Here is a 57,671-nt window from a genome sequence, read left to right on the forward strand (position 1 = left end):
CCCTATGATAATTTAGAGCGTTTTTTCTTTAAACCCTACGTTAATTTAGAGCCCCGATTTTTTTGATTGCGCCAATTTATTTTTTATACGTTGTATATCCTGTTTTAAATCAGCATAGCCAACATGATGTGGCTGTAACTGCTTCAAAATATTTTCTTTTTTTTCAAGAACATACATCCAATATTCTGTAAATAAAGGATGTTGATCTAAAAAAACACCAAACAAAATCTCATCCTCAGTTAATGTTTGCTCACCGCTATGTACCGATAATATTTGATAATAGTGCTGTTCATGCACCAGATCCTCACCATCAATCACAAAATGATGCTCATTCAGCCATCGTCTTAAATCATCGACATGATTATTCGATTGTAAAACAAGTTGTGTACAATGATGTGCTTTTTCTATGTCCTGTGCCAGTATGGAAGTAATACTTTCCCACCCCATACCAGCGATCGTAATACAAGTAATATCATCCGCCACATTCTGTAGACCATCACTTAATACGGTATGGATCCGATCTTCAAGATGCACTTCTTTAATTGCCTTTGCGCCCCGCTGCAATGGTCCTATATGAATATCACAGGCATAAGCTTTTTCGCACTTCCCACTTTGCATCAATGCTATTGGAAGCATAGCATGATCACATCCGATATCCGCTAAAATGCAAGGGCTATTTACCATATCGTAAATAGCCTTTAATCGTTTACTTAATTTCATCTTAAGGTTTATCAACAAAATCCTTTAAACGTTTTGAACGGGTTGGATGTTTTAGCTTACGTAATGCCTTTGCCTCAATTTGACGAATGCGTTCACGAGTAACATTAAATTCCTTGCCGACTTCTTCTAAAGTTCTTGTTCTTCCATCATATAATCCAAAACGCAGACGCAGCACCTTTTCTTCACGTTCTGTCAATCCTTGTAATACGGTATTTATTTCATCCTTTAACAGCTGATTGTTCGCATATTCATCTGGTGATAAAGCCTCTTTATCTTCAATAAAATCACCCAAATGTGAATCGTCTTCTTCACCGATTGGTGTTTCTAAAGATACTGGTTCTAGAGCAATCTTCTGAATTTCACGTACTTTTTCAGGAGAAATGTTTTCCATTTTCGCTGCAATTTCTTCTGCCGAAGGATCTCTTCCTAAATCTTGCACCAATTGACGCTGAATACGTGTTAATTTGTTAATGGTTTCAACCATATGTACAGGAATACGAATTGTTCTCGCCTGATCCGCTATGGCACGGGTAATTGCCTGGCGAATCCACCATGTTGCGTATGTTGAGAATTTAAATCCCTTTGTATAATCAAATTTTTCTACTGCTTTAACAAGGCCCATATTTCCTTCTTGAATCAGATCCAAAAACAGCATGCCTCGTCCTACATACTTTTTAGCAATAGAAACAACCAGACGAAGATTGGCTGAAATTAATTTTTTCTTAGCCTCTTCATCTCCAGCCTGTATTCTTCTGGCAATTTCTGGCTCTTCTTTCGGATCCAGCAATTCTACACGACCGATTTCTTTCAAATACATTTTAACCGGATCATTAATCTTAGTATGAGAAGAATTGGCAAAAGATTGTTCTAAGCTTTCAATCTCTGCTGCTAAAGAGTCTTCCTCTTCATCTTCATCATCTAAAAAATCAATGTCGTCATCATCACCAACAAGAGCGTCGTCATCTAATAAGTCAACATCGTCTTCATCATCTTTGACAGCGATGCCGTTGTCGCTGAACCACTGCAACAATTCATCAAAGTCTGCATCACTCATATCTAAATGTTCAACCGCATCCATGATATCTTTTTGATACAGTACCTTATTGACCTGATATGCTTCCTGCAATTCATCTTTGATTTCATCTAATGTCTTATATTCCTGCAGCTGTGCTTTGGCTTTCGTTTTTTTCATATCTCTACTTCCTTCCTTGGCAGAGCCGTTCTCCGCGTTCTTTGATAAGTTGGTTTTTCTCACCTGCTAGCTTGGCTTTTTCCATAGGATCATTCACTGTTTTGATTTTTTCATTCAGCATTTGAATCTTATCATCAAGGAAACAGTCCTTAACCTTTTCTACCGCTTCTTTCAATACTTCCATATCTACCTCTTCTCTTGCTAGCTCCCAATCTGCTATATCAAGTGCTAACGTCTTGACCGTTTCTTCTTTGATGGTATCTAACAAATCAGCGATTTCCATGAGCGTATGCGTGCGATAATAATCGATGATATAGATTGCAAGCTTATTACAAGTATCATCCTTCAAAAAACCTAATTCTTCTTTATAGTAGTTGCTGGCAGAAATACCACTTAACATCTGCGAGAGTATTTCGTATTCGGCATGACTTCGTCCACTTTTGGGAAAAGTCAAAAAACTTCGTTTTCCAAATGTTTCTTTTTTCTGAATCTGTCGTTCATTTATAGCAGTATTTTTTTCCTGCATATCAAAATCAGTCAGTTCACGAAGTCGGATATAATAGCTTTCTTTTTCAAAGTCATCCTGCAGATGCTTTATGGCATCAGCCATTTCCATAGCAAATTCTTTTTTCTGTGAATAATTATCTAAATTATATCTTGTTAATAGGTATTCAAACAGAAAGTCTATCCAAGATAAGGTACGTGAAGAGAGAGCGATCAGTTCATCTTTACCATAAGCATCAATGATCTCATCCGGATCCAATCCATACCGATTATCGACGATTTCAAATGCAATTTGTTCCTGAACGGCCATCTTCCCAAACTTATAAGTTGCATTTTTTCCTGCCATATCCCCATCATAACAAACAACGATAGGAACATGAAGCATCTTTAATAATTGCAATTGTGTTTTGGTGATGGCTGTTCCTAAAGTAGCAAGCGCATTATGCAATCCAACCTTTTCAAATGCTAAAACATCCATTGCACCTTCAACCAAGAAGACCTTTTTGGCTTTTCTTGCTTCTGGTTTCGCCCGATGATAGTTAAAGATTAAATCCCCTTTTTTATAAACATCAGTTTCTGTTGTATTTATGTATTTCGCCTCGTCACTTTCTTTTATGCGGCGGGCTGTAAATCCAACAGGATGACCATCTGCATCATGAATTGGGATCATGATACGATTCGCAAACACATCTTTCATCCCCATAGAACTCATACGGGCAAGACCGGCAGCTAAAATGTCACTATCCGGTATTTTTTTTGCATGAAGGAAACGATATAATGCATCTTCTTCAGGATTATACCCAATTGCAAAGGTTTTGATAATCGCGTCAGTAAGATTACGTTTATATAAGTATTCTTTTACATGACGAGCATCTAAAGTATCTAATTGATAGTGCGTATATTCAATTGTTTCTTGATTTGCCTTATATAAGGCAGCTAAATGAGGGTCGATTTTTTTGACAGGAAGAGCCAAAGAATGCTCAATGGGTACTCCGGCATACTCTGCCACTTTATAGACTGCCTCAATAAAAGAAATTTTTTCATACTTTTGGACAAAACCAAAGACATTGCCGCCTGTCCCACATACAAAGCATTTAAAAATCTGTTTATCCGCATTTACTGACATGGATGGGTCATGATCATCATGAAAAGGGCACTGAGCAACATAATTACGCCCTTTTCGTGTTAAAGGAACATAGCGTCCTACGACATCAACAATGTCAGCTTTGGCGCGAATCTGATTAATTTCCTGCTCACTTAATCGAGCCATGCGCTACACCACACTTTTCGCTTATAGTTTGATACGTTCTTCAATATATGATACTAAATCATTCAGATTTACACGTTCTTGTTTCATCGTATCACGTTCACGTACGGTTACACAGTTATCTTGTTCTGTTTCAAAATCCACTGTGATACAGAATGGTGTACCGATTGCATCATTACGACGATAGCGTTTTCCGATACTTCCTGCATCATCATAATCACAATTTGCAACAGGCGCCAACATCTGGAATACTTCCATACCTTTTTCGCTTAATTTCTTTGACAATGGTGTAATACATGCCTTAATCGGCGCAAGGAAAGGATGCAAATGCATAACGATACGCGTATCATTTTCTAATTCTTCTTCATCATAAGCATCGCATAAAAAGGCTAACATCAAACGTTCCACACCAACGGCTGGTTCCACACAATATGGCAAATATTTTTCATTCGTTGTAGGATCTAAATATTCTAATGATTTTTTACTTGCTTCTTGATGCTGTTTTAAATCATAATCTGTACGGTCTGCGATTCCCCATAACTCACCCCAACCAATTTGAGAGTGAAAGTTATATTCAATATCACAAGTACCCTTGCTATAGAAAGCAAGTTCTTCCGGTGTATGATCACGGAAACGCAAATGCTCAGGATCTACCCCTAAATCTGTCAAAAATTTCATACAGTAGTTTTTATAATATTCATACCATTCTAAATCTGTTCCCGGCTGACAGAAGAATTCCAACTCCATTTGTTCAAATTCACGGGTGCGGAAGATAAAGTTACCTGGCGTTATCTCATTACGGAAGCTCTTACCGATCTGACCAATACCAAACGGCAGTTTTTTACGCATAGAACGCTGAACATTTTTAAAATTGACAAACATTCCCTGCGCTGTTTCCGGACGTAAATAGATGGTATTTTTACTATCTTCCAAAATACCTTGAAAAGTCTTAAACATCAAGTTGAACTGACGAATATCAGTAAAGTTGTGCTTACCACATTTCGGACAAGCTATATGATGTTCATTGATATACTCCATCATCGCTTCATTGCTCCATCCTTCGACACTGACTTCACCATTTGTTGCTTCTTCAATCAGCTGGTCAGCACGGAAACGTGATTTACATTCCTTGCAATCCATCAAAGGATCGCTAAATCCACCAACATGTCCACTGGCAACCCACACACTAGGATTCATCAAGATAGCGGATTGGATACCGACATTATATGGTGATTCCTGAATAAAACGGCGCCACCAGGCTTTTTTTATATTTTCTTTCAATTCCACACCTAACGGCCCAAAATCCCAGGTATTAGCCAAACCACCATAGATTTCACTACCCTGATAAACAAAACCACTGTTTTTCGCGTGGGCCACGACGGTGTCAAATAATTTTTCGCTGTTCATAGATACGCCCCTTTCAAAAAAAACACATCAGCTGATGATGCTTAGCGAACAATTAAAAATAGTTACAAGAATACACTATAATATAACACTTTTTAAAGGAAAATGTCAATGCGAATCGTGTGATTTTCCATGATGTTTGCGCATTTTGTTTGAGTTCTGCTTTCCTTTTGTCACCAATTCTTTTTCCACCTAGAAAACATTTGTTTACTTAAGATAAAAAAAGCCCTATTTCACATTTCATCAAGCATTCACTATTACTTTTTCACAAAAAAAATGAAGGATCAAATTAACTTGATCCCTAATTCTAATAATATTACAATAGCTATTCTTACATTGCTATGATCGTTTTTAAAAATTTTACACTTTTCAAAGATATTCCGGCGTATTCATAAAAAAATGCATACAAATCTTCAAAATTTTGATAGGTAAAAGCTTGATAGCTTTTCAAAATATCATAATGTTCCATATGCGCCTTACATAACAAACGAAATACTTTCAAATCTTCTTTAGAACGCATAGCATCCTGTTCCATACGGTAGCAGGAATGACATATGAAACCACCATCCCTTATGGAGATTGCATAAATTGCCTTTTGATTGCCACAGCGCACACAACCATCCACGTAAGGTTCAATACCATGCATACGATTCATGATTGCTTGAAATAAACATAAAATCCGTATTGGATGCGTTGTTTCTTGTAAGATATCCAAAACCGTTTGCACGACCTCAAATACATCTTCCTCAAATTTACTGGCATCTATACATTCACAAACATACGCGGCAATGCTTTGCTTTAATAGATCTTCTCGGATATGGCGATAGCCTTCGATAATTTCGGCACTACGTAATGTGTAAATACTGCGTGTTTCTTGTAAAGGCAACTGCATACGTACATGGGTGAACAATTGGCATGCCGGAGCGTTTTTGCTTTTCACCTTTTGAATTCCCCTGGCATTCACATGCACAATGCCGCGTTTTCGACAAAGCACATGTAAGATAGCATCGTGTTCACGATATTCCTGATAACGAATGATGATGCCTTCTAACTCATCCTTCATGCGTATCCTCTAATTCTAAATAGCCGAATTGCTGCAATTTGTTACTGCGATTGCGCCAATTCTTTTCTACACGCACATATAATTCAAGTTCTACTTTTTTATGAAATTTCTCTTTCAATTCTTTTTGCGCAGCTAAGCGAATGCTGCGAATCATCGCCGCCTGTTTTCCTATCAAAATAGCTTTTTGCGATGTGCGTTCCACGACAATAAGAGCCTGTAAGAAAACAGCGGTAGCTGTTTCTTCTTTTCTTTCAATAACGACTGCTACGGAATGAGGGACTTCTTCATTAGTTTTATACAAAACCTTCTCACGAATGATTTCAGCTATCTGAAATTGTTCGCCGTGATCACTCACCATTTCATCTGGGAAAAATTTCGGTCCTTCTTCTAAATATCCCTTCGTGACTTCCAGTAAGTCATTCAGATTATCCTTTTGCAAAGCGCTGACGGGAAAAATTTCTGCAAACGTGTGACGTTCTTGCCATTGTTGCAGAGTACGAATTAGTTTTTCTTTGTCTAAAAGATCAATTTTATTTAAGATCAAAAAACATGGGATATGCGATTGTTTAATTTTTTCTAATAAAAATTCATCCCCACTGCCAAAGCTTTGTGTAGCATCCACGACCCAGAAATTAACATCAGCTTCTGCAATTGCTGTATAAGCATTACGATTTAATGTTTTCCCTAGCTCATGTTTAGGCTTATGGATTCCCGGCGTATCCGTAAAGATAAATTGCGCATCCTCTCTGGTCAGTATTCCACTAATATTGTTTCTGGTTGTTTGCGGTTTCGGGGTGGTAATGGCAATCTTCTCATTTAATAGTGCATTAAGCAGTGTGCTTTTACCAGCATTCGGACGTCCGATAATAGCGATAAATCCTGATTTATAATTCATGATAGATCCTCACTGTCAAAACTCATTGGCAATAATTCCGCAATCGTTGTCACCAATGTATCTTTTCCATTGCTTAAAACAATCGGTGTATCCTTTTCTAATAGCTCCACAAGTACCTGACGACAAGCTCCACAAGGCGTGCCGATCCGTTTACCATCGCTGACAATTGCTAAAGAAACAATATCCTGCTTGCGATAGCCTTGAGAATAAGCTGCAAATATTGCACTACGTTCAGCACAATTGCTTAAGCCATAGGATGCATTTTCAATATTGGCCCCTTGAATATATGTACCATCTTTTGTCTTTACACAAGCTCCTACATGATATTTTGAATATGGCGCATAGGCATTTTTCATCGCCGCGAATGCTTGCGTTAAAATATCATCATAACATTCCATAAATTTTACCTCCTATAATAATGATACCTGAAATAGCTGCTGCTATGGATATTACCAATACAGCGGCAGCTGCATAGTCTTTGATTTTTTTGGCTTCCAATGAATATTCCGGTGAGATTTTGTCAGTAATGGTTTCTACTGCACTATTGATAAATTCAAAGGCAATCACCAGTGCGATCATAAGAATGATCACAAGCCATTCCCATACTGTTAAGTGCAAAAAGATACAGGCAATAAAAACAAATAAGCCTATCAGACATTGTAAAGCAATGCTGTGATCATGCCGAATACCATCAAACAATCCCGCAAACGCATAGCGGAATTTATTTATGAACTTTTTTAGGAACGATTGCATCTAATATCACATCCTGTAACGCAAACATTATTTTCTCATCATCTTTTTCCATATGATCATAGCCTAACAGATGAAGCAGACCATGGGTAAACAAAAAACACACCTCTCTGCGCAACGAATGACCATATTCCGCTGCCTGATCTACCACTGCTTGAACATTTATGAAAATATCTCCTAATTCATCCAGGCCTTCCATCATTTCATAAGTATCTTCTTCATCTTTTAGCGCAAAGCTGATAACATCCGTAGGACGGTCTATATGGCGATACTCACGATTGATTTCATGAATCATTGCGGGGTCCACAAAAATGATAGAAGCGTTGTAATCTTGTGATAAAGATAATATCATTTTCGTCCGTTCGGCGATTGCTACAAAATCTTTTTTATAACGATTCCAGCGTTTCTCGCTGCTTTGATTGTTGATGATAACATTCATAAGAAACACACTCTCTTTCATACTGTTTTATTATAACATGGTTTATGATGCTCTTCCTATAAGTTTTTGCATTCTTTCATAGCAATCGAATGTTTTAAGGATAAAGATGGATATCACTAATATTAAATTAAACATTTCTTTTTCATTTGCGGTATCCATATGTAAGTATTGTGATACCATTTATGTAAAAGTTCTGTATACATCAGGTAAAAATTCTGTTAAAATAAGAGTGTTTCAGAAAGGTTTTGGGAGGTTTTCTTATGATACATACCGCAGCACAGACCCTGACCCTGTCCAGCATCAGCTGGGACTTCATTATCGGAGGATTGGCATTATTCCTTTTTGGAATCCAATTTATGGGTGACGGGCTAAAGAGTATCGCAGGAGAAAAATTAAGAGATTATATCGATAAGTACACAAACAAGCCATGGAAAGGGATCTTGGTCGGTACTATCATCACTGTATTTATTCAGTCAAGTTCAGCAACTAGCGCTATCGCAATCGGTTTTGTCCGGGCAGGCTTAATGAGCTTGGAGCAATCGGTTGGAATCATCATCGGGGCGAATATTGGTACGACCATCACGGCATTTCTGATTGGTTTAAAAGTTGAAACACTGGCATTATATTTTGTCTTCCTCGGTGTCTTAATCACATTGTTTGCAAAACGTAAAAAACAAACCTATATGGGACAGATTGTCTTAGGGTTTGGGTTATTGTTTTTTGGCCTTCGTCTAATGGGTGATGAATTGAGCAAATTGGGTGAGTTGGATTTCTTTGCAAATCTAGCTACCACCATGCAGGATCAACCAATTTTAGGATTCTTGTGTGGTATTGGAATGACTGCTGTTGTCCAATCCAGTAGTGCCGTTGTCGGCATCATTCAAAAGATTTATGATTCTGGTGCCTTGACATTGACGGCGGCTTTACCTTTTGTTTTTGGTAGTAACATCGGTACGACCATCACGGCTGTGTTTGCTTCAATCGGCGGCAGTATTTCTGCCAAACGAAGCGCTGCTGTTAATGTTTTGTTTAATGTAGTTGGTTCTATCTTATTTATGTTCTTATTACATCCTTATGTAGATCTGATCACGAATTTGAGTACCACATATCATATTTCCCCAATGATGCAAATAGCGATGGCTCACATTTTGCGTACCTTAGTAATTTCCATTCTCGCCTACCCTTGCATCAATATCATGGTCAACATCATAAAGAAAGTGATTCCAGGAGAAGAAGAAAAAATCGAACTCAATTTGGATGTACTTGATCCCAAACTGGCCGCATCCTTGCCAGCTGGAGCTTTAGGTGTTAGTAAACAGGTTACCGTGAAAATGGGTGAACTAGCAGCTGATTGCATTCGCGCAAGTCAAGATTATTTTAATAAACAATCCGGCAAGTATTGCAATGCCTCTCGACAATATGAAGATGCCATCAATTCTCTGGATGCCAAGATTACAGATTATCTGGTAAATATTGCTCATAATAGTTTGAGTGAGCATGACACGGATGAATTTATTTCCAATCTGCAAGTCATTAAAAATATAGAACGTGTCGGTGATTTGACAATGAATTTAAATGAATTCTTTGAATTAACCTATGAGGATAAAGGAAACTTTACCGATGAGGCAATTCGTGATGTGAACGAAATGTATGCAACTGTTTTAGAGATGAATGAGATGGCCTTGGCTTATTTCACAAGTCGTGATGAGTCTTATTTGAAAATGTTGGATGATAAAGAAAATTATTTGGATCTTGTTGAAGAAAAAGCTCGCCAGCGTCACTTCAAGCGTATGGCTGGTGAAGTCTGTGGATCCGGTGTTGCGGCAAGTATTTATGTTGATATCCTTGGTACCCTAGAGCGTATTGGTGACCATATATGGAACATTGCAAAAGAAGATAATGAACCTATCCCAATGCACAAAACATTAGCCGAACAAGCCATTTAATTGTTTTATCATGATGAAGACCGCTTCAGTCAAGAAACGGTCTTTTTTTTACAACATTTTTTCAGAACCTTACCAATGCTGTAAGCCTTTTTCTGATATTACTTCTATCATCCTTATCCGAAATCATAATGCTGCCCTTTTACCATATAAATGATATGTTCACAAATATTTTTTGTATGATCTCCAGCACGTTCGATATTTCTAAGCATGGCACTTATTTCAAATAGTTCTACTACCAGCGTTTCATTCGGATGTTGCAACAAATTCTGTTTCAGTTCCTCATACAGTTGGTTAATGCCTTCATCTTTTTTAGGAAGTTGAAAAGCTGCTTTTACATCACGTTGTTCATATGCCTTTAAAGTTTCTTTCAACATTTCAATAAAGCGTTTTTCCATTGCCGCCGCATATGCCATCACGTTTTCTTCTAATACTTCAGATTTAATTAAAAAAGCCGCAATATTTTTAGCATAATCTGCAATTCTCTCTAATTCACTGGCTATTTTTATATCTGCCACCACTTTGCGCAAGTCACTGGCAACCGGTGATAATAAAGCTAAAGAGCGCACGGATTGATCATTGATTTCTTCTTCTAAATGATTAATAAAATCATCTCCCTGCACTATATCCAGAGCAATTTCACGGCTTGGTTTTTCCAAAACACAAACAACTTTTTCATGCATTTGTACAACACTTTCTGCCATCCTTTTAACACTATCTTCATTAACTTCTAGCTCTTTTTCAATTTTAACCATAATCTGACCTCCTATCCAAATCGTCCGGTGATATAATCTTCTGTACGTTTATCATCCGGCTGCTGAAAAAGTTTGCTTGTTTGATTACATTCAACAACTTCACCCAAAAGGAAAAATGCCGTTTCATCACTGATACGTGATGCTTGTTGCATAGAATGTGTTACAATGACAATCGTATAGTCTTTTTTCAATTCTTCCATTAAATCTTCAATCTTGCTTGTCGCAATCGGATCTAAAGCACTGGTCGGTTCATCCATTAAAATAACTTCCGGTTCCATAGCGATTGCACGCGCAATACATAGACGCTGCTGCTGACCTCCGGACATTCCCAAAGCACTATCCTGTAAACGATCTTTAACTTCGTCCCATAAGGCGGCTTTTTTTAACGATTGTGCAACAATATTATCCAAAATTTTTCTTTTTTTTATGCCCTGACAACGCGGACCGTAAGCAATGTTGTCATAAATGGACATAGGAAAAGGATTTGGTTTTTGAAAGACCATGCCAACTTTTGTACGTAAGTCTACAACATTCATTGAAGCATCATAAATATCAACACCATCTAATGCAATACTCCCTTCAATGCGACAGCCTTCAATTACATCATTCATGCGATTTAAGCAGCGCAAAAAGGTTGATTTGCCACAGCCACTGGGGCCAATCAATGCAGTGATATGATTTTTTCTTATCGTAAGATCCACATTTATCAATGCTTGTTTTTTTCCGTAATATAAGTTCAATTTCTCTACTTGAAATATCTGTTCATCCATGTCTTTTCTCCTATCTTTCCATATTCTGTACACATAAAACGATTTACCATCTTCAGGGTTTTCCATTGCTTCTTTTTCAATACCAGGCTTTATTGAAACGCCGGCTCATCAATTTCACCAAGAGATTTAACATGAATACAAACACCAAGATCACAATTGAAATCGCACAAGCTAATTCAAAATTGGGTTGCTCACTACTCATGATGTTATAAATATGTACCGCAAGTGAAGTACCTTGGGAGAGCAGCGTTGGACTATCGTTAACATAGGTTCCCATCGTATATATTAATGCGGCACTTTCTCCGATAACACGACCAATACTCAATAAAACACCACTCAAGATGCCGGGAACGGCACATGGCAACACAATTTTAAAAATTGTCTGACTTTGGTTAGCTCCTAATGATAAAGAAGCATCACGCAGTGTTTGCGGAACGATTGCTAATGCTTCTTCGCAAGAGCGAATGATGATTGGTAATAAAATAATGGCCATTGTCAAAGAACCTAATAAAACATTCGTTGTATCAGCTCCTGCTAATTTTGTTAATGGGAATAATACAGCGACGCCCATTAAACCAAAGATGATGCTCGGGACTCCTGTCAACATCTCAATAGCACTGCGAATCCCTGAAGTGATTTTATTCTTAGCCGCATATTCATGCAAATATATGGCTGCGCCGATTCCTAAAGGTAACGCAATCAATAAGCTGATTATAATGAGATACAATGTTGTAAGTAATGAGCCACGAATACCTCCACCAGGTGTTTTGAAATAGATTTTATTAATTGAAACGGCATCTTGATCTAGCAATCTTGCTACTGTTTTCGCATCTTGTGAAACGATATTGCCAGCTAAGCGTGTAGTTCCCTGTGTTGTTTGATAGGATAAGTTTTCTAATAAATAGCCACTTTCAGCACTTATGGAAGGCTTATTTTGACGACTTTCATCCTTAAGATGAGCAAATGGGGAAGCATCATCTATTGCTTCTACAAGAACGATAGCCTCATTATTTTCATTTCTAGCATCAACGAATCCAACACCCCAACGTTCACTCCAATACATATCATCCGAGGCATCTTCAGGTGATTTATACGTACTGGGATGATTGTTTTTCTCCTGGATACTCGTCATGTAGTTTTTTGCCCAATAATCGCCTGTTAATAATTTCATTCCAAGCATACCACTACCTTTACTAAAGATGAATATGAAGATACTCAACAATAACAATACACATATTGCACTGGATGCATATGTAAGCATGTTCAATATACCATCCGTAAAACGACGTTTATTTTTTTGATTGCGCATAGTTTCATTCATTTTAATTTCCCTACTTTCTTCTTCACTAGATTCAATATTAAATTTGACAGTAGTATAACCGCCATCAGTACCAATCCAGCAGAAAAACGTATATCATAATCTAAACCGGTCGTTTCTTTCAAACCGGCCAACATGGTCGTTGTTAAAGTACGGGTAGTATCAAACAAATGAAAGGTTGGGCCGAACATCTTATTCCCTGCGACCATTGCAACAGCTGTAGCTTCGCCAAAGGCTCTGCCAATACCTAAAATGGCGCCTGCGAAAATACCTGATTTCGCTGCTGTCAAAACAACCTTAAAATGCGTTTGTGTTGCTGTAGCTCCTAAGGCCAATGAACCAAGCTCTATTTCCTTATCGACAGAGCGAATAGCCGTAATACTTAAGGCTGTAATTGTAGGGAAAATCATAATTGCCAATAATAGAATAACAGCCAATAAAGAACTTCCCCCTGCTGTAACAAAACCGAAATTAGCAGCTAAGGAACTAACAAGCAAAGTGATCGTACCAGAAGCAAATACGCCATATACGACAGAAGGTATAGATGCTAGTAATTCGATAACAGAACTCAAAAGTACGGCAATACGCTTTGGCGCTATTTTTGCGATATAAAGAGCAGTGAGCACGGATATCGGAAAGGATAGCAGCATAGCCCCAAAAGCAGAAATGAGCGTATTAACGATAATAAATCCAACACCGTAAATCCCCTGATCTTGGCGCCATGTCATACCAGTTATAAACGGAAGAAAATCAACACTGCCATACGTATAATTGGGAAGAAAAGGTGCTATGCCTTTGATACTGATAAATACGATGATCACTGCAATCGCGCTGGATGCTAAAAGTGCCATCATCAAAAAGAGTTTTTTCATCCTTTGATCTTTTCTTAATTTCTTTTGATTCTCTATTGTATTAATATACTGTTTTACATAACTCTTCATTTTTACCCTTCCTCTTATCATAGGAAAGAACAGCTCTTCATTTCCCTTTGAGCTGTCCTTTTCAAACACGAATTATTTTACATCTTCCCAATTCGTAGTTTCACCAGTAAAGATTGCTTTTAGCTGTGCCTGTGTCAAATTGGCAAAGTCGTTATTCTCTTTATTTACAACAGCCACAACAGCATCAATACAGTATTGTCCACTCTTCATAGCTTTCGATATATCACCATCTTCTTCCTTAAAGGCACGTGATGCAAAACCGATATCGCCACGATTTGCTCCATCTTTTTCTGCACCTAATACACGTTTTGTAGCATCTCCACTACCCGAATGATTCATAACAAATTGGAAATTACCTGCCATTGGTGAAAATTGTTCTAGTGCAGCTTTTAATGTCTTTTCCACAGAAGTGGAACCACATGTCGTAATGGTAATTTTTGAATTATCTTTTGTTACAACTGGATATTTTTTCGCTAGTTCATCCCAAGATTTTGCTTTGCTCATATCAACTTCACCGCCGTTTTTCGCGACAACTGCCATACCTTCGCTGGAATTTTGAAGATAATCCAAGAATGCCAGTACCAACTGTTCTTTATCTGCACTGCCAAAATCATTTTTGGCTCTTGTCACAAAGTTGAATGGTCGCTGCAGTTGATAAGAACCATCCAATACAGTTTCGCTGCTTGCTGTCACACCCTCAAATTGCAAAGCTTTGACATTGTTCTTGGCAAAGTCTGTAGATAGTGATGTATAACCGATACCGTTTTTATCAGCACCCACTTTCGCCGCCATATCATCGTTACTGGAAACCTCATTTGCCTGCTTTGTCAGCTTTCCTTCAAAGTCTATTCCTTTCTCAAAAGCTTCTCGAGTTCCACTTGATGCATCTCTTGTATACACCTTGATAGCACCTGTGACTTTTCCTGCATCATCACCTGTTGCATTTCCACAACCTGCTAATAATCCTAACACAACTAAACTTACAAATATTTTTTTCATCTTAACCTCCATCTAACCGTTTTTTTAACGGCAACATATTCCTCCTTGAATACGCTCTTATCTTAAACCATAAATATAAATAGACCATCAATGTCGTGTTAAGCATTTGTTAAATAATTGTGATAATTACACTCTTTATAAAAAAAGAAATCATTCGGGTAATCACTAATACATTGCTTATTACCTTTCCTGTTTTTCTTACCAGCTATATAGAATTTTCCAAAATTTCCTTGCCAAGTTTATGTGATAATGCTATAATATGACAGCAGTAAAAACATGTCGCGTTCGGCAAGCGGTTAAGCCACAGCCCTCTCAAGGCTGTACCACGGGTTCAAATCCCGTACGCGATACCATGATAAAAATAAGCCCGAGTCATCGAGCTTTTTTTATGCGCGTTTAAGTATGAATCATTTTGATTTCGCTTTATACAAAATCATCTATTCATGTTAGCCTTTATTATTTTACGAACACATCATAAAACAATAATTGTGATAACAGATTTAACATGCATCAGAATTGTCGATACATGGTTTAATCACATAATCCCTATCTGGTAAATTGGATTTTGTCAAAATAGTCTTTGTTGCGACATTATTTCTTTTCATAGGTCTTCTGCCATCTGCTTTTATGATAATCCTACCATTTTTTCTTCACATTCAATATACTTTTCTCATAACTGCTTACGGAGCTATATATTACAACTATAAAAATAACAAAAAGACACGCTTATGTATGATCACTAGGAAAGAAACCGGTTCATTTATTTTATAAACTTGATGGTCATTTCATAATGTAAGCGTGTCTTTTAATTTTTTAACTTTATCCGAAATAAGGTTCCTTTGCCATAGGTGCTTTCCACTTCTATGTTACCGCCATGTGCCTCAATGATGGATCTGACGATCGGCAATCCTAAACCGCTACCACCACTTTGACGACTGCGTGCATCATCTACACGGTAAAAACGATCAAAGATTTTTTCCATATCCTTCTTTTGTATGCCGCATCCTTCATCCTCTACTTCAAGGATGTAATACGTAGTTTCCATACGGGTACGTAAGGTAATGGTACCGGAATCACTATATTTAATCGCATTGCTTAGCAAATTTAAGATTACCTGAAGCATTCTTTTAGGATCACAAAAGGCATATTCTAATGTCTGATAGTCCTTTTGAATGTTCAGTTGCTTTTTTTGCGCATTTTTCCATAAAGAATCGCATGCCTTATCAAATAAAGCACAAACATCACATTTTTCACGCTCTAAAATAACATTAGACAATGATAACCGTGATAACTGTAGCAAATCTTTGACTAAAACATCTAAACGTTGTACTTCCTTTGCCATCTGTGATAAAAACTCTTTTTCCGTGATGGGATCATCAAAATCATCACGGTTTAAGATTTCTACCATTCCTTTTAATACAGAAATAGGCGTTTTTAATTCATGAGAAGCATCAGCAATAAAACGTTTCTGCATCTTTTCCCCTTCCAATGTCTTCGATATATCTTGAAACAGTACCAAACAACCGCTATATTTACTTTTCGCCAATACCGGTATGCTGATAGCTTGAAATTCTACTCCATTGATATTTATGATCTTATCCATATCACGTTCCAAGATAAAAGCATCTTTAATAAATTCACGTACTCCATGAACAAAGGGATTATCTAAATAAGTTAAAGGCTCTAAATGACTCATGCATAACGATGCTATATTGTTATGCATGACAATGTTACCAAATTGATCAATCAGCAACATGGGAAAAGGAATACTTGAGACAATTGTTAATAACTGTTTATTTTTCAAATGTGCATCTTTAGCCGTAGAACGTATTTCCTCTTGTAATTCCTTATTTTCTTTGCTTTTTTTAGATTCATACTGCTGTTCATAAACCACTTCTACAATATATAATGAGATGGCCAATAATAACAAAATCACATATACATTCCATTGTGTCTCATACGCTAGCAAAGCATAGCTGCAAGTCAAAAGAATAAACCATGCATATTTAGGCAGTTTCATGCAATTCCTCCAGTAAATAGCCTACACCTCGACTGGATTTGATATGAACATTAGAACCTTGTAATTTTGTGCGCAATTTAAAGACATGTACATCAACGATGCGCGTATCCCCATCATAATCAAACCCCCAGATATCATTTAAAATGGCATCTCTTGATAAGACGATGTTTTTATTAGATACAAAGTACTCAAGCAAGTCAAACTCTTTTTTCGTCAACGTTAAAAGCTCATCTTTCAATAAAGCTTCACGTCGCTTTAAATTGATACGTAACTCTCCAATTTCCAAGTCTTTTTCCATTCGTTTGCTCTGACGTTTCATATGAGCATTTACTCTTGCTAATAATTCTCGTGGCGAAAATGGCTTTGTGACATAATCATCCACACCTTGATCAAATGCATAAAGTATATCGGTTTCATCATCTCTAGCTGTCAGCATGATCATCACGCTGTCTACATGCTGTGTACGTAATTTCTGAACGATTTCGATACCGCTGACATGGGGTAACATCCAATCAATGATTAACACATCAAAAGGTTGCTTTAAAGCAATATCCAATGCTTCTTGTCCATCCCCACTTTCTACGATCGTGTGTCCAGCTTTGCGCAGATCATAAGAAATGATCTTACGAATATTTTCTTCATCTTCAATCAGTAAGACTTTTGCCATACCTTTCTTCCTCCTGTTCATAGCGTTCAATAATCTTTTGAACCAGTGGATTACGGACAACATCAAGACTTGTCAGTTCCACAAAGGAGATTCCTTCAATTCCTTCCAACAGCTGTTTTGCATTTAATAAACCACTGTCCTTTTTCTTAATCAAATCAATCTGAGTAACATCCCCTGTAATGACGATACGAGAATGAAACCCCATACGGGTAAGAAACATCTTCATCTGCGCTCTCGTCGTATTTTGTGCTTCATCTAAAATAATAAAAGCATTATCCAATGTACGACCACGCATATATGCTAATGGCGCGATTTCAATCACTTCTTTTTCTAACAATTTTTCTACTTGTTCCTGTCCTAAGGTATCATATAATGCATCATATAACGGGCGCAAATAAGGATCAACCTTTTCCTTTAAATCTCCTGGTAAAAACCCCAGATTCTCACCAGCTTCAACTGCTGGACGCGTTAAAATAATCTTTCGTATCTCACCCTTTTTTAACAGACTAGCTGCATATACAACAGCTAAATAGGTTTTACCCGTACCGGCCACACCACTGGCAAAAACTATTTCTGATTTACACATGCATTGAAATAAATAACGTTGACCAATCGTTTTTGGATAAATCAATTTTCCATTCACTGTTTTACCAATCGGTTTTTGATAGGTCAAAGAAAGTTCATGCAAACGATGCAATTTCGCCAAACGGCATACATATTCAATATCTCTAGGTTGTACATCTAAATGCTGTTCCATCATTTGAAAAATGGCCTTAATGATTTCCTCAATTGTCGCAAACGTTGTTTTATCATCGCATAAGACACTTAGCTGATTATTACGCATAATCATTTCACAAGCAAAGGCTTTGCGTAAGATTTCCAAGTTTTGATCCTGGGCACCGCATAATTTCACGATCCATTCCATGGGATATTCTTCTAAAGCAATAGCATAATTTTGACTCATACAGACTCCTTTATTTTTATGGTGTTGTGATATCTTGTAGTAAAGTATAATGAATCACCATCTTTATTTTACCCATATCCTTGGAGAATTGCAAAATATTTTCCTTATGAATCTTATCATCTTTATGAAAATCTTGACTGACCTGTGCTCTGGCAGCCATTAACAGTTCAAAATATTGAAAAGCCTTCGGCATTTTGGTATCATCCATGCTTACTGTCACATCTCGCCATGTGTATGCGAAGACCCGCCCTTTTACATAAACTTCTTGATTTTTACTTTTACTATCAGCGATGACATTGCTGACAAGAACATCGCCTTTATGCACAAATTCATTTACTTTATGCACTTTATTTCCATGCTGTATATCAAAACGAGCAATGACGCCATCTTGTTTGGCAATGAGTTCACGATGATGCAACGTTTCCAAAGTGGCGAATTCTTTAGGTGTATACGTGATGATATAACGGCTGCCTCGCTTTTCTATTTCCAACCAAGCAATTTCATTCTCTAGTTTCTTTTTTAAAGCTTCCTTTAATTTATTTTCATCTTGATGATGAAATGGTGTCGTATATCCCATCTGTTTTAATGTTTTTTGAATCAATATGCGACTCTCGTCTTTTTCTCCCTTGATTGTTACCTCAAAGATAGTAGAACTGAGCCCATACCAAATAAGAATGGCTGCTACCACACTCAAAAGACGTGCTGGTTTTACCATACTGCGTAACAAATACCCTAACATCCCAGTCGTTGTCAAAAGAACAGCCTTCGGCAATAAGCGATAAATCGTATGCCGCTGTAAAACAGATGTGTAGAATTGAATTTCTCTTTGATGTATCGTAATGTCATATAGTTCAAGATTTCCTTGTTTACAAATATGCAAAAAAGCACTTGCATCCATCTGTACTTTCCATTTATCAAGACCAAGTTTTTTTCTAGCTTTCATATTGGAATGTCAGTTCCAGGAAGCAACCTTCCAGGAGCAGTTCCTCCTTTTCCAATGCCAGCATATGCAACTTATCTCCTCTGATTGAAATTTCCATCTGCGGCATTCGAATCTTTATGAGAGTTTCACTGACCAAAAGTACCTCTTGATAATGTTCAATTGTCATCTGGTTTTTATCAATGGAAAGCATGTCGTCACCTCTATACAAGATACGTTTTTGCTTTTCTATTTATGACTGTTTCTCTTCCGCCTCCTTCACATCTTTATTATAAAGAAGAATAAAGAGAGGATTTGTTATAATTTTGTTAATTTTTTGATACGATGAGCTTACTACCAAAAAAACAGAAAGTTTTTCAGTTTGTTTGTAAAAAATAGCACATACCTTTTATATAGGCATGTGCTATTTTTATAAAACTTTGCTTAAGAATTCTTTTGTCCTAGCATTTTGAGGATGTAAGAAGACTTCTTCTGGTGTTCCTTGTTCTGCAATTATGCCGCCATCCATAAAGAAGACACGATCACTGATTTGTTTTGCAAAGCCCATCTCATGCGTTACTATGACAATTGTCATTCCCGTATCTGCTAGTTCCTTTATGACCTCTAACACATCTTTGACCATTTCTGGATCAAGTGCACTAGTTGGCTCATCAAATAAAATCACATCCGGTTGCATTGCCATCGCACGTACAATTGCTAAACGCTGTTTCTGTCCACCTGACAACTTTCTTGGAAATTCATCCTTCTTGTCTAAGAGTCCAACTTTACTTAACAATTCACATCCCCGCTTTTCTGCTTCTTCCTTAGACATTTTCAATTCTAGACAAGGAGTGATGGTAATATTATCAAGCACACTGAGATGCGGAAACACATTGAAATGTTGAAAGACCATTCCGATTTTTCTGCGGTGTAAATCTAAATCTACGCTTTTATCCGCTATATTAACACCTTCAAAAATAACTTTGCCTGAAGTAGGCACTTCTAGCAAATTCAAACAGCGTAAGAAAGTACTTTTTCCTCCACCACTAGGTCCGATGATAGACACAACTTCCCCTTCATGAATTTCTTCGGTGATTCCTTTTAATACTTCCAACTCACCAAAACGTTTGGTTAGATTCTCTACACGAATTAAAGCTTCTTTAGTCACTGACACGCATCCTCCTTTCCATATATTTTACAAGTTTACTTAAACTGTAGGTAACAATCAGATAAATGATGGCCGCAATCGTCAATGGTTCTAATGAGAAATAGGTCGCTGTCTTTACGATATTGTTAACACTCATTAATTCACCGATATAGAAAGAGGAAGCCAATGATGTTTCCTTTACCATCATAATAAATTCATTTCCTAAAGAAGGAAGAATGCTCTTAATAGCTTGTGGGAATATGATTTTAACCATCATATGCTGATTACTCATTCCAAGACTTTTGGCAGCTTCCCACTGTCCTTTATCGACAGACAGAATACCACCGCGAATAATTTCAGCAACATAAGCACTACTATTAATGATTAAAGCAACAATCACACTGACCAGCATCGGAATATCACTGTTGATAGCCGCAAAAATACTTACAAACAACCATAATTGCAACAACAGAGGTGTACCACGTATTGCTTCTACATATGCACTTGATAATAATTGTATAAAACGATTCTTGCTCAATTTGATGAGAGCGAAAGCCGTTCCAATCAATGTACCACCTAACACGGTCACAAAGGCTAATCCAAGTGTCATACCCAAACCTTCTAAAAACATTGGCCAATAACGTACAGCAATTTTCCATGTTCGTTGGAGAAAGTTTCCTTCAATTTTTTGTTTATCGTAATTTACAGCAGCCTGATACCATTCTTCATATAACCCCTTATCTCGTACCTGCTGAATGATTTCATTCGTTTTATTTAATAGTGCAATTTCACCTTTAGGAATACCGACTCGTGTTCCCATATAATCAGGATTTAGTTTAAAGAGCAACTGTTTGCTCATGTGGATACCTTCATTCTGTTTTGCAAAATCCTGTCCGGTACCATAAGCGCAGGCAACGGCATCTACACTGCCATTTTTTAATAGGTTTATACCATCATTTAATCCGGTGATATATTGAATGTTGGCCTCTTTCAGTTGTGTCTTTACATAATAATCTTGTAAAGAACCTGCCTGTACTGCAACCTTTTTTCCTTTAAAATCGCGTAGTTTTGTATACACATCTTTTTTATCTGCCTTAATTAGCAATCCCTGCCAGCTGGATTCCCCATTTTCATCATAGTAAGATTCACTCATTTCCATCGCATCCATTCGCTCAGGCGTTTTGGTAATGCCGGTGATTGCCATATCAATCTGACCATTTCCAAGACTTGCCAATACAGCATCAAAATCCATTGCCTTAATGGTCAGTTTGACCCCCATCTCATCAGCAATATATCTGGCAAAGTCCATATCACTACCGACGTATTGATCTTGTCCTGTTTTCGTCGTATCGATAAATTCATTCGGTGGAAAGTCTGGTGAGGTTCCAACAATCAGTTCTCCACGTTCCATGATTTTGTCTAACAGTTCCCCTTCACCATTCGCCTTGGTGCTTTCTTTTGCCTGTATCTGTATTAAAAAGCTTCCACAAAGCACGCTAAGTAGGATAAATAAGGTACTTATTTTTGTGAATTTCTTCATCATCATCTTCCTTTCTCACTCATAAAATAAAAACGCCGTCTCTATTCCAGAGACGACGTTTTATCGCGGTACCACTCTAGTTATTCCTATAATCTATAGGAATCCCTCAACCTGTAACGCTGGTCAGCGGTTTCTCCTACTAAGTTCAAAGAAACACTCCCAGATGCGTTTCCATTATCACGTTACCGTTGAACTTCCACTCTGTTTCAACTCGCTGTTGGTATATGATAATGTACTCTTCTGATCATGCGATTTTTTATAAGTGGCTTTATCATACTGGATTCATTTTTATTTGTCAATACATAATAGAAAGTTTCTATAACGATTCTTAAAAAATCATGCCCATTTGTTTTTATGCCAGTAACAAGATAATAATCGAGGAAGAGAGAATAATTAATTTCCGTCCTCTCACACCACTGTACGTATGGAACCGTATACAACGGTTCAAAACAATACAAAATATGCTTGAACTGAAATCGATTTGCTTTGGTTCTTATTCCTAGATACAGAGATTTGCCTCGACCTTCCTTCACCTCACGATGAACACCCTTGGTTCTGGCTAGTGATTGACGACTGTGATGAACGCCTCCACCGTACTCTTTTACCACCTAGTTATGATCCATGCCAAGAACACGAAAAAAACATCATGCTAGCACACATGATGTTTCACTGATTATTTACCAAAATAACGGTCTAATAAGCCTTTAAATGCTTTGCCATGACGTGCTTCATCACGTGCCATTTCATGAACCGTATCATGAATCGCATCTAAATTAGCAGCTTTTGCTCTTTTTGCCAAATCAAATTTACCTGCTGTTGCGCCATTTTCTGCATCTACACGCATACGTAAATTCTTTTCTGTAGAATCACTTAAAACCTCACCCAATAATTCAGCAAACTTCGCTGCATGTTCTGCTTCTTCAAAAGCCGCTTTTTCATAATACATGCCGATTTCTGGATACCCTTCACGATGCGCAACACGTGCCATTGCTAAATACATACCAACTTCACTGCATTCCCCTTCAAAGTTCATGCGTAAATCGTTCATGATATCTTCACTGGCACCCTGTGCAACGCCAAGGACATGCTCAGCAGCCCAACTCATTTCACCTTCTTGTTTCGTGAATTTTTCAGCAGGTGCTTTACAGATTGGACAGAATTCAGGTGCTGTATCACCTTCATGTACATACCCACATACACTACATACAAATTTAGCCATTGTAATATTTCCTCCTTATAGTATGTTAATCGATTATATTTTACAACATCCTAAGCAAAATGTGAATGCATTTGCCCTTTTTCTATCCCAAGTTTATCCTATAGTGTATATCTGGATAATCATCTTCCTTGCTTAAAAAAACGATGGCATCTACATACCATCGCTTTCCTCATAATGACATATTTTTACGTTGAAACAACACATTTGCAGCACTAAAACAACCAATAGCAATGAGTAACAAAATACCACTCATATACCAGCCTTTAGCTGCATTGACAATTAAAGCATCTCGATCAAACAACGTCATAAGCGTTGCATATTTCATATTTTCTAAATTCCCCTTCATGTTTGCCAACATTTGAACGAGTATAAAGTATATTCCAAATCCTGCGCCAAAGGTTGCTGCCTGCCGATATTCATTGCAGATACAGGAAAACAAGAAACTAATTCCTGCCAGTGCCATATGCAAACACAACACACCGAAATTCAACCGCAGATAGGCTGCCACATCTAAATCCTGAGGAAACATAAATGAGCTACACACTAAACCTAGTAGCGTACAATACGCAATCAGCAAGAGCAGATTGGTAAGCAAAACAAAACATTCTGTCCGCCACACACAGCCACGTGTACTTCCCGAGGATAAAAGATATGCCATAGATCCATTATCAACTTTCTTGGCAATGTATTTTAAAGATAACAAAACCGTGAACAAGAAAGGAAATACGATCATTAACATTCCGTATAGATAGGTTGATAAAAAATGCACCAACGTAGCGGTGGAACCATTCATGCCCACCATTGACATGATTTCCGGCATCATTTTGGCAAATTCATCCAATGCACTTCCTAAAGAAGGATCAAACATCGTTAACATGATAGTCGTATACATCGTAAGGATCAAGCAGAAAATCAATAATAATTTCCAGCTATTCTTCATTTCAGTCACATATAACGCTTTATTCACCATGATGCTCACCTCCATAATATTGCATAAAGATTTCTTCCAAGCTTTGATGAGTAACATCAATATCTTCGACTTCATAGTGAGACAGCGTTTGAATGAGCTTAGCTAGATTTTTATGAATTTCAACTTCTACCATATGCTTATGCATTGCTGTAATATAAAACCCCTCCTGTTGAAAGCGGACAACTTCATTTATATTCGCAAAACGGATCTGATAACGGCGTTTTTTAGATTGCCGCAAGGTTTGTGCATCTTCCACACAGACGATATGGCCATCTTTGATAATGCCGATACGATCACATGTTCGTTCAACTTCTTCAAACATATGTGAAGACATTAAGATGCTTTTGCCTTTCATCTTTTCTTCCTGAATTAGATCCACAAAAACATTTTGCATTAATGGATCTAAACCACTGCTGGGCTCATCCAGTATCAAAATTTGGGGATCATGCATAAAAGCAGCGACAATGCCAACTTTCTGTTTCATTCCTTTACTCATTTTCTTAATTCGCCCACTTGGATCAAGTTCAAAACGTTCCATTAATTCTTCACAGCGTCCCATATCTTTCATACCGCGAAACTTTGCCATAAATTTTAAAAATTGCATGCCGCTCATTTCTTCCCATAAGTTTATTTCACCAGGAATGTAGCCAAGCTCTTTTTGTATGGTAGCTGCTTGCTTACCACAATCCATTCCTAAGATAGAACAATTTCCTTCTTTGGCAAAAATAAATCCCAGTAAATGACGAATCGTTGTTGTTTTACCAGCACCATTAGGCCCTAAAAAGCCAAATACTTCTCCCTCATCGATAGTAAAGCTAATATCAAATATTCCCTTACCATGCCCATAGTCACAGGTCATATGCGAAATTTCTATCGCCTTCATCAATTTCCTCCTCACCAAACAGTTTATGTCATCTGTTTTACCATTACTGACATTATAGCAGATTCTTTATAAGCTACAATGATTTTCACATTTTCTCTGCATTTTAGATAGGTTCATTGCATGAACAATACTTCACCTTCTTATAAAATTAATTTCTGCTATGAATCTAACTGTTCAGGAAATGACACTTGTCTATTTCGAATGTAATGGATTGTTTTTTGTAAATGAAACATAAAAAAAAGAGATCCTCGATCTCTTCCTATTTTCCACGACGTGCTTTACGTGCAGCTTCTGACTTTAACTTACGACGAACGCCAGGTTTTACGTAAAACTCTCTTTTGCGAGCTTCAGCAAGGGTTCCATTTCTTGACACTTGACGTTTGAATCTACGTAAAGCATCATCAAGAACTTCGTTTTCTTTGACTACTACTTTCGGCATGATTTACCCTCCCTTCTGATGCAAGCATATTTATTATACTGAAAAACATATGAAAATGCAACAGAAATATAACATTTTTCTAGCATTTACCCATAAAATATGTGAAAATACCGTCTTATGTATAGATTCCTCTTGCGAAATTCTGCTGTTTTTAGACAAATGTCATCACTTCTCTAGTTCATCCTCTAATCCCAGACAATGTTTGCGAATCACATGGCGTGCAGCGATATGATCGCCAATCCAAGGTTCTCGTCCAAATTCACGATACATAAAAACCTCATCCCCTTTTCCAAGGATAAGTACTGTATCGTTGACATTTGCGCTTTCAATCGCCTGGCGAATAGCCGAATAACGATCCTCGATAAAAATGTTATTGGTATCCTTGATACCACCTTTGATTTCATTTGCAATATCCCTTGGGTTTTCATCTCGTGGATCATCTTCCGTTAGAATAATGCTATCGCAATAGCGATCAGCGATTTCTCCAAACACCTTACGTTTTTTCGTATCACGTTTACCGGCGGAGCCAAATACTGCGATAATTGCATTCCCATCCGGCGTAATGCTATTGGCAAATTCAAAAACCTTTTCCATTCCATCAGGCGTATGAGCAAAATCTACAATCACATTGAAAGCCTGACCCTCATCAATGCGTTCCATACGGCCATCTACCTGTGTTAATTCAGATAAATAAGGAACAATTTCTTTTAATGCAACGCCGCTTTCACACATTGCCGCGATTGCTCCTAGCAGATTATAGATATTATACATAGCGACTAAATTGGTCGTAATTGTATAGGTTTCTTCATGATGAATCAAATCAAAGGTTGATCCATTCGTGCCAATATGGATATTATCACCACGATAATCGGCATCAGCCGTCACACCATAAGATACGATATGTGCTTTACAGCCAGCCACCATTCGTTTAGCAAAAGGATCATCTACATTTATAACGGCCACACCGTCACTCTTTAATTGTAAAAACAATTTGTGCTTAGCTTCAAAATAGTTTTCAAGTGTTCCATGGAAATCCAAATGATCGTATGTCAGATTCGTAAATACGGCTACATCGAAATCAACACTTTGTACGCGCCCCATCTCTAAACCATGTGAACTGACTTCCAGCGCAACTGCCTGCATGCCATAATCAACCATATCCTTCATGGAATGATGTATTAAAATCGGATCTGGTGTAGTTAGACTGGGCGGCATCGTGACATCGCCATAACTGATGGAAATCGTTCCAATATAACCACAAGGTTTAAAATGTGAGTAGACATCTTTAATGATGCTAGTAATCGTACTCTTTCCATTGGTACCGGTCACTCCAAATACCGTTAATTGATGACTTGGGTGTCCATAAAATTTGCTAGCCACCATATTTAAAGTACGATTTACATTTTCGACTTTTATATAGGCTACTCCTTTGTGCATGGTTTCAATGTCTTTCGCATGAACGATGCATACTGCACCTTTCTCGACAACTTCTTCAACAAATTGATGACCATCAAAAGTCATACCATCCATGCAAAAATACATATCCATAGGCTGAATTTTCCGTGAATCCGTACATAAGCCGCCGATTTCAATATCCGGTGCATTTTCAAATAGCAGAGACAGTTTCATGAGGTACCTCCTTGACGTCGCAGGCGATAAGCTTATCGTCTATATAAGAAGTGATGACAACCTGTTTCATCTGATGCAGCGCTTTTACATCCATTGAACAATATACCTCTAAATATTCACTGGTATGTCCAAAGAGCATGCCATCTTTTTCTTTTTCAAATAATACAGACACTTCTTTTCCTACAAATTTCTGTTTATAAGCAGTATATAACGCTTTTGAACATTGCGCAAGTCTTGCCGCACGTTCTTTCTTTATTTTATTTTCTAAATGCCCGCTCATTGTTGCTGCCACTGTATGATCACGACGAGAATAAGGAAAGATATGCAAAAAGCTTAATTCCATCTGTTTGATATTTTCCATTGTATCAACAAATTGTTCTTCACTTTCCTGAGGAAATCCTACAATGACATCGCTGGAAATACTAATATCAGGCATAAGAGAGCGGATATACTTCACACGTTCTTTAAACCATTCTACATCGTAAGGACGATGCATGTTCTTCAATACTTCATTATTGGCAGACTGTATCGGGATATGCAAATGGCGCGCGATTTTGGGTTCCTTTTGCATAAATGTCAATAATTCATCACTGATTTCATTCATTTCAATACTGGAAATACGAATACGCCGCAATCCCTTTACTTCTTTACACATCCGTTTCATTAGCTGCGTCAGATTCGTATTTATGTCTCTTCCATATCGACCCGTATGAATACCGCTTAAAACAATTTCCTGATGACCGCTGGCACATAAATCTTGTGCAATCTTAATAACTTCATCCTCTGGTAAAGAACGTTCTGCCCCACGGGCATAAGGAATGATACAATAACTGCAAAATTGGTTGCAACCATCTTGGATTTTTAAAAAAGCGCGCGTCTGATGTTCAAAATGTTGAATCGGCAAAGCTTCAAACACGCGCAAAGCACGAACATCATGTATTTCATTGACCTGTTTTTCTCCTTGCAAGGCTTTTTCAATACGATCAGCTAATGTTCTTTTGCCATCACTACCGATTAAAATATCAACATGTTCTTGTTGTTCTAACTGTTCTTTAGCGGTCTGTACATAACAGCCGACAACAGCAATCAAAGCATTTTGATTCAATGCTTTTGCTTGATGTATTTTCTGACGAGACTTACTACCTGCCGTGTTTGTCACTGCACATGTATTAATGATATAGACATCTGCTTTTTCCTTAAATGATACTTGTTGATAGCCCTTTGCCAGCAAAGCACTCTCATATCCCTGTGACTCATAGGTATTCACCTTACAGCCAAGTGTAGCAATCGCAAATGTTGTCATGATTCTTTCTCCTTCGTTTTTTTCTTTAATCGTTTATGCTGGTACTTTTTTAATTTTTTCTTAAATCGTTCATTTACGATTGGATATTCCAGCAAAAACATGAATAATGCATCCTCATCTTTTTTTAATAGTGCTTTCGCAATTTCAAAACGCATAGCTGCAGGACATTCTTTCTGCTTTGGATCTAATGAAAAGGTAGATACACAAACATCTTGTCGATACACATAAAATCGTTTTGTCAATGGATGATATAAAACATAATCCATGAGCCCTTCGGTTGCACACACCTCGCAGCTACTAAAACCGTGTGCATAGCTTTCATAACCATACATATGTGGAACTACTTCGTTTGCACAATTACGGATAAACGTATGATATTGTTTCAAATCCAACAAGACAATTTCATCTGTATAAAGATGATTAAAACGTGGTGAGAAACACGGCATATAGATTTCTTTATCCTCATATGTGAAATATTCTAATGCTTCTTTTTGTTTTGCTATTTCCAAATTCATTTGTTGTTTTCGTTCTATATAAGTCAAATCATACCAATAGTCAAACATTTGAACATACGTATCAAAAAAGACATCTTCAAATTTACGTTTGTTCAGCAAGGAGTGATATAACATTTCCACATAAAAACAATCACTGTCACTTTTCAAGACACATGGGATATTGTATTCCTTCACCAAAGCACGCATTTTATCGAGTTTCTTTTTATATGATTTAAAATCAAGCAGTTTCTTATCAAATTTCTTATTTACCAGTTGTTCCAGTGTTTTCATGATGATCACCTGCCATTTCATAAAAGAAGGATATGCAGGCAAGTAAACTTAATGCGGCAGTTTCCGCACGCAGGATACGTGCACCTAAAGATACCCTATGAAAGCCAACTTCTTCTAATTGAATAACTTCATCTTCACTGAATCCGCCTTCGCATCCTACCACGATAAATACCTTGTGGGGTGCCGGATATTTTTGCAGCACTTCTTTGACATGCGCACTTTTTACATCTGCACGCTCATAGGCGATCAGCTTTACATCGGCATCTTCACTTGCTTTTATCAATTCAGCAAAACTTTTTGGTGAATCTAGCGCAACAAGTGTTGAACGTTTGCATTGTTCGCAAGCCTCTTGCAAGATTTTATTCCAACGCAATCGTTTTTTATCCACTTTTTCATCTTTGGTTTTCACAACGGTCCGACTGCTTGTAAAAGGAATAATTCGCTGTACACCTAATTCTGCACTCTTTTGTAATAAGAAATCCCATTTTTCTTTTTTAATCAGCCCTTGTGCCAGTATCATATCAACAGGCGTACGGGTGTGATCTTCCATTTCTTCATCCACACATGCAAAAACCTTATGATCACGAAATACCACATGGGCATAATACATATGCCCCTTTCCATCAGCTAAGCGAATAATTTCATCTGGTTTCATGCGCATGACATGTTGTATATGATGCGCTTGTTCGGGTTCCATCTCTACAAGATCGTGTACCTGTAACGGTTTATGTAAAAAGTATTGCTGCATAACTTCACCTCATAACTAATAAATAATACAATATTTTTTTAAATCTTACAATTCCTATTCACTCAAGCTCATGAAAAAACAGTGGAATCCACTGCTTATCGACTCTTCATCTTTCCTTTCGTGGCAAGTGAGCGCAACTGCGCCACCTCGAAAGGTTTTAATATACGATACTCTCCTTGGCGCAAATCGCTGCACTTTAAAAAGGCCAATTCTTTTCGGTGTAAACGACGTACCTCATAGCCCAATGCTTCCATCATTCGTTTGATCTGGCGATTTCTTCCTTCATATATCGTCAAATCAAAACTACATTGATTTTTGGCAACATCCTTTTCTGTCAGCTTAAGCTTCGCCGGTAATGTCTTTTTCCCATCATCTAAAACAATACCTTTTTTGATCTGGATCATTTCTTCCGGTGTCAAAATACCGTTAATTGTCAGATTATACACCTTTGGTATATGATAGCGTGGATGAATGATTTCATTAGCGAATTCTCCATCATTGGTTAAAAGTAAAACACCACTTGTATCATAATCCAGACGCCCTACCGTAAAAATACGTTCTTTACATGGAATCAAGTCAATAACGGTCGTACGATCAAACTCATCATTGCTGGTGCACATTGTTTTTTTTGGTTTGTTCATTAAAAAATAAACTTTATTTTCCTTTTCAATTGGATTTCCATCCACTTCTACTACATCACCGCGTTTTACTTTGTATCCCATTTCTGTGATAATATCCCCATTTACACACACTCTACCCTGTGCAATCATCTCTTCCGCTTTTCTTCTTGAGGCTATGCCAGCTTGTGCAATTACTTTCTGCAAGCGTTCCATGCTACCACCGTCCGTTTCTTCCTAGTTATTTTACATGATAACCTTATTTTTGCAAAGCTTTATTTTCATTTTGTTTAATACGCAGCAGATTATCTCCCATAACTTTTACCATACTGGAAAAAAAGCTGATCAACATTTCCTGAAGAACCTTTCTGGTATCCTCATCTAATTCACTAAAACCTTTTAAAATCACCAGCATATTTTTTATGTTGGTAATAGACAAATCTTTTATCGTATTCGCATTGGTTCGTGATAAAACATCATATATCGCATCCACTGCCAATGCTCGCTGGCTATCTTCCATGTGCGACAGCCACTGTTTTAAAGCATGGTCAAAGAGTTCACTGGAGGCCGTTATAGATTGCAGATAAATGAAATCTGCACCTTCTAATTGCCAAGAATATGGATCATGCTGCCAAAGTGACAATTGATTGCTTTGTATGACGTGATAAGCTTCTTCATGCTGTAAAAGCATACCGACAACGCTCGATTGTGGGACATATGTATAAATGCGTGGTAAAATGCGTTGAAAAGACGCCTGCTTTATGATTGTCTTATCAAATCCAGGACCATCCATATTGTATACCCCTGCAATACGATCTTGCAGTGCTTCATTAGCAAAGGCACTGGCATAAACAGCAAGATTGCCTCCTTTTGAATGTCCGCAGATATATAAGCGTCCCTTATAATGCTCGCTAATCTGCTCCACGTATTCCAAAGCATCGTGCTGTGAAGGTATCACAGGTAAAAAACTCATATTAAAATCTTCTTTCCAGCCCACCAATGTGCTGTCTGTACCACGAAAAGCAATACATATATCTCCTGTTTCCAATAAAAAGCTCATCGCACAAAATTGTTTTTGTTGCTGTTCATCAAAGCGTGATACATAGCGAAAGATTTTAACCTCTCCATATCGTCTGCTTTCTGCCATCTCAGATAATATACGTTTATCATTTTCTACCCTTGCTTGTTGTAAGTCAATGTGTAATTTTTGATAGGCCTCATTTACCTGCCGTAAAGACAGTGGAGCGCTTGTCTCATTTAACAACGCATCAAAGCGAACATACGATAAACAACAAAAAGCTAATGCGTCTAAATTACGAAAAGCATCTTGCCTCATCGTCAGATCTTTACGCCATGTCAAATATGTGAAAATCGAATCTTTCTCCATATGCTCACTTCCTAACCGCCTTCCTATGTATTTTAACAAAGATTTTGTTATCTGTCACTTTGAAAAGACAGCGTTTCACGCCGTCTCAGCCAAAAAACCATACTGTTAAAAAAATCGCCATCGCAATGCCGGCAACATCCGCAAGCAGCCCAATGGGCAATGCATTCTTTGTTTTTTTAATGCCGACACTGGAAAAGTATAAAGTGATGACATAAAATGTTGTATCTGTAGAACCTTGGATAATACTCGCCATGATTCCTTGTAAAGAATCAACTCCACAAGTTTTAAAAATATCGACAAGCACTGCTAAAGAGGCATTACCAGAAATCGGGCGAAAAAAGACCATCGGCCATATCTCTTTAGGAATTCCTTCAATATAGGTAGCAATCCCATTACAAATAACTTCCATTAAGCCACTTTCTCGCAATAAAGTAATAGCACACATCATTGCTAATAATGCAGGATAAATATCACTAAACAAAAAAATACCATCTTTTACACCTTCAATAAATGAATGATACGCATTTACACGACGCAACAAAGCGATTACACAGATGAAAAGAACTAGTAATGGAAGAATATAAGAAGTGTTAATCACGATAATTCCACCACCTATCCACGCATAGCCCTACAAATGAGGCAAAGCAAGTTGAAAGAATGGCGAACGGCATAAATCCCGTAACATCTAAAGAATGGAAAGAGGAACGCATGGCAATAATGGTCGTACTTAATAAAGTAACGCCCGCTGTATTTAAAACCAGAAACGTTACCATCGAACGGCTGGCTTCTTCTTTATGGGGGTTATGTTGTTGCATACCTTGCATCGCTTTTAAACCCATTGGTGTAGCTGCTGAACCTAAGCCTACCATATTCACGATTACATTGCTGGCAACATATCCCAATGTTTCGGCATCATTCTTTAAATCAGGAAATAAGCGTTTTAAAATCGGATGTGCCAATTTTTCTAAAGCCGCTAAAATTTTAGCATCTCTGGCAATATATAACATACCATTCCAAAATGCTGTCACACATAACAATGGTACAACAAAATCAAATGTTTCTTTTCCAACGCTGACAAACACCGCATTAATTACATCCACCCGTCCATTGCAAAGGCAATAAAGAACAGTGATGCAGATAATCAACAACCATATGACATTCATGAGAAAAGCCCACCCTTCTTATCCCTTACTTTTTTATAGGGAAAATTATAGACTTGCTGATTGTTCCCATTACGTATTTCTATAATGAATTCTTTATCTTCAAAATGCGAGCTTACCATAAGCTTTGCTTGTTCCTTTTGAGTAATGGTAACAGCGATATCCTCAGGTATGCAGATTTGTTTATGATCTATGACATATTTTCCTTTGGCCAGGATAGGAATTACCTTAATCTCATCGAAAGCTTTGGTGTGCTTTTGCTCATGAAAAGTAAAGTCATCTCCCATACCAAGCGTAACGATGACATTTTCAACATTTTCATGCTTCGCTGCGCTGATCAAAGTCCTTCCAGCTTTCTTCGTAAATCCTGTTTTCCCGGCGATAGCAAAAGGATATTCAAATAAGAGTTTATTTTTATTGCGCCAGCGATAGTTCCATTCACTCGTATAATACTTGGTTCCGCTTATTTCACGAAAGGCAGGGTTTTTCATAGCATAAGACATCAGCAATGCCATGTCATATGCACTGGACAAATTGCCACCATCTTCTTCATCTAAACCACTGGGATTTGCGAAATGTGTATCTAGCATACCGATTTCTTTTGCCTTTTCATTCATCATCTGGACAAATTTTTTTTGTGTCTTACCAATATGCAAAGCGATTTCTAAGGCTGCATCATTACCACTCCTAAGCATTAATCCATATAATAACGAGCGCAGCGATACCTGTTGTCCTTCCTTTAAATAAATCATGGAACCATATGCCTGTTTTAATTCCTTCCCGGTTTTCCATGTTGCATTTAAATCACCTTTTTCTAATGCAAGTATCGCTGTCATCACCTTCGATATGCTAGCAACACTTTGCACCTTGTGCATATCCTTTTCCTCTATGACTGTATTATCTGCATCACTCATCACACAATAAGATTGCCCATGCACAGTTTCTAAGTTGATTATCAGGCACAAGAAAAAGCAGAGCAGTTTTTTCATTCTCATCACCTGTTGAAGTATATGTTAACCAGATGCTTTTCATGCTCTTCTTAGATAATAGAATTCGCTAAACATAAAACGAAAAAACGTCGTATAGTCATAAAAATCATCGCTATAACTACCCTATAAAGAATGCTGTCAACATACCTAATCCACAAATATAAACTTAACTTTTTTAGATGATAATTATAAATCGACAGCATAAATGTATAAAATCATTCATCTTACCCTTCTTAATCACCACATGAAAAGAGGAGCCACGCATGCTCCTCCTTTCTCTATTATGCCATATCCCATCGTTTCTCTTCGATTTCCTTTGATATGACACTCCAAGGTACTTTGTTTGTTTACTTACAAAGCCTTTTGCGTTTTCCATTTTCTCATTCTTTACTCACTCATTCAGCTTTATTTTCAACAGCCTGTGTTATCTGCGACTACCTTATCTCCTGACTTCCTTATTTCGCATATGTCCTTATCCATAGTTCTAAGTATCATCAGTTTTGTCGTTTACCGGCTTCCCTTGGCTCTTACAGGATGCCACTACGCGCTGATCTTGTATATGATCGTTTTTTTATTATGTGCGACATATCTCTCATCAGTTTCATGAACCCTTCCTGTGATAAGCTTTTTTTCATACCTTTCTTGGTACATCTTTACTATATACTTAGGTGTTTTATCTGTAAATCCTTCTGGCAAAATAGGAAGCTTATTGGTAAAATCAGTAAAAAAGAGAAATTATTCAAACAATTCCTCATCTCTTTCTTCTTTGAATTCCGGAAGATCCGGCAATTCTTTTAAACTTTCTAACTTAAAGGTATCCATAAATTCTTCTGTTACCTCATAGAGAAATGGTCTACCTGGTGCATCTGTTCGGCCACATTCTTTAATCAGATTACGCGCCAACAACTTACGTACCATCATATCACAATTGACACCACGAATTTCTTCAATTTCAACACGTGTAATCGGTTGCTTATAGGCCACGATTGCCAAGGTTTCTAACGCTGCGCTAGATAAAGTGGACATTTTCGTAGATGAAAATAGCCGTTGCGCATATGGATGAATAGACTCTTTTGAAACAAATTTATATACACCACCAAAGCGTACCAATTCTATACCATGTGTGTTCTCAAGATATGCTTTCATCATCGTGTCTAATGTTTCTTCTAATTCTTCCTTACTGACTTCTTCTAGACAATCTAAGAGTTGTTCCATCGTTATGCCTTCATCTCCACTCAGAAACAACAATCCTTCCAATATTGGTTTCAAATGCTCATGCATATACAACTTCTCCTTTGATAATCCAAATTACATCTTGCGCATCAAGTGTAAATGTGATTTCTTTATGTTTAATTAAATCCAAAACTGATAAAAAGGTCACAATAACCATATGCAAACTGTCACAATCACTACATAAATCTTCAAAGCTCATTTTACCAACAAAATCACGGAGCCGTTTCTTAATTTGGACGACGCGTTCATCCAGCGATAACTCTTTCACCGTCATTCTGGTTTCCAAAGGATGTGATAATGCCATACGTCTTAAAACACGATTCATAGCCTTAATCAAATCATAAGGATTACCATCAATTTCTGCTTCCGTAACCGTATGTACCCATTTATTGGTTTCTTCACTTATCGGCTTGCTCATCATCAACTGACGTTCTTCATATTTCTGTTCAAACTGAGCACTTACCTCTTTGTAACGCTGATATTCCAATAGACGTTTTACTAGCTTTTCGCGTTGATCCTCTTCATATTCTTCCTCAATCACTACTTTTTCCCTTGGCAATAGTTTCTTACTCTTATACTCCAAAAGTCCTGCTAACTCAGCTAAATACTCGCTGGCAACTTCTAGATGCATGGATTCCATCGCATTTAAATATTGCAGATATTGATCTGTTAAGATATTCATATCCAAATCAAACAAATCCAATTTATTATCTTTGATCAGATGCAGCATTAAGTCCAAAGGACCTTCAAACTGATCGATCATGATCGTAAATGCCATGAAATCACCTCGCGCTTAATTATATCAAAAAAAAAGCGGAATGAGTAGAAATATTTTTATATGCTTTAGATTACCGGCATTATGTCGAATGGCAAGTGAAAAATCACTTTTCATATGAATATGAAAATATATTCTTTTTTAACGCCATTATCCTTAGCAATTAAGCAATAAGATCATGGATAAGCAACCCTTTCTGTCTTAATTGGGTTATGGAAATATATCAAAATAGCATTTCATCCTACACATTACACCTTACATAAAAATTTGTAATAGCGATTAAAAAGCTGAAATCACTTAACGATTTCAGCCATTTTCATGTATATCGCATCATTTCTTCACCTGATATTAACACTGAATTTAAGATGATCGCAATCCATCCCCTGTTGCTTATAAAAATGATGAGCATACTTGCGAGATTGTTTGCTAGAAAGTTCTAACTGTATACAAGACTGCTGTTTTGCGAACGCAAGCGCCTGTGCAAACAATGTACTGCCATACCCCTGCCGTTGTTTATCTTTTTTGACGATGAGTTCTTCTATCATAGCGATGTTGGCACAATGATGTAAATGATAGAGTATCCGCAAAGATACATAACCAATAATTTCTTCATCATTTGTTAAGACCCATGCCTTCATACTTCTGTCCTTGCGTTGCATCGCAAATCCTTTCAAAAATAAAGCCTTATTCAACTCTTTATTTTCTAATTCACAAAGCAATTCATATACAGGCGTTTCATCCCCTGACATTACTTCCCGTATTTCCATCATGCTCACCTCAAATTAAGTATATCATATTTATTTTTTTCTCGCTTTATTTACGCGAATCGGAGAACCAAATAAGATACGACTACATTCTTTATATGAGAATGGTATCAATGGATATAAATAAGGAAATTTAATCGTTTTCGTAGACATTAAAACGACAATATGTAGAAATACCCCGAAACAGAAGCCAGTTTGTCCAAAGAATAAAGCTAATGCGCCAATAAAAATACGGAATACTTTATTAGCCAATGATAACTCATAAGATGGAGTTAACAGATTGCCAATGTTACACAACGCCACCATAATTAGAATTTCTTTGGTATAGGCACCTAGCTCTATTGCCATATCCCCTAATACAAAAACAGCGATAAAGCTCATGATGCTCGATAAGATCGTCGGTGTATGGATGAGCGATTGCCGTATCCATTCCACCACAATATCTGCCAAAATAATTTGAAAACCAAATGTAAATAAGTGTACATTTTTCATAGGTAAGTGCAGCATGGTTGGATTTTGATCTATGACAAGGGCTATCCATAATGGCAACAAGTATAAGGAAAACAGAATGCCAATCAGGCGTAGGATACGTGTAAAAGATGCGACAATAGTCGTTTGTGTATACTCTTCAATTTGTTTCGTTTGTTCAAAAAAGGTGGTAGGTAAAATAACGGCTGTCGGAGCATTATCCACCAAGGCAACCAAATATCCTTGCAATAAGTGAATAGCACAGATATCCGGACGTTCTGTATAGCGAACATGTGGATATGGATTTAAAGTTTTTCCATATAACTGTTCAACTAAATTACGCTCACTTAAAATTTCTGTTTCACTCAATTGTTTCATTCGTGTTTCAAAATCGTTGAGCACATCTGGATCTACTAGATGTTTGATATACACATAAGCAACATCTGTGCGTGTTTTTACTCCTTCTTTATGCATAATGACACTAAGGCGAGGATCACGGATGCGCCGACGAATTAGGCCGACATTCAAAATGACATTTTCAACAAAACCATCATGTGCTCCGCGCACGCTTCTTTCAACACTTGGTTCTGCATTGCTACGCGATGGATAATGTCTTGTTTCAATGCAAAAATAATATTGAGAACTATCCAATAATACTAAGCACTGCCCACTAAGCATGTTAATTACTGCTTTTTTTGGGTCCTTCACCTTTTCCACCGAGCCAGGATAAAAGGTCAGTTCCACATGGTTAGTTGCCGTTATCGTCAAGCCTTCTACCAGATTGGAAATCAGTTGACTATCCGATAAAGAAGAAAGAAAAAGCAAGATCGCATCATGTCCTTCAATCTGCAAATGCCGTTTTACAACATCAAAGGAATCAGACAACTCTATCGTTAACTGTTGTAGGCGTGCTTGTAGCTGTTCCTTCATGATTTTGGTTTGCACAAAATAGCTACAAAGAAAGCAAACAAAATACCACTCGTGATACCGGCAGCAGTTAAATCAAACATGCCAAGTAAAATACCGAGCAGTCCTTCTTTTTGGGCCTGTGCTAATGCCCCATGAATCAAACTATGTCCAAAACTAGTAATAGGAAGACTTGCCCCCATACCAGCAACCTTTAACAGCCAATCATAAATACCAAAGGTGTCCAAAGCTGCTCCGATAGCCACAAATAAAGAAGTGATATGTCCGGCCGTTAATTTGGTATGATCATATAAAAGTTGTCCTGCTAATGAAATACCGCCACAGACTAAAAAGGCATAGACAAAAACCATATCATTCACTCCTTTCGTAAACGATGCCATGAGCAATACAGGGAATCGTTCCTTTTTGTTGTACAGCGACGGGTGATAATAAAGCACCCGTTGCTAAGACCATGATACGATGATATTCCCCTTGTTCCAAACGATTTAACAAATCACTCATAGATACACACATGCTGCATGCACAACCACTACCACCACAAAACACATCCTGTTTACTATTATCGTAGATCATCAATCCACAATCAGATAACCGATTATCTATTTCATATTGTTCCTGCGTTAATAAGTCCGTTAGAAACGCAAAGCCAACTTGCGATAAATCACCGGTCACAATGCGATCAAAATCGGTAATCTTTTGCTTACTCTCTTTTAAATACGTCGTCAACGTATCATAAGCAGCTGGAGCCATCGCTAATCCCATATCATTCGCATCGGTGTGATTCCAATCAACAATCTTACCAGGAACAAAAGCAGTGACTTTGATGTTCGATGGCTTTGTGCCTAAGACAATAGCACCGGCGCCACAGACAGTTGTCGTTGTCGTATCTTTTTTCTGTATGCCATATTCATTAGGAAAGCGAAATTGACGTTCTGCTGCAGCTGTATGTGAGCTGGTAAAAGCCATTGCATGAGATGCCATATGATGTTCTATCCACATGGCCGCAGTGCCAATGACCAATGAACTTGTAGCACATGCTGCATACATACCAATAAAAGGTACATGAAGATCTTTCGCAAAATAATGCGAGCTCATTAACTGATTCAATAAATCGCCACCTACCAGCACATCCAAATCAGAAACTTGGAGCTGCGCTTTTCGTAAAGCAATATCACTTGCGTCATATAATAAACGACGTTCTGCTTTTTCAAAGCAATCTTCACCACAGTAGGTATCTTCATAACATTTATCAAACTGCTCTGCTAATGGACCTTTTGCCTCAACAGGGCCACCTACGGCAGAGCGTGATGTCACATAGACATCATGAAATTGAATAATTGCCATAATTATCCTCCAAATAAGATAAAACGAATCATCCCAAATACAAAGGCTGAGGCAATGCCATATGTTAATACAGAACCGGCAAGCTTAAACATATTGGATCCAATACCATAAATTAGTCCTTCACTTTTTCCTTCTAAAGCACAAGCAGTTAAAGAATTCGCAAACCCGGAAATAGGAATAAATAAACCTGCTCCACAAACCTGGGCAAATTTATCATAAATACCCAAACCAGTTAAAATCGCAGTAATTAAGATTACCGTTACTACGGTCATCGAAATAGCTGTTTTTTCATCAACGCCCAATAGTGTTTGATATGCCATCATAACGAATTGAGCAGCGATTGCCAAAGCTCCACCGCTGAGAAAAGCAATCACTTCGTTTTTCACATAATGTGATTTTGGCGCATGTTTTTTCGCCGTATCTTTTATTTTTTTCTGATTCATATGCATCCTCCTTTATAACGCTAGTATGCACAACGTTTCTTGCATTATGTATAAAGCACATTCGGAAACCATGAAGAATTCTCATTCTAAACATTTCAAGAATACTTCAGTCAATCTTCACGATACGACCATTTTCCAATCAATCTTTACCATCATAATGAAAGGGCAAAGACTTATTTACCATAAGGAGGAGCTATGATATGAAAAAAAGAATTGTTTCATTATTTGCCTTGGCAATAACAGGTGTAGTATGTTTAACACTATATTCCCTAGGGGATATACATCTTGTTATGGAGATCATGGGAATAGAACAATATGAAGAAACGATACATGCAAAAGAAGATATAAAGACAACGATCGTATTAGATAGTGGCCATGGTGGTTATGATACAGGATGTATTGCTAACGATGGTACTTATGAAAAAGATATTACTTTAGCGATTGCTTTAAAAACGGGAGCATTATTATCTTCCTATGGTTATCATGTCGTTTATACACGTACAAGTGATGAAGTAAGTTGGTCTAACAACAATAAAGATGATTTAGCTACACGTGTAGCGATTGCCCAAGAAACAGATGCCGACTATTACATATCTATCCATATGAATGCAAGTGAAAATAATGATGGAGCAAATGGCTTTGAAATTTATGTAAAGGGCAACAACGAACGTATCTTACAAATCGCTTCACGTTTAGAATCATCGCTTACTTCATTGGCCTATACTAATGATCGCGGCATTAAAACAACAGCTTCTTCTCCCCTGTATGTCATTGATAACAATACAGTACCTGCCATGCTGATTGAATATGGTTTTCTTACTGATCAAAACGATGCAGCCTATGTATGCAGCGAAGATGGGCAACAAAAGTTAGCACAACAATTAGCCATCAGCATTCAGAAAAATGTGCCTCTTAGTAAAAGCTGATTTGTTATATATTTTTTTATAAAACGGTAAAAAAACTATGACACCATATAAAGAAAATGCTATAATATTACAAAGTGGTATGCTCATAATTTCTTTATGATGTATCGTATATAAAAATGGTGATTATATGACAATGGATGAAGCAAGAGCTTTAGTGACTCAATTAAATTTAGTATTTGACATCGTACGTTTTGTCGATGTGCGCATGATGCAGGAATATACCTTTGCTGAAGATGGGCAATTTATAGGCCATCCATACCATTGTTACAATGTCTGGAAGAAGAAACGTCGCTGTGAAAATTGCATTTCAGCGAAAGCTTTTATCCATCGTGGACGTATGACAAAATTTGAATTTATTGATAATGAAGTGTATCATGTAATAGCTATGTATACGGAAATTGATAAGATAGCCTATGTATTAGAAATGGTTACGCTTATAACGGATGAGGCTTTGTTCTCTGCGTATGGAAACAATGAATTTGTGGAAACCATTAATCGTTATAACCGTAAACTGTATACGGATCCTTTAACTGGTGTATACAATCGACGCTATTATGAAGAACAGTTAAGTGGGCTATCGAAAGAGTTTTCCATAGCCATGCTGGATGTTGATGATTTTAAAAATATTAACGATACGTATGGGCATAAAGCCGGTGATGATTCCCTATGCAATATTGTGACGACCATATCCTCCCTATTAGTAGAAGATGACTCTTTGATACGATATGGTGGAGATGAATTTTTGATTTTGTTTCAACATATGAATAAAACAGGATTCATTCAAAAGTTAGAAAGTATTCGCAAGGCAGTAGAAAATATTCGTCTACAAGATTATCCTAGCATTAAGTTATCGGTTAGCATTGGTGGAATATCCGCAATACAAGAGGCAATGGATGCCATAGAGGCTGCCGATATTCAGCTTTATAAAGCGAAACATAGTAAAAATTGTGTCCAGGTGGATTAAATAAGGAAATGCTTTGGTTTCCTTTTTTGCTATTTCTAATGGGTTTCTTTGTGAAGAAAAGGTATAATGTAGTTGAGAAAAGATAAGAAAGCAACTTTTTACATATTATAATAGACTCACATTCGTGTGAGAGATTGGAGAAAATCATGCAAAAAAAACGATCTTCGAAAACCCTTTATGAAGGTACTATCTTTACCGTTACAAAAGATGAAGTAGAAATAAAAGGATGTGTCTATGAACGCGACATCATCCATCATCATGGTGGTGTTGGTGTTTTAGCCATCAAAGAGGATAAGATCCTTTTTGTAAAACAATATCGTTACGCAATTGGTAAACACACCTTAGAAGTACCTGCTGGTAAATTAGAAAAAGGTGAAGATCCTTATACTTGTGGCTTGCGGGAATTGGAAGAAGAAAGCGGGCTTACTAGCCCTTTATTGCATCAACTATGTACCTTGTATTCTACTCCTGGATTTTGTAATGAAAAAATATATCTGTATTGGACAGATCAGTTAACACAGGTGGAAAATCCCGCACCTATGGATGAAGATGAAGATATTGAAGTTTTATGGATACCAATAAAAGAAGCTTTGGATATGGTTGAAACCGGAGAGATTGAAGATGGAAAAACCATTGTTGCTGTACAATTTGCCGCTATACATTTTTCCTAACTATACTAAGTATCAAAAAAAAAGCATCCTTATAGCTAAAAAAGAAGATTGCATACTATTATAAACATAGTTGTGCAATCTTCTTTTTGGATATTTGAAAGAGGTAAGTGATTACGCTCACCTTCATCAAACATTACGCTGAAAACTTAAGAAGCGCGTACCCTGAAATTGTAATTCACCTTGATCTTTTTCCGCAAGTTGTCCATACAATTTACCAGAAACGCGAAATTCTCTACGCTCACCATTTTCTAATTCAAAAGTGACGTAGTAAGTTGTTGTACTTGATGAAACTTTATCACCATTGCCATAATGATCTACATCTATGCGTTTTGTAACAATACAAGCACGATGCGTTTCTTGTTCTGCGTGATTATTACGCTGCCATTGTGCAATACCACGAACAATTGCCACCACAAAAATACCAATGACAATAACAAATATAATCCCGATGATGGCAGGTACGATATCAAATACTGGATCTTCCACTTCAAACATATGCTATTCCTCCTATCCAATCTATTTTTTTAATGCCGCTTCCCAAGCTAATTGAAACGCACTTTTTTCTTGTTTCACTGCCTGTTCCTGTTTACGCATATACGCTTTCAGCTCCTGCTTCCCTGCTTTATTGTTTTTTTGTTTCAACTGTTCATTAAAACGATCAAATTTCTCACGGAAACCACAAGTACACGTATATAAGCGTTTTTCTTTTTCTCCGACTACCGTCAATTTCTTATGACAGTTAGGACAACGGGCATTGCTGTTTAAGGTAAGATTTTGTTTATACTTGCATGCAGGATTGCTGCAAACCAAGCGTTTTCCACGCTTCCCATTTACTTCCAACAAATAATTGCCACATTCCGGACACTTTTTCTGTGTCATATTATCGTGGCGATAACTGGCTTCGCTTTGTTTCACCGCTTCTACCAAACTTGCCGCATAGCTTCTCATCTCTTTCATGAACTGCTGTGGTTTTAACTGCTGTTGACTGATCTTTGTCAGCTTATCCTCCCATTGTGCCGTTAACAAAGGCGAACGCAATTGTTCTGGAACAAGGTTGATCAATTGGATACCCTTGCTTAAAGGATAAATGGTATTGCCTCTTTTTTCAATATAATTTACATGAAAGAGCTTTTCGATGATATCCGCACGAGTAGCTACCGTACCGATACCATTGGCATCTTCTAACACTTGTTTCCATTTTGCATTATGAATAAATTTTGCAGGATGTTCCATTGCTGACAGCAAACTTGCTTCAGTATAACGAAGCGGTGGCTTTGTAAATGATTTCTGTTTGATGACTTGGCGTATTGCATAGTTCTGCCCTTGTTTTACGATTGGCAGACTTTGTATTTCTTCTTCCTCTTCCTCATCGAAAACATCATTACGCTGATATAAACTGCGCCAGCCTGCCTGCTTCATGATCTTCCCGCTCGCAAAGAAATGATGTTTATTGCAAGATCCTTCAATGCGTGTCTTTTCATATAGGCACACATCGGATAAAACCGCTAAAAAGCGGCGAATAACCAAATCATAGATACAACGTTCATCATGACTCAAACGCTGCAGCTCAACATATTCTTCTGTTGGAATGATGGCATGATGATCACTCACCTTGCTATCATCCACGATACGCTTGTTTACCTTGATTCCCTTTTTTAAGATCATATGCGCAAATGGCTCATAGGCATCAATGGCAATCGCTTGCAAACGCTCTTTTAATGTAGGAACGATATCTGCGGATAAATAACGAGAATCACTCCGTGGATAGGTTAATACTTTATGCGTTTCATATAAGCTTTGCATGAGATTTAACGTATATTTTGCACTAAAACCAAAACGTTTATTAGCATCACGTTGCAATTCCGTCAGATCATAAAGCTGTGGCGGCAATTCCTTCTTGCTGCTGCATTCTACTTTATCAATGGTGATGTTCCCATGGGCTAAGGAATGCTGCAATTGCTCGGCCAATGCCAAATCAAATAAGGCCGCCTGCCCTTGCTTTCGATATTCCATAACAAAGCCATCCAGTTCTACTTTGATAGTCGCAAATTCCTTTGGCTGAAAGTGGCGAATTTCTTCTTCACGCGCAACAATCATCGCTAGTGTTGGTGTCTGGACACGTCCGGCAGACAGCTGTGCATTGTATTTGCAGGTCAATGCTCTGGTAACATTTAACCCAACCAGCCAATCAGCCTCTGCCCGACATACCGCACTTTTATATAAGGGCTCAAATTCCTTTGCAGGACGCAAATGGGCAAAACCTTCTTTAATTGCTTTATCCGTCTGCGAAGATATCCATAAACGTTGCATCGGCTTATGACAATTGGCCTTATCTAAGATCCAACGAGCAACCAATTCGCCTTCTCTACCCGCATCAGTCGCAATGATGATCTGTGTCACATCCTTACGTTGCAACAATGTCTTCACCAATCGGTATTGACGAGCCGTTTGTGAAATAACCTTAAGCTTCATCTTTTCCGGTAACATTGGCAGATCTTGCATATCCCAAGTTTCATAACGTTTATCATATTCACTAGGATCTGCTAACTCCACCAGATGCCCAAAGGCCCAGGTGACCACATATTGTTTATTTTCCATATAGCCATCTTTGGCCATCGTACAACCTAAGACACGCCCCAATTCTTTACCAACCGATGGTTTTTCTGCTAATACCAGTGTTTTCATTGCTCATCCTCCCAAAAGCCTGCCAGCTTCATTAATTGCTTTGCATTTGTTGTCTGACAGCGTCCTTGTTTCAAAGTATAATCAAAACAGATACGATCCTTTTCATAATACTCTGAGAAATGATAATTCTTTGCCTGTATTTGCTTATTGTTTTCTAAGTCACATAATTCGAAATCATGTGTAGACACCATGGTGATGATCCAAGGCTGATGCAATCGTTTGATCGCTTGAATGGCACACTGAATACGATCTGCGCTATTGGTGCCTTTAAAGATTTCATCAATTAACACCAGCATAGGCTCTTTTGTCTTGCTGGCATCCATCATTTCCTTAATGCGCAAGATTTCTGCATAAAAGGTCGAAATCCCTTCACTGACATCATCTTGTACTCGCATACTTGTATATACATGTACGATAGCAGAGCTACAAGTTTTTGCACATACCATAGCCCCGGCATGTAATAAGATCATGTTCATCCCAATCGTTCGTAAAAACGTCGTCTTTCCCGACATATTACTACCCGTAATTACATAAGAACCATCTTTCGCAGCAAAGTTATTTTTGACTGCTTCCTGCTCTTGTAATAACGGATGGTGCATGCCCTCCATAGTAAAGGATGGCTGTTCTTGTACAAGCAGTGTAGGAAATGTCACCGTATCTTTGGCATAAGACAATTGCGCAAGGGATACCAGCATTTCCATCTGACCAATCGCTTTTAGCCATGTTTCTACATGAATGCCATATTTCTGCCGCCAGTTGTGATAAGCTCTGGCACAGTGAAAATCTAACAAGAAACAACCGTTCAATAAAATATTCATAATAAAATTATTACGTGCCTGGACAAACCCTAATAAGATATTCAGGTGGTTCATGCCTTGCTTGGCATCTTGTAAACGTTGCTGCAATTCTAAAAGATACGCACTATGAAAGCTTGTTTCCTGCATTCTTTTGATCATACGTTCATAATCCTTCATCAGCTCTTGCATCTTTCCAACTGTTGCCAGTTGTTCGCCATGCGATAGCGTAGCCAAAAGTGATACACATAACGATAGTGTAAAACCAACACTAAACAGTAGATAACTTTTACCTAAAAAAGCCATTCCGATCAATCCTAATAAAGTGATACAAGGCAAACCATAAGATAACAAATGAGCTAAGAGCGATTGTGGTTTGCTTGCTTTTTGTAAATCCGCGTAAAATTTATCTAACAGGCGTTTTTTTCGTTTTCGCCCATGCTTTTCAAATAACTTTAACAACTGAACCATTTCCATTGTGAATGCTTCCTGTTGCACGCACTCCTTCACCGCTTCTTGGCGTTTTAAAATCGTTTCTTTAGCAACGAATTGCCAGCTGAATGCAGCAGCTAAAGCAGCTCTGCCTTCTTCGGTTTTCGCAACGCTAAGATACTGAAATAAGCTAGCCTTGCCAAAGATATCTAAATCGTATGCCTGTGTAGTTTTTTCAGTAAGAAAATCACTGCCCTCATCCAAGAAGTTTTTCCAATCATTCCCTTTCCGTTTTACGATATCTTCATATGCTTCCTTTAACAGCTGCGTATCTTCCATCGTGCTTTTTATTTCCGTATGTTTATAAACAGTTAGAAAAAACATACATAAAACAAGGCCGCAGCCTCCATACCATAGCCATCCTGTATTTTGATACCCCTTATAAAAGCAGAATACAAACAATGCTACTTCCAGCAATCTTATAATCGAAAATTGATGCGATTGCTGTTGCATCCGTGTAAATTGTTCTGTTAATTGTTTTATTTTTGTTTGAATATATGCGGCGTCCATGATAAAACTCCTCTCTCATAGGTATCATTATACCATATTCACCCTGTGATGATGGTATGGAATTGCCTATTCTGCAAAATTAAAAGTTCTTTGTGAATTGCAGGGATCATTAGAAATACGATGTATCTTTGGATATCACAGGTTTCTTTAAGATTCATTATTTCATTATCACTATCGTAATTTTCACGCAAAAAAATAGAACTCTGGTGTTATCCCTATGAGTTCTATTTTTGCTAATCTTCGTATTTACATATCCAATCGTTTTTTTATGCTTTATTCAAACAGTGATAAAGCTTCAAAATCTTCTTCTTCCACTTCTTCCTGTTTAGGTAGTTCACGAAGTTCTACTTTAGGAAGTTCTTTTAACAAATAGAAATCCGTAATTCCCTTTAACATAGCAGAGAACGTTGCATCCTTTGCCATAAGTGGAATGTCTTTTGAAACCACCTTATGGATCTCACTATTTGCAATCACGATTTCATCATTTAAGTCATGTAGACTGATATAAGCAATGTGATATGGTTTGGATTTTACTTTTTTACATAGCATACTGCCTTTGGTAGGTCGCCCTGTTACATCGATATCTGTCAGCTTCATACGTTTGCATGCACAATTATCACTAAAGACAACCAGCTGGCGATTATCATTGTTATAAATCAGGGCACTCGCAATTTCATCCTCAACCAAATTCATCGCTTTTACACCCTTTGAACGTGGTGAAGTTGCCGGTATCAAAGAGATTGGATAGCGTGTGATATAACCTTTTTTGGAAGCAATCAAAATCTCATCTTCTTCATATGCTACATATGTCTGTACGACTTCATCATCTTCCAACAGCTTCATATTGCTCATGGTTTTATTGTTGCGTGATACCTCATATTCACAAATTGCGGTTTTCTTGACCAAGCCATGGCGGGTAATGGAAAGCATATACGCATTTGTTTTAAAATCTTTGACAATGAAAGCATCTGTTATTTTTTCATCCGATGTTATTTTAATCTTTGAATTGATATGCGAACCAATTTCTTTCCATTTCGCATCATCAACTTCATAGACCGGCACATATCCATATGTACCCTTTGAGGTAAAGAAGAGGATGTTATCTAACGTATTCACTTCTCCATAACCAATCAAATGATCGCCTTCCTTAATGCCCGTCATTGCATCATTTGCTGCACCATAACTGCGCATCGACACGCGTTTCACATAACCATCACGAGAAATTGTGAACATGACTTGTTCTTGAGGAATCATGGCAACCTTATCAATGACGATTTCCTCGATTTCATGTTCGATTTTTGTTAAACGTGGTGTAGGGAAAGCTTTTTTCACTTCTTTTAATTCCGCAACCATCACTTTCTTTAATTTTTTCGGATCTTCCAGAATTTCGTGCAGTTCTTTAATTTCCGCTTGCAAATTAGCAAATTCTTCACGCAATTGCGTGATATCGGTATTTGATAAGCGATAAAGGCGCATTGTGACAATTGCTTCCGCTTGTGGTTCACTAAAACCAAATGCTTCAATGATCTTTACTTTGGAATCTGCTTTATCTTTACTAGAGCGAATCAAGGCGATAATTTCATCTAAAATAGATACTGCTTTGATTAAGCCCTCTAAGATATGACAGCGTTTTTCTTTTTTATCCAGATCAAAGGCACTGCGCCGTAAAATAACTTCACGGCGATGGGCAATAAAAGCATCTAGCATCGCTGCCAAGCCCATTTGAACCGGACGTTTATCCTTTATGGCAATCACATTATAGTTATACGATACCTGAAGATCGGTATTCTTATATAAATAATTCAAAATAAGCTGGGCATCGGCATCCTTTTTCAAATCAATGACGACTCGTAATCCATTACGATCACTTTCATCACGGACATCTAAGATACCATCAATTTTTTTATTCAATCGAATGTCATCAATCTTTTTTACCATGTTGCTTTTGACAACTTCATAAGGAATTTCATGCACAACAATCTGTTGTACCGTCTTTGTTTGCTCTATCGACACCTTACTGCGCACCATGATACGTCCTTTACCGCTCGTAAAGGCATCTTTGATACCATCTAATCCCTGCACGATACCTCCGGTAGGAAAATCAGGGCCTTGTACAAATTCCATCAAATCATCCAATGTGCAATCTGGATGCTGAATGCGATATATGCTGGCATCAATACACTCTCCTAAGTTATGAGGTGGAATATTGGTCGCATAACCGGCTGCGATACCGGTAATCCCATTTACTAAAAGGTTGGGATAGCGAGCAGGCAATACGGTAGGTTCCATTGCTGTATCATCAAAATTAGGTGCCCAGCTAACTGTATCCTTATCAATATCTTGCAGCAGATATTCACTGATCTTACCTAAACGCGCTTCGGTATATCGCATAGCCGCTGCCGGGTCATCATCAATAGAACCATTGTTCCCCTGCATATCAATCTGGGGTGTACGTATTTTCCAATCTTGTGACATGCGCACCATCGCATCATATACCGAAGAATCCCCATGAGGATGGTAATTACCAATAACCAAACCAACGGTCTTCGCACTTTTTCGATAGGCCTTATCCCATGTATTGCCGTCCACAAACATAGCATAAAGAATCCTGCGTTGTACAGGTTTTAAGCCATCACGTGCATCTGGCAGAGCACGTTCCTGAATAATATATTTTGAATAGCGACCAAAGCGATCCCCCATAATTTCTTCTAAAGGAGATGTCAGAACATTCGCATGATCAACAGCTTCTTCTACTGTTTTTTTCTTCATCGGTTATGCACCTCCACTTGGTAATCATCTTCCAGGGTAAAGGAAACATTTTCCTCAATCCAGTCACGGCGTAGATTTGCTTTATCTCCCATCAATACGGAAACGCGCTTTTCAGCCACGACCGCATCTTCAATGCTTACCTGAATCAGGGTTCTAGTTTCCGGACACATGGTCGTATCCCAAAGCTGATCGGCATTCATCTCACCAAGACCTTTGTAACGCTGTAATGTATAGCCTTTGGGAAAGTTCTTACGCAGCTGATCTAATTCTTCATCTGTCCATGCATAACACATTTCTTTTCCCTTTTGTAATTTGTATAAAGGTGGCATGGCAATGTATACCATTCCTTTTTCAATCAATTCACGCATATAACGATAAAAGAAGGTCAGTAATAAAATCTGAATATGTGCACCATCATCATCGGCATCGGTCATGATGATAACTTTATGATAATTGGAATCTTCCGCATGGAAATTTGCCCCCACACCGGCACCTAAGGCATGAATGATCGTATTCAACTCTTCATTCTTTTCAATATTGGTAATACTTGCTTTTTCTGTATTTAATACCTTACCTCGTAAAGGTAAGATTGCCTGATATTTGGAATCTCTTCCCTGCTTCGCACTGCCTCCGGCAGAATCACCTTCGACCAGGTATAATTCCTTTTTGCGAGCATCCTTGGATTGTGCGCTGGCCAATTTACCGGAAAGGATCTTTTCACTCTTCCCTTTGGATTTTCCCTTACGAGCATCCTCACGTGCCTTACGAGCAGCTTCACGTGCTGTGCTGGCACGCTGCATTTTTTTGATCAAGGTTGTCGCAAGTTCTTTATTTTCTTCTAAGAAAAAGTTTAATTTCTCACTGACAATGGAATCTACCGCATTTTTTGCCTCTGGTGTTCCTAATTTACCTTTGGTCTGTCCCTCAAACTGCAGCAGATTTTCCGGTATGCCTAAAGATAAAATAATCGTTAATCCCTCACGGACATCGCTGCCTTCAAAATTCTTTTCTTTTTCTTTTAATAAGCCATTTCTTCTTGCATAATCGTTGAATACTTTTGTAAAGGCATTACGGGCTCCAGTTTCATGAGTACCGCCATCCTTTGTACGCACGATATTAACAAAAGAAAAGATATTTTCCTGATATTCATCCGTATATTGAAATGCACAATCTACCTTAATCCCATTCACCTCTCCGCTAAAGGCAACTGGTTTATGGAAGGTTTGTTTATCTTCATGTAAATATTCCATGAAAGCAACTAGACCTTCTTCATAATGATAGACTTCTTCACGTTCTTTTCCTTCACGTTCATCTCTCACCACTAAACGCAGACCTTCTAAAAGGAACGCATCTTCTTGTGCACGTTCGGCAATCTGTGAAAAAGAGAAACGCGTTGTAGAGAAAATTTTCTTATCTGGCATAAAACGTGTTTTACTGCCAGTTTTATTCGTTTTCCCAATTACTTCTAGCTTTCCGATTTTCTTGCCGCCATCTTCAAAACGCATCTGATAGATCTTGCCATCACGATAAACACTGACTTCCATCCAAGAACATAATGCATTTACTACACTGGCACCTACACCATGTAAACCACCACTTGTCTTATAGCCACCCTGTGAGCTAAATTTACCACCGGCGTGCAAGACAGTATGGATGACCTGTAAGGTAGGTACTCCGCTCACATGCATATCTACCGGCATACCGCGACCTTCATCTTCCACACAGATCACACCATCTTTTTCAATCGTTATCTTTATAGTTTCTCCAAAGCCGTTTAATGCTTCATCAATGGAGTTATCGACAATTTCCCAAACCAAATGATGCAAGCCTCTACCATCCGTAGAGCCTATGTACATACCGGGACGTTTCCGTACGGCATCAAGTCCATCCAGAATCTGTATGCTGCTTCCATCATATGTCTTCTCTGCCATACAATCACCTCTTCCTCTCTTATTTCTTAAATTTACCTTGTTTAGTTTATCAAATTCTCATACTGAACGCAAACAAAACTCATGGTATTTACTAAACAACATTCTAATTATATACGAATTTTTTAAAAAGTGTCGTTTAATTTTCGGCTTTTTCTTTTCTCATAACGTAAATGATGATAAAATAAACGCATATAGAAAGTTATTGAGGTGACATTATGAATATGTATTGGATCTTATATATTTTATTAGGATATTTGCTTGGTTCCCTGCCATTTGCTTTGATTATTGGGAAACTCTTTTATAAAACAGATGTAAGAAACTATGGTAGTGGGAATTTAGGTGGTACCAATGCAGGACGTGTACTTGGTAAAAAAGCAGGCATCTCTGTCATTGCTTGCGATGTCCTAAAAGTTGTCGTTGCGGTTGGCATTGTATCATACTTCGATCGCGAAGCTAGTATTTGGGCCGGTTTTGCTGCTGCATTTGGACATTGTTATCCTATTTTTGCAGGATTTCGTGGTGGCAAGGCAGTGGCAACCATGTTTGGCTTTTTATTAAGCACTTCTATCTTTACCTTTCAAAGTGCTTGGTATGTCATCATTCCTTTTCTCTTTTTCCTTGTTGTTTTATATCTAAGTAAAATGGTATCGTTGTCTAGCATGATGGCTGCACTTATCAGTAGTCTTTACATTACATATAGGCAATTTGATAGTAGTATTGAAATTATCATTGCCAGCTGGTTATTGACGATTTTGGTGATTTATCGTCATCGCTCTAATATTAAAAAAATAGCCGACGGAACAGAAAATAAGATATCATGGTTGTAAAACGAGCCTTTTCACGGTTTCGTTTTTTTAATAACTTTCTCATAAAACCTCATACCTTTTACTTTTTCCCATGAGATAGTACAAGAAAATGATGTTGAGCATTCCGAAACTTTTAAGTCAAAAAAAGTGATATTTGTACAAACTTCTCAAATACCACTTTTTAAATGTAACTATCTTTTCATAGCAATACCATAGGCATCAATAAGGGATTGCATTTCTTCAGCTGATTTGCCATACAACACTCTCGTCTTGGCATCATAGCGTTCCTGTTCTTCTAATTGAAGTACTTTAACAGCTGTTTCATAAGGAAGCTGTCCCATAAAACGTTCTTCTTCATAATGATACATGGATAAATACCATTCATGTACTTCTAATTCCTCATTGGTTTCTGCATCACGCATATGAAAGGGAACAATCGGTTCTAAAGGAAGAATGGAATCTACGTCGTTTGTTAATGTATAAACACCCAAATAGCCGCCATCTGTTTTCTGATAAATATGTGGTCTAGCATAATATAAATCTCTGCTTTGGCGATGATGCAGAAAAGCAGCAAAATTGATTTGCATCTCTTCCAAATCTTGTTCATCATAATATATTGGATGTAAGGCGCTAAAGAAACAGCCATCCGTATGCTTAGCTAAAAAATCACGCAGGCACTCATTGGAAAAAATCTTAATATTTTCTCTCATATCAGCAAGATCACTAATTTTCTGTTCAACACCATCCTGCTCATATTTTTTTAATTTCCAAAGCTTTGCAATACGCGCAATGATATCATAAAACATATCCACTTCTTCGCGCACAGTAGGTAACAACAGACTTAATCTTAGGCAAGCGCTATCCTTTTCATCCCAAACAAGAGAAATACCTCTGGCAATATGCTTTGGATCATATAAGATCATATCATTTGATATTTTATCAGGAACTAATATCCAACTTTCCGAAGTACCATAAGCAAACTGTCCATTCGTGATATCTGATAATGAAATTGCCTTTTTGAAAAATCCTTTTTGTTTCAAACATACATCAACACTCATGTTATCCCTCTTTCATATATTTTCATGCTTCCATCTAAAGCTGCATCATCAAATAAGTCACTTCCATGATCTATAATATTTTCGTTGTCCAATCTTCCAAATTCCAAACTTCATCTACCAGATCTTCGTAAAAATCTGGATCATGAGAAACTAATAAAACACTTTGATGATATTCCTTTAACGCACGTTTTAATTCTTCCTTTGCATCAACATCCAAATGATTGGTCGGCTCATCAAGTACCAAAACATTACAAGGACGATTCATCAATATACACAGACGTACCTTTGCTTGTTCACCACCGCTCAACACACACATACCAGATTCGATATGATCTGTCGTTAAACCACATTTAGCTAAAGCAGCACGTACTTCTCCATTTGTATATGCCGGATATTCTTGCCAAAAATAGTCCAATGCACTGATACCTGTAGCGACTTCTTCCTGCTCAAAAAAGCCAATTTCCGCAAATGGATCTACTTCTACATTCCCTGATACAGGCGGTAGTAACCCTAATAAAGTTTTTAACAATGTCGTTTTGCCTAATCCATTGACTCCCTTGATTGCGATTTTTTTATTACGTTCAAAATTTAGATGCAATGGACGACATAATGGTTCCCCATAACCGATAACCAACGCATTTGTTTCAAAAACGATTCGTCCAGTGGTACGTGATGGTTGAAAACCAAATACCGGTTTTACCTTTTCTTTTGGCTTTGTGATAATATCCATCTTATCTAATTTCTTCTGGCGCGAATGTGCCATATTTCTAGTTGCTACCCTGGCTTTATTGCGTGCAATGAAATCTTCAAGATCTTCAATTTCTTTTTGCTGCTTGCGATAAGCAGCTTCTAATTGCCGTTTTTTTAAGGCATGTTGTTCAAGGAAATAGTCATAATCCCCCACATATCGTGTTAAAACGCAATTTTCGACATGATAGATAATATTGACAACCTGATTCAAGAATGGTATATCATGAGAAACTAAAATAAAGGCATTTTCATAATTGCAAAGAAAATTGGTTAACCATTGTATGTGATTTTCATCCAAATAATTGGTTGGTTCATCTAAAATTAGAATCATCGGATTTTCTAGCAATAATTTGCATAATAAGACTTTAGAACGTTGACCACCAGATAACATGGATACATCTTTTTCTAAGCCGATATCCATTAACCCCAGACCTTGAGCAACCTCATTAATCTTCGTATCTATCATATAAAAACCGCTATGTTCTAAAATATCCTGTAGTTCACCGACTTCTTGCATATATGCTTCCATTTCTGTATCGCTGCAATCGCTCATTTTTTCATACAGGTTCATCATTTCCTGCTCTAAATCAAACAAATGTGCAAAGGCATCCTGTAAAACATTCTGTATGCTCTTCCCTTTTGTTAAAACCGTATGTTGATCCAAATAGCCTACGGTAATACGATTGCACCATTCTACTGTTCCCTCTTCAGGAACTAGCTTGCCTGTTAAGATATTCAAAAAGGTTGATTTTCCTTCGCCATTTGCCCCAATTAATCCAACATGTTCTCCATTCAACAAACGAAATGATACATCCTCTAAAATTTGTCGCCCGCCAAAGCTATGAGATACATGGGATACATTCACAATACTCATACCATTCCTCCATTATTCATTACTTTCTATAACATCTTTTGCTTGATTAGTATAGCATGCTTTTCCCCTTCCCAACAAGTCTTAAAAGCATGTACAAACTGATATGAATGGTCTTATTTTGCTATTCTTTAGATTTCTTAATGAAAAGATCGGGTAAAATTACGAAAGCGTAAGAGTATTTTAAAAAGAAGTTTGTTATAATAATGATAAGCGAGGTGATTGCATGACAGAAGTAAAGCATGCAGAAGAAACCGTCGATTTACAACATGGTCTTTCTCATGAGCAAGTTGCTAAACGTGTTGCAGCAGGGTATGTAAATGTACAAAATGATCGTATCACTAAAAGTTATCAGGAAATCTTTAAGGATAACCTGTTTACCCTCTTCAATCTCATCAATGCGATACTTGCCGGAATGATCATTTTCATCGGTTCTTATAAAAATTTGTTATTTCTCGGTGTAGTTCTCTCTAATTTAGTCATTGGGATTCTACAAGAAATTCGTGCCAAGCGTGTTTTGGATAAACTTTCTTTAATCACACAACCGTATATTCGTGTTTTACGTAATGGTGAATTGAAGGAATTGCATATGGACGATCTAGTGCTTGATGATATTACCTATTTACATACTGGATCACAAGTGTGTGCGGATGCTATCATTCGTGAAGGCAAATTAGAGGTAAATGAATCCTTAGTGACCGGAGAATCAGATATTATCCTTAAGAATGTTGGAGATTCCTTATATTCAGGAAGCTTTGTCGTTAGTGGAAATGCAAAGGTACAAATACACCATGTAGGCAAAGACAATTATGCGCAAACCATCATGGCAGATGCTAAGACATTTAAAAAGCATAAATCGCAGCTTCGTGATTCAATTAACTTTATCATCAAAACGATTGGTATCGCCATTATCCCCATCGGTATATTATTGTTTAGCAAACAATTGTTTATCACAAAAACTCCGTTTGCAGATGCCGTTGTTTCTACTGTGGCAGCATTATTAGGAATGATTCCAGAAGGTTTAGTACTTTTGACAAGTGTTGCGCTAGCTGTTGGCTCTATTAATCTAGCAAAACGTAAGACCTTAGTACAAGAATTGTATTGCATAGAAACACTGGCTCGCGTTGATACCTTATGTTTAGACAAAACTGGCACCATTACAGAGGGTAACATGCGCGTAGAATCCATCATTCCCTATGCGAAGCATCCCTATACTGCGGAAGATATTTTAGCAAATATGATGGAAGTTTTAGACGATGACAATTCAACTGCTATGGCAATTCGCAAATATATCAAAGGAAAAAGTAACACCTTTACATGTATTGAAAAATTATCTTTTTCCAGTGCACGCAAGCTCAGTGCTGTCACATTTAAAGAAAATGGCACATATGTGTTAGGTGCCTATGAATTTGTCAATGGAAACCAAAACGCTGCATTACAAAAAGAAATAGCCGAACAGGCAAGTTTGGGTAATCGTGTCTTAGTGTTGGCACATAGTGATGTTGCCATTGAAGAGGAATGTATTGATAAAAATAATACGATTATAGCACTGCTTATCTTGAGTGATCCGATTCGTGAAGAAGCACCAAAAACTTTGGATTATTTTCTTTCACAAGGTGTTGATGTAAAGATTATCAGCGGTGATGATCCGCGCACTGTTCACGAAATTGCTCATAAGGCACATTTAAAAAACTATGATAAATATATTGATGTATCTACCTTGTCGGATGAGGAGATATTTGATGCGGTAAAAACATACACGGTTTTTGGACGCGTTAGTCCGATGCAGAAAAAGCTGATGATCAAAGCTTTAAAAGAGCAAGGACATGTTACTGCCATGATTGGTGATGGTGTGAATGATGTTATGGCGTTAAAAGAAGCTGACTGTAGCATTTCCGTAGCACAAGGTAGTGAGGCAGCAAAAAACATAGCCAACCTTGTTCTGCTTGATAATAATTTTGCTAATATGCCCGTGATCGTTGATGAAGGAAGACGTGTCATTAACAATATACAACGTGCAGCATCCTTATTTCTAGTAAAAACGACCTTTTCAACCATCCTCAGTATTCTGACACTGTTCTTTATCCAACGTTATCCATTTGAACCGATTCAACTGACCTTAATTTCTTCTTTGACGATTGGGA

Annotated in this window: 54 protein-coding genes, 1 tRNA gene and 1 other annotated feature (1 of these 56 running past the window's edge); of the genes, 7 read left to right on the forward strand and 48 right to left on the reverse strand. The window is 37.6% G+C overall.

The genetic code is table 11. The annotated features are described in order from the left end of the window. Positions 1–45: 45 nt before the first annotated feature. From LI241_RS02890 to ybeY, 9 genes are all read right to left on the reverse strand, one after another. Positions 46–720: a class I SAM-dependent methyltransferase gene (locus LI241_RS02890; protein ID WP_227150999.1), complete on the reverse strand. Its 675-nt coding sequence runs from the start codon at positions 718–720 to the stop codon at positions 46–48. 1 nt (position 721) lies between these two features. Then, positions 722–1,912: an RNA polymerase sigma factor RpoD gene (gene rpoD / locus LI241_RS02895; RefSeq protein ID WP_008688418.1), complete on the reverse strand. Its 1,191-nt coding sequence runs from the start codon at positions 1,910–1,912 to the stop codon at positions 722–724. Between the two features lie 4 nt (positions 1,913–1,916). Continuing rightward, complete coding sequence (dnaG, locus tag LI241_RS02900; protein ID WP_008688416.1) at positions 1,917–3,686, reverse strand: DNA primase; 1,770 nt, start codon at positions 3,684–3,686, stop codon at positions 1,917–1,919. 21 nt (positions 3,687–3,707) lie between these two features. Then, positions 3,708–5,090, reverse strand: coding sequence for a glycine--tRNA ligase (locus LI241_RS02905; RefSeq protein ID WP_008688414.1), 1,383 nt, complete (start codon positions 5,088–5,090; stop codon positions 3,708–3,710). A gap of 328 nt (positions 5,091–5,418) precedes the next feature. Continuing rightward, positions 5,419–6,150 carry a DNA repair protein RecO gene (gene recO, locus LI241_RS02910; protein ID WP_008688413.1) on the reverse strand — a complete coding sequence of 244 codons (732 nt, stop codon included), beginning with the start codon at positions 6,148–6,150 and terminating at the stop codon, positions 5,419–5,421. Next, entirely contained in the window at positions 6,140–7,045 is a 906-nt protein-coding gene (era, locus tag LI241_RS02915; protein WP_008688412.1) for a GTPase Era, read from the reverse strand. The genes recO and era overlap by 11 nt, the downstream gene beginning before the upstream one ends. Further along, entirely contained in the window at positions 7,042–7,443 is a 402-nt protein-coding gene (gene cdd, locus LI241_RS02920) for a cytidine deaminase (RefSeq protein ID WP_008688411.1), read from the reverse strand. Before cdd ends, era begins: the two co-directional genes overlap by 4 nt. Next, positions 7,430–7,798, reverse strand: a complete 369-nt coding sequence (locus LI241_RS02925; protein ID WP_008688410.1) for a diacylglycerol kinase — start codon at positions 7,796–7,798, stop codon at positions 7,430–7,432. Before LI241_RS02925 ends, cdd begins: the two co-directional genes overlap by 14 nt. Then, positions 7,767–8,234 carry an rRNA maturation RNase YbeY gene (gene ybeY, locus LI241_RS02930; RefSeq protein WP_008688409.1) on the reverse strand — a complete coding sequence of 156 codons (468 nt, stop codon included), beginning with the start codon at positions 8,232–8,234 and terminating at the stop codon, positions 7,767–7,769. Before ybeY ends, LI241_RS02925 begins: the two co-directional genes overlap by 32 nt. A gap of 260 nt (positions 8,235–8,494) precedes the next feature. On the opposite strand from ybeY, the gene LI241_RS02935 reads away from it, so the two are divergent. Then, positions 8,495–10,180, forward strand: coding sequence for a Na/Pi cotransporter family protein (locus LI241_RS02935; protein ID WP_008688408.1), 1,686 nt, complete (start codon positions 8,495–8,497; stop codon positions 10,178–10,180). 113 nt (positions 10,181–10,293) lie between these two features. Here the strand turns inward: LI241_RS02935 and phoU are convergent, their stop codons facing one another. From phoU to LI241_RS02960, 5 genes are all read right to left on the reverse strand, one after another. Continuing rightward, positions 10,294–10,932, reverse strand: a complete 639-nt coding sequence (gene phoU, locus LI241_RS02940; protein ID WP_008688407.1) for a phosphate signaling complex protein PhoU — start codon at positions 10,930–10,932, stop codon at positions 10,294–10,296. Between the two features lie 11 nt (positions 10,933–10,943). Then, positions 10,944–11,702 (reverse strand): phosphate ABC transporter ATP-binding protein PstB, encoded by a 759-nt coding sequence (pstB, locus tag LI241_RS02945; RefSeq protein WP_008688406.1) that lies wholly within the window; start codon positions 11,700–11,702, stop codon positions 10,944–10,946. A gap of 76 nt (positions 11,703–11,778) precedes the next feature. Continuing rightward, a complete protein-coding gene (pstA, locus tag LI241_RS02950; protein ID WP_008688404.1) occupies positions 11,779–13,023 on the reverse strand; it encodes a phosphate ABC transporter permease PstA in 1,245 nt (414 codons plus the stop codon). After that, positions 13,020–13,961, reverse strand: a complete 942-nt coding sequence (pstC, locus tag LI241_RS02955; RefSeq protein ID WP_008688403.1) for a phosphate ABC transporter permease subunit PstC — start codon at positions 13,959–13,961, stop codon at positions 13,020–13,022. Before pstC ends, pstA begins: the two co-directional genes overlap by 4 nt. Before the next feature lie 72 nt (positions 13,962–14,033). Next, positions 14,034–14,960 (reverse strand): substrate-binding domain-containing protein, encoded by a 927-nt coding sequence (locus LI241_RS02960; RefSeq protein WP_008688402.1) that lies wholly within the window; start codon positions 14,958–14,960, stop codon positions 14,034–14,036. A gap of 278 nt (positions 14,961–15,238) precedes the next feature. On the opposite strand from LI241_RS02960, the gene LI241_RS02965 reads away from it, so the two are divergent. Next, positions 15,239–15,313, forward strand: a tRNA-Glu gene (locus LI241_RS02965). 452 nt (positions 15,314–15,765) lie between these two features. On the opposite strand, the gene LI241_RS02970 is transcribed toward LI241_RS02965, so the two are convergent. From LI241_RS02970 to LI241_RS03100, 27 genes are all read right to left on the reverse strand, one after another. Then, positions 15,766–16,980: a cell wall metabolism sensor histidine kinase WalK gene (locus LI241_RS02970; protein WP_008688401.1), complete on the reverse strand. Its 1,215-nt coding sequence runs from the start codon at positions 16,978–16,980 to the stop codon at positions 15,766–15,768. Continuing rightward, positions 16,967–17,647 (reverse strand): response regulator transcription factor, encoded by a 681-nt coding sequence (locus LI241_RS02975; RefSeq protein WP_008688400.1) that lies wholly within the window; start codon positions 17,645–17,647, stop codon positions 16,967–16,969. The genes LI241_RS02970 and LI241_RS02975 overlap by 14 nt, the downstream gene beginning before the upstream one ends. Next, the gene (locus tag LI241_RS02980; RefSeq protein WP_008688399.1) at positions 17,625–18,611 is read right to left on the reverse strand and encodes a PhoH family protein; all 987 of its coding nucleotides are present in this window, start codon (positions 18,609–18,611) and stop codon (positions 17,625–17,627) included. Before LI241_RS02980 ends, LI241_RS02975 begins: the two co-directional genes overlap by 23 nt. 16 nt (positions 18,612–18,627) lie before the next feature. Next, positions 18,628–19,554 carry a sporulation protein YqfD gene (locus LI241_RS02985; protein ID WP_008688398.1) on the reverse strand — a complete coding sequence of 309 codons (927 nt, stop codon included), beginning with the start codon at positions 19,552–19,554 and terminating at the stop codon, positions 18,628–18,630. Next, complete coding sequence (locus LI241_RS02990) at positions 19,544–19,744, reverse strand: YabP/YqfC family sporulation protein (RefSeq protein ID WP_008688397.1); 201 nt, start codon at positions 19,742–19,744, stop codon at positions 19,544–19,546. The genes LI241_RS02985 and LI241_RS02990 overlap by 11 nt, the downstream gene beginning before the upstream one ends. Before the next feature lie 216 nt (positions 19,745–19,960). Beyond that, a complete protein-coding gene (locus LI241_RS02995; RefSeq protein WP_008688395.1) occupies positions 19,961–20,698 on the reverse strand; it encodes an amino acid ABC transporter ATP-binding protein in 738 nt (245 codons plus the stop codon). Next, positions 20,691–22,217: an ABC transporter substrate-binding protein/permease gene (locus LI241_RS03000; RefSeq protein WP_008688392.1), complete on the reverse strand. Its 1,527-nt coding sequence runs from the start codon at positions 22,215–22,217 to the stop codon at positions 20,691–20,693. The genes LI241_RS02995 and LI241_RS03000 overlap by 8 nt, the downstream gene beginning before the upstream one ends. Positions 22,218–22,262: 45 nt before the next feature. Beyond that, positions 22,263–22,473: a binding site (T-box leader), on the reverse strand. Positions 22,474–22,890: 417 nt separating this feature from the next. After that, positions 22,891–23,436, reverse strand: a complete 546-nt coding sequence (locus LI241_RS03005; RefSeq protein WP_008688391.1) for an NADH peroxidase — start codon at positions 23,434–23,436, stop codon at positions 22,891–22,893. Positions 23,437–23,605: 169 nt separating this feature from the next. After that, positions 23,606–24,406, reverse strand: coding sequence for an ABC transporter permease subunit (locus tag LI241_RS03010; RefSeq protein ID WP_008688389.1), 801 nt, complete (start codon positions 24,404–24,406; stop codon positions 23,606–23,608). After that, entirely contained in the window at positions 24,396–25,289 is an 894-nt protein-coding gene (locus LI241_RS03015) for an ABC transporter ATP-binding protein (protein WP_008688387.1), read from the reverse strand. The genes LI241_RS03010 and LI241_RS03015 overlap by 11 nt, the downstream gene beginning before the upstream one ends. A 259-nt stretch (positions 25,290–25,548) precedes the next feature. Beyond that, positions 25,549–25,728 (reverse strand): 30S ribosomal protein S21, encoded by a 180-nt coding sequence (gene rpsU, locus LI241_RS03020; RefSeq protein WP_008688385.1) that lies wholly within the window; start codon positions 25,726–25,728, stop codon positions 25,549–25,551. A 165-nt stretch (positions 25,729–25,893) separates the two neighbouring features. Continuing rightward, positions 25,894–27,357, reverse strand: a complete 1,464-nt coding sequence (locus LI241_RS03025; RefSeq protein ID WP_008688384.1) for a UDP-N-acetylmuramoyl-L-alanyl-D-glutamate--2,6-diaminopimelate ligase — start codon at positions 27,355–27,357, stop codon at positions 25,894–25,896. After that, entirely contained in the window at positions 27,335–28,660 is a 1,326-nt protein-coding gene (gene mtaB, locus LI241_RS03030) for a tRNA (N(6)-L-threonylcarbamoyladenosine(37)-C(2))-methylthiotransferase MtaB (RefSeq protein ID WP_008688382.1), read from the reverse strand. Before mtaB ends, LI241_RS03025 begins: the two co-directional genes overlap by 23 nt. After that, on the reverse strand, positions 28,657–29,445 hold the full coding sequence (locus tag LI241_RS03035; RefSeq protein WP_008688380.1) for a hypothetical protein: 789 nt from the start codon (positions 29,443–29,445) through the stop codon (positions 28,657–28,659). The genes mtaB and LI241_RS03035 overlap by 4 nt, the downstream gene beginning before the upstream one ends. Continuing rightward, positions 29,417–30,193: a 16S rRNA (uracil(1498)-N(3))-methyltransferase gene (locus LI241_RS03040; protein ID WP_008688379.1), complete on the reverse strand. Its 777-nt coding sequence runs from the start codon at positions 30,191–30,193 to the stop codon at positions 29,417–29,419. The genes LI241_RS03035 and LI241_RS03040 overlap by 29 nt, the downstream gene beginning before the upstream one ends. Before the next feature lie 95 nt (positions 30,194–30,288). After that, complete coding sequence (locus LI241_RS03045; RefSeq protein ID WP_008688376.1) at positions 30,289–31,026, reverse strand: pseudouridine synthase; 738 nt, start codon at positions 31,024–31,026, stop codon at positions 30,289–30,291. A gap of 43 nt (positions 31,027–31,069) precedes the next feature. Then, entirely contained in the window at positions 31,070–32,197 is a 1,128-nt protein-coding gene (locus LI241_RS03050; RefSeq protein WP_008688374.1) for a DUF2974 domain-containing protein, read from the reverse strand. 85 nt (positions 32,198–32,282) lie between these two features. After that, complete coding sequence (locus LI241_RS03055) at positions 32,283–32,795, reverse strand: spore maturation protein (RefSeq protein WP_008688372.1); 513 nt, start codon at positions 32,793–32,795, stop codon at positions 32,283–32,285. After that, a complete protein-coding gene (locus tag LI241_RS03060; protein ID WP_008978415.1) occupies positions 32,788–33,360 on the reverse strand; it encodes a spore maturation protein A in 573 nt (190 codons plus the stop codon). The genes LI241_RS03055 and LI241_RS03060 overlap by 8 nt, the downstream gene beginning before the upstream one ends. After that, positions 33,357–34,346, reverse strand: a complete 990-nt coding sequence (locus tag LI241_RS03065; RefSeq protein ID WP_008688369.1) for a D-alanyl-D-alanine carboxypeptidase family protein — start codon at positions 34,344–34,346, stop codon at positions 33,357–33,359. The genes LI241_RS03060 and LI241_RS03065 overlap by 4 nt, the downstream gene beginning before the upstream one ends. A 735-nt stretch (positions 34,347–35,081) precedes the next feature. Beyond that, positions 35,082–35,627, reverse strand: a complete 546-nt coding sequence (gene scpB / locus LI241_RS03070; protein ID WP_008688367.1) for an SMC-Scp complex subunit ScpB — start codon at positions 35,625–35,627, stop codon at positions 35,082–35,084. Then, positions 35,620–36,357: a ScpA family protein gene (locus tag LI241_RS03075; protein ID WP_008688365.1), complete on the reverse strand. Its 738-nt coding sequence runs from the start codon at positions 36,355–36,357 to the stop codon at positions 35,620–35,622. The genes scpB and LI241_RS03075 overlap by 8 nt, the downstream gene beginning before the upstream one ends. Before the next feature lie 335 nt (positions 36,358–36,692). Then, complete coding sequence (locus LI241_RS03080; RefSeq protein WP_017144655.1) at positions 36,693–37,121, reverse strand: GNAT family N-acetyltransferase; 429 nt, start codon at positions 37,119–37,121, stop codon at positions 36,693–36,695. Positions 37,122–37,151: 30 nt separating this feature from the next. Further along, on the reverse strand, positions 37,152–38,516 hold the full coding sequence (locus LI241_RS03085) for a spore germination protein (protein ID WP_008688361.1): 1,365 nt from the start codon (positions 38,514–38,516) through the stop codon (positions 37,152–37,154). Further along, positions 38,513–38,863, reverse strand: a complete 351-nt coding sequence (locus LI241_RS03090; RefSeq protein WP_008688358.1) for a SpoVA/SpoVAEb family sporulation membrane protein — start codon at positions 38,861–38,863, stop codon at positions 38,513–38,515. The genes LI241_RS03085 and LI241_RS03090 overlap by 4 nt, the downstream gene beginning before the upstream one ends. A gap of 1 nt (position 38,864) precedes the next feature. Next, a complete protein-coding gene (spoVAD, locus tag LI241_RS03095; RefSeq protein WP_008688356.1) occupies positions 38,865–39,857 on the reverse strand; it encodes a stage V sporulation protein AD in 993 nt (330 codons plus the stop codon). A 2-nt stretch (positions 39,858–39,859) separates the two neighbouring features. Further along, positions 39,860–40,300 (reverse strand): SpoVA/SpoVAEb family sporulation membrane protein, encoded by a 441-nt coding sequence (locus LI241_RS03100; protein ID WP_008688354.1) that lies wholly within the window; start codon positions 40,298–40,300, stop codon positions 39,860–39,862. 200 nt (positions 40,301–40,500) lie between these two features. Between LI241_RS03100 and LI241_RS03105 the strand changes: the two genes are divergently transcribed. The 3 genes from LI241_RS03105 to LI241_RS03115 all read left to right on the forward strand — a co-directional run bounded on the left by LI241_RS03105 (position 40,501) and on the right by LI241_RS03115 (position 42,861). Then, positions 40,501–41,226 carry an N-acetylmuramoyl-L-alanine amidase gene (locus LI241_RS03105; protein WP_008688353.1) on the forward strand — a complete coding sequence of 242 codons (726 nt, stop codon included), beginning with the start codon at positions 40,501–40,503 and terminating at the stop codon, positions 41,224–41,226. A gap of 127 nt (positions 41,227–41,353) precedes the next feature. Next, positions 41,354–42,190: a GGDEF domain-containing protein gene (locus LI241_RS03110; RefSeq protein WP_008688351.1), complete on the forward strand. Its 837-nt coding sequence runs from the start codon at positions 41,354–41,356 to the stop codon at positions 42,188–42,190. A 146-nt stretch (positions 42,191–42,336) separates the two neighbouring features. Continuing rightward, positions 42,337–42,861, forward strand: a complete 525-nt coding sequence (locus LI241_RS03115) for an NUDIX hydrolase (protein WP_008688349.1) — start codon at positions 42,337–42,339, stop codon at positions 42,859–42,861. Positions 42,862–42,987: 126 nt separating this feature from the next. Here the strand turns inward: LI241_RS03115 and LI241_RS03120 are convergent, their stop codons facing one another. From LI241_RS03120 to parE, 5 genes are all read right to left on the reverse strand, one after another. Next, entirely contained in the window at positions 42,988–43,356 is a 369-nt protein-coding gene (locus tag LI241_RS03120) for a DUF2500 domain-containing protein (RefSeq protein WP_008688346.1), read from the reverse strand. Between the two features lie 21 nt (positions 43,357–43,377). Continuing rightward, positions 43,378–45,546, reverse strand: coding sequence for a DNA topoisomerase III (locus tag LI241_RS03125; RefSeq protein ID WP_008688344.1), 2,169 nt, complete (start codon positions 45,544–45,546; stop codon positions 43,378–43,380). Beyond that, a complete protein-coding gene (locus LI241_RS03130) occupies positions 45,543–47,342 on the reverse strand; it encodes a DNA mismatch repair protein (RefSeq protein ID WP_008688343.1) in 1,800 nt (599 codons plus the stop codon). The genes LI241_RS03125 and LI241_RS03130 overlap by 4 nt, the downstream gene beginning before the upstream one ends. A 273-nt stretch (positions 47,343–47,615) precedes the next feature. After that, positions 47,616–50,111: a DNA topoisomerase IV subunit A gene (parC, locus tag LI241_RS03135; protein WP_008688342.1), complete on the reverse strand. Its 2,496-nt coding sequence runs from the start codon at positions 50,109–50,111 to the stop codon at positions 47,616–47,618. After that, positions 50,108–52,042, reverse strand: a complete 1,935-nt coding sequence (parE, locus tag LI241_RS03140; RefSeq protein WP_119957458.1) for a DNA topoisomerase IV subunit B — start codon at positions 52,040–52,042, stop codon at positions 50,108–50,110. The genes parC and parE overlap by 4 nt, the downstream gene beginning before the upstream one ends. A gap of 215 nt (positions 52,043–52,257) precedes the next feature. On the opposite strand from parE, the gene plsY reads away from it, so the two are divergent. After that, complete coding sequence (gene plsY, locus LI241_RS03145) at positions 52,258–52,869, forward strand: glycerol-3-phosphate 1-O-acyltransferase PlsY (protein WP_008688340.1); 612 nt, start codon at positions 52,258–52,260, stop codon at positions 52,867–52,869. A gap of 170 nt (positions 52,870–53,039) precedes the next feature. On the opposite strand, the gene LI241_RS03150 is transcribed toward plsY, so the two are convergent. Together LI241_RS03150 and LI241_RS03155 are read right to left on the reverse strand one after the other, a co-directional pair. Further along, positions 53,040–53,906 (reverse strand): DUF4299 family protein, encoded by an 867-nt coding sequence (locus LI241_RS03150; protein WP_008688339.1) that lies wholly within the window; start codon positions 53,904–53,906, stop codon positions 53,040–53,042. Between the two features lie 70 nt (positions 53,907–53,976). Continuing rightward, positions 53,977–55,530 carry an ABC-F family ATP-binding cassette domain-containing protein gene (locus LI241_RS03155; protein ID WP_008688338.1) on the reverse strand — a complete coding sequence of 518 codons (1,554 nt, stop codon included), beginning with the start codon at positions 55,528–55,530 and terminating at the stop codon, positions 53,977–53,979. Between the two features lie 223 nt (positions 55,531–55,753). Between LI241_RS03155 and LI241_RS03160 the strand changes: the two genes are divergently transcribed. After that, positions 55,754–57,671, forward strand: partial view of an HAD-IC family P-type ATPase gene (locus LI241_RS03160; protein ID WP_008688337.1) — the 5' portion only. It continues 449 nt past the right edge of the window; only the first 1,918 of its 2,367 coding nucleotides appear in the window; the start codon lies at positions 55,754–55,756; the stop codon falls past the right edge of the window.

The sequence above is a fragment of the Longicatena sp. 210702-DFI.1.196 genome (assembly GCF_020563125.1).
Taxonomy (GTDB): Bacteria; Bacillota_I; Bacilli_A; order Erysipelotrichales; family Erysipelotrichaceae; genus Longicatena; species Longicatena caecimuris.

What these genes read in the sequence shown, in the direction of transcription:
- LI241_RS02890 (WP_227150999.1), bottom strand. Translation starts at nt 720, where the DNA reads ATGAAATTAAGTAAACGATTAAAGGCTATTTACGATATGGTAAATAGC.
- rpoD (WP_008688418.1), bottom strand. Translation starts at nt 1,912, where the DNA reads ATGAAAAAAACGAAAGCCAAAGCACAGCTGCAGGAATATAAGACATTA.
- dnaG (WP_008688416.1), bottom strand. Translation starts at nt 3,686, where the DNA reads ATGGCTCGATTAAGTGAGCAGGAAATTAATCAGATTCGCGCCAAAGCT.
- LI241_RS02905 (WP_008688414.1), bottom strand. Translation starts at nt 5,090, where the DNA reads ATGAACAGCGAAAAATTATTTGACACCGTCGTGGCCCACGCGAAAAAC.
- recO (WP_008688413.1), bottom strand. Translation starts at nt 6,150, where the DNA reads ATGAAGGATGAGTTAGAAGGCATCATCATTCGTTATCAGGAATATCGT.
- era (WP_008688412.1), bottom strand. Translation starts at nt 7,045, where the DNA reads ATGAATTATAAATCAGGATTTATCGCTATTATCGGACGTCCGAATGCT.
- cdd (WP_008688411.1), bottom strand. Translation starts at nt 7,443, where the DNA reads ATGGAATGTTATGATGATATTTTAACGCAAGCATTCGCGGCGATGAAA.
- LI241_RS02925 (WP_008688410.1), bottom strand. Translation starts at nt 7,798, where the DNA reads ATGCAATCGTTCCTAAAAAAGTTCATAAATAAATTCCGCTATGCGTTT.
- ybeY (WP_008688409.1), bottom strand. Translation starts at nt 8,234, where the DNA reads ATGAATGTTATCATCAACAATCAAAGCAGCGAGAAACGCTGGAATCGT.
- LI241_RS02935 (WP_008688408.1), top strand. Translation starts at nt 8,495, where the DNA reads ATGATACATACCGCAGCACAGACCCTGACCCTGTCCAGCATCAGCTGG.
- phoU (WP_008688407.1), bottom strand. Translation starts at nt 10,932, where the DNA reads ATGGTTAAAATTGAAAAAGAGCTAGAAGTTAATGAAGATAGTGTTAAA.
- pstB (WP_008688406.1), bottom strand. Translation starts at nt 11,702, where the DNA reads ATGGATGAACAGATATTTCAAGTAGAGAAATTGAACTTATATTACGGA.
- pstA (WP_008688404.1), bottom strand. Translation starts at nt 13,023, where the DNA reads ATGAATGAAACTATGCGCAATCAAAAAAATAAACGTCGTTTTACGGAT.
- pstC (WP_008688403.1), bottom strand. Translation starts at nt 13,961, where the DNA reads ATGAAGAGTTATGTAAAACAGTATATTAATACAATAGAGAATCAAAAG.
- LI241_RS02960 (WP_008688402.1), bottom strand. Translation starts at nt 14,960, where the DNA reads ATGAAAAAAATATTTGTAAGTTTAGTTGTGTTAGGATTATTAGCAGGT.
- LI241_RS02970 (WP_008688401.1), bottom strand. Translation starts at nt 16,980, where the DNA reads ATGAAACTGCCTAAATATGCATGGTTTATTCTTTTGACTTGCAGCTAT.
- LI241_RS02975 (WP_008688400.1), bottom strand. Translation starts at nt 17,647, where the DNA reads ATGGCAAAAGTCTTACTGATTGAAGATGAAGAAAATATTCGTAAGATC.
- LI241_RS02980 (WP_008688399.1), bottom strand. Translation starts at nt 18,611, where the DNA reads ATGAGTCAAAATTATGCTATTGCTTTAGAAGAATATCCCATGGAATGG.
- LI241_RS02985 (WP_008688398.1), bottom strand. Translation starts at nt 19,554, where the DNA reads ATGAAAGCTAGAAAAAAACTTGGTCTTGATAAATGGAAAGTACAGATG.
- LI241_RS02990 (WP_008688397.1), bottom strand. Translation starts at nt 19,744, where the DNA reads ATGCTTTCCATTGATAAAAACCAGATGACAATTGAACATTATCAAGAG.
- LI241_RS03000 (WP_008688392.1), bottom strand. Translation starts at nt 22,217, where the DNA reads ATGAAGAAATTCACAAAAATAAGTACCTTATTTATCCTACTTAGCGTG.
- LI241_RS03005 (WP_008688391.1), bottom strand. Translation starts at nt 23,436, where the DNA reads ATGGCTAAATTTGTATGTAGTGTATGTGGGTATGTACATGAAGGTGAT.
- LI241_RS03010 (WP_008688389.1), bottom strand. Translation starts at nt 24,406, where the DNA reads ATGGTGAATAAAGCGTTATATGTGACTGAAATGAAGAATAGCTGGAAA.
- LI241_RS03015 (WP_008688387.1), bottom strand. Translation starts at nt 25,289, where the DNA reads ATGAAGGCGATAGAAATTTCGCATATGACCTGTGACTATGGGCATGGT.
- rpsU (WP_008688385.1), bottom strand. Translation starts at nt 25,728, where the DNA reads ATGCCGAAAGTAGTAGTCAAAGAAAACGAAGTTCTTGATGATGCTTTA.
- LI241_RS03025 (WP_008688384.1), bottom strand. Translation starts at nt 27,357, where the DNA reads ATGAAACTGTCTCTGCTATTTGAAAATGCACCGGATATTGAAATCGGC.
- mtaB (WP_008688382.1), bottom strand. Translation starts at nt 28,660, where the DNA reads ATGACAACATTTGCGATTGCTACACTTGGCTGTAAGGTGAATACCTAT.
- LI241_RS03035 (WP_008688380.1), bottom strand. Translation starts at nt 29,445, where the DNA reads ATGAAAACACTGGAACAACTGGTAAATAAGAAATTTGATAAGAAACTG.
- LI241_RS03040 (WP_008688379.1), bottom strand. Translation starts at nt 30,193, where the DNA reads ATGCAGCAATACTTTTTACATAAACCGTTACAGGTACACGATCTTGTA.
- LI241_RS03045 (WP_008688376.1), bottom strand. Translation starts at nt 31,026, where the DNA reads ATGGAACGCTTGCAGAAAGTAATTGCACAAGCTGGCATAGCCTCAAGA.
- LI241_RS03050 (WP_008688374.1), bottom strand. Translation starts at nt 32,197, where the DNA reads ATGGAGAAAGATTCGATTTTCACATATTTGACATGGCGTAAAGATCTG.
- LI241_RS03060 (WP_008978415.1), bottom strand. Translation starts at nt 33,360, where the DNA reads ATGAATGTCATATGGTTGTTGATTATCTGCATCACTGTTCTTTATTGC.
- LI241_RS03065 (WP_008688369.1), bottom strand. Translation starts at nt 34,346, where the DNA reads ATGAAAAAACTGCTCTGCTTTTTCTTGTGCCTGATAATCAACTTAGAA.
- scpB (WP_008688367.1), bottom strand. Translation starts at nt 35,627, where the DNA reads ATGCATGAGCATTTGAAACCAATATTGGAAGGATTGTTGTTTCTGAGT.
- LI241_RS03075 (WP_008688365.1), bottom strand. Translation starts at nt 36,357, where the DNA reads ATGGCATTTACGATCATGATCGATCAGTTTGAAGGTCCTTTGGACTTA.
- LI241_RS03080 (WP_017144655.1), bottom strand. Translation starts at nt 37,121, where the DNA reads ATGGAAATACGGGAAGTAATGTCAGGGGATGAAACGCCTGTATATGAA.
- LI241_RS03085 (WP_008688361.1), bottom strand. Translation starts at nt 38,516, where the DNA reads ATGAAGGAACAGCTACAAGCACGCCTACAACAGTTAACGATAGAGTTG.
- LI241_RS03090 (WP_008688358.1), bottom strand. Translation starts at nt 38,863, where the DNA reads ATGGTTTTTGTCTATGCCTTTTTAGTCTGTGGCGGTATTTCATTAGCA.
- spoVAD (WP_008688356.1), bottom strand. Translation starts at nt 39,857, where the DNA reads ATGGCAATTATTCAATTTCATGATGTCTATGTGACATCACGCTCTGCC.
- LI241_RS03100 (WP_008688354.1), bottom strand. Translation starts at nt 40,300, where the DNA reads ATGAATCAGAAAAAAATAAAAGATACGGCGAAAAAACATGCGCCAAAA.
- LI241_RS03105 (WP_008688353.1), top strand. Translation starts at nt 40,501, where the DNA reads ATGAAAAAAAGAATTGTTTCATTATTTGCCTTGGCAATAACAGGTGTA.
- LI241_RS03110 (WP_008688351.1), top strand. Translation starts at nt 41,354, where the DNA reads ATGACAATGGATGAAGCAAGAGCTTTAGTGACTCAATTAAATTTAGTA.
- LI241_RS03115 (WP_008688349.1), top strand. Translation starts at nt 42,337, where the DNA reads ATGCAAAAAAAACGATCTTCGAAAACCCTTTATGAAGGTACTATCTTT.
- LI241_RS03120 (WP_008688346.1), bottom strand. Translation starts at nt 43,356, where the DNA reads ATGTTTGAAGTGGAAGATCCAGTATTTGATATCGTACCTGCCATCATC.
- LI241_RS03125 (WP_008688344.1), bottom strand. Translation starts at nt 45,546, where the DNA reads ATGAAAACACTGGTATTAGCAGAAAAACCATCGGTTGGTAAAGAATTG.
- LI241_RS03130 (WP_008688343.1), bottom strand. Translation starts at nt 47,342, where the DNA reads ATGGACGCCGCATATATTCAAACAAAAATAAAACAATTAACAGAACAA.
- parC (WP_008688342.1), bottom strand. Translation starts at nt 50,111, where the DNA reads ATGAAGAAAAAAACAGTAGAAGAAGCTGTTGATCATGCGAATGTTCTG.
- parE (WP_119957458.1), bottom strand. Translation starts at nt 52,042, where the DNA reads ATGGCAGAGAAGACATATGATGGAAGCAGCATACAGATTCTGGATGGA.
- plsY (WP_008688340.1), top strand. Translation starts at nt 52,258, where the DNA reads ATGAATATGTATTGGATCTTATATATTTTATTAGGATATTTGCTTGGT.
- LI241_RS03150 (WP_008688339.1), bottom strand. Translation starts at nt 53,906, where the DNA reads ATGAGTGTTGATGTATGTTTGAAACAAAAAGGATTTTTCAAAAAGGCA.
- LI241_RS03155 (WP_008688338.1), bottom strand. Translation starts at nt 55,530, where the DNA reads ATGAGTATTGTGAATGTATCCCATGTATCTCATAGCTTTGGCGGGCGA.